The 56,429-nt window shown below is 69.0% G+C and carries 52 protein-coding genes and 1 tRNA gene (2 of these 53 running past the window's edge); 34 read left to right on the top strand and 19 right to left on the bottom strand.

Annotation, left to right across the window (positions count from 1 at the left end):
- From lon to H0I76_RS01045, 6 genes are all read right to left on the bottom strand, one after another.
- Positions 1–1,970: the 5' portion of an endopeptidase La gene (lon, locus tag H0I76_RS01070; RefSeq protein WP_200605849.1), read on the bottom strand. 439 nt of this gene lie to the left of the window's left edge; the window shows 1,970 of its 2,409 coding nt (coding positions 1–1,970); its start codon is at positions 1,968–1,970; the stop codon falls past the left edge of the window.
- A 288-nt stretch (positions 1,971–2,258) separates the two neighbouring features.
- The gene (gene clpX / locus H0I76_RS01065; protein ID WP_200605848.1) at positions 2,259–3,524 is read right to left on the bottom strand and encodes an ATP-dependent Clp protease ATP-binding subunit ClpX; all 1,266 of its coding nucleotides are present in this window, start codon (positions 3,522–3,524) and stop codon (positions 2,259–2,261) included.
- Positions 3,525–3,687: 163 nt separating this feature from the next.
- Positions 3,688–4,314 carry an ATP-dependent Clp protease proteolytic subunit gene (locus H0I76_RS01060; protein ID WP_200605846.1) on the bottom strand — a complete coding sequence of 209 codons (627 nt, stop codon included), beginning with the start codon at positions 4,312–4,314 and terminating at the stop codon, positions 3,688–3,690.
- A gap of 197 nt (positions 4,315–4,511) precedes the next feature.
- Positions 4,512–5,843, bottom strand: a complete 1,332-nt coding sequence (tig, locus tag H0I76_RS01055; protein WP_200605845.1) for a trigger factor — start codon at positions 5,841–5,843, stop codon at positions 4,512–4,514.
- A 71-nt stretch (positions 5,844–5,914) separates the two neighbouring features.
- Positions 5,915–5,999: transfer RNA gene (locus H0I76_RS01050), tRNA-Leu, on the bottom strand.
- A 289-nt stretch (positions 6,000–6,288) separates the two neighbouring features.
- Positions 6,289–7,830: an NAD(P)H-hydrate dehydratase gene (locus H0I76_RS01045; RefSeq protein ID WP_200605844.1), complete on the bottom strand. Its 1,542-nt coding sequence runs from the start codon at positions 7,828–7,830 to the stop codon at positions 6,289–6,291.
- 482 nt (positions 7,831–8,312) lie between these two features.
- Here H0I76_RS01045 and H0I76_RS01040 point away from each other — a divergent pair, with 482 nt between their 5' ends.
- The 4 genes from H0I76_RS01040 (at position 8,313) to H0I76_RS01025 (ending at position 11,169) form a co-directional block, all read left to right on the top strand.
- Positions 8,313–8,651, top strand: a complete 339-nt coding sequence (locus H0I76_RS01040) for a P-II family nitrogen regulator (protein ID WP_200605843.1) — start codon at positions 8,313–8,315, stop codon at positions 8,649–8,651.
- A 94-nt stretch (positions 8,652–8,745) separates the two neighbouring features.
- Positions 8,746–10,155, top strand: coding sequence for a type I glutamate--ammonia ligase (gene glnA, locus H0I76_RS01035; protein ID WP_200605842.1), 1,410 nt, complete (start codon positions 8,746–8,748; stop codon positions 10,153–10,155).
- Between the two features lie 94 nt (positions 10,156–10,249).
- The gene (locus H0I76_RS01030) at positions 10,250–10,762 is read left to right on the top strand and encodes a GNAT family N-acetyltransferase (protein WP_200605841.1); all 513 of its coding nucleotides are present in this window, start codon (positions 10,250–10,252) and stop codon (positions 10,760–10,762) included.
- Positions 10,759–11,169: a metallopeptidase family protein gene (locus H0I76_RS01025; protein ID WP_200605840.1), complete on the top strand. Its 411-nt coding sequence runs from the start codon at positions 10,759–10,761 to the stop codon at positions 11,167–11,169. Before H0I76_RS01030 ends, H0I76_RS01025 begins: the two co-directional genes overlap by 4 nt.
- Before the next feature lie 7 nt (positions 11,170–11,176).
- Here H0I76_RS01025 and H0I76_RS01020 read toward each other — a convergent pair whose 3' ends face one another.
- Positions 11,177–11,596 (bottom strand): cytochrome c family protein, encoded by a 420-nt coding sequence (locus tag H0I76_RS01020; protein ID WP_200605838.1) that lies wholly within the window; start codon positions 11,594–11,596, stop codon positions 11,177–11,179.
- 174 nt (positions 11,597–11,770) lie between these two features.
- On the opposite strand from H0I76_RS01020, the gene H0I76_RS01015 reads away from it, so the two are divergent.
- The 5 genes from H0I76_RS01015 (at position 11,771) to H0I76_RS00995 (ending at position 16,305) form a co-directional block, all read left to right on the top strand.
- Positions 11,771–12,832 carry a patatin-like phospholipase family protein gene (locus H0I76_RS01015; RefSeq protein WP_200605837.1) on the top strand — a complete coding sequence of 354 codons (1,062 nt, stop codon included), beginning with the start codon at positions 11,771–11,773 and terminating at the stop codon, positions 12,830–12,832.
- Between the two features lie 100 nt (positions 12,833–12,932).
- Entirely contained in the window at positions 12,933–13,409 is a 477-nt protein-coding gene (locus H0I76_RS01010) for an arsenate reductase/protein-tyrosine-phosphatase family protein (protein WP_200605836.1), read from the top strand.
- A 94-nt stretch (positions 13,410–13,503) separates the two neighbouring features.
- Entirely contained in the window at positions 13,504–15,066 is a 1,563-nt protein-coding gene (locus tag H0I76_RS01005; protein WP_200605835.1) for a class I adenylate-forming enzyme family protein, read from the top strand.
- Positions 15,067–15,160: 94 nt separating this feature from the next.
- Complete coding sequence (locus tag H0I76_RS01000) at positions 15,161–15,817, top strand: DsbA family oxidoreductase (RefSeq protein ID WP_200605834.1); 657 nt, start codon at positions 15,161–15,163, stop codon at positions 15,815–15,817.
- Positions 15,814–16,305 carry a hypothetical protein gene (locus tag H0I76_RS00995; protein WP_200605833.1) on the top strand — a complete coding sequence of 164 codons (492 nt, stop codon included), beginning with the start codon at positions 15,814–15,816 and terminating at the stop codon, positions 16,303–16,305. The genes H0I76_RS01000 and H0I76_RS00995 overlap by 4 nt, the downstream gene beginning before the upstream one ends.
- A 15-nt stretch (positions 16,306–16,320) precedes the next feature.
- On the opposite strand, the gene H0I76_RS00990 is transcribed toward H0I76_RS00995, so the two are convergent.
- The gene (locus H0I76_RS00990; RefSeq protein WP_200605832.1) at positions 16,321–17,310 is read right to left on the bottom strand and encodes a glutathione S-transferase family protein; all 990 of its coding nucleotides are present in this window, start codon (positions 17,308–17,310) and stop codon (positions 16,321–16,323) included.
- A gap of 251 nt (positions 17,311–17,561) precedes the next feature.
- On the opposite strand from H0I76_RS00990, the gene H0I76_RS00985 reads away from it, so the two are divergent.
- Positions 17,562–18,599 carry a trans-3-hydroxy-L-proline dehydratase gene (locus tag H0I76_RS00985; RefSeq protein ID WP_200605831.1) on the top strand — a complete coding sequence of 346 codons (1,038 nt, stop codon included), beginning with the start codon at positions 17,562–17,564 and terminating at the stop codon, positions 18,597–18,599.
- A gap of 7 nt (positions 18,600–18,606) precedes the next feature.
- Here H0I76_RS00985 and H0I76_RS00980 read toward each other — a convergent pair whose 3' ends face one another.
- Positions 18,607–19,437 (bottom strand): bestrophin-like domain, encoded by an 831-nt coding sequence (locus H0I76_RS00980; protein WP_200605830.1) that lies wholly within the window; start codon positions 19,435–19,437, stop codon positions 18,607–18,609.
- Positions 19,438–19,630: 193 nt separating this feature from the next.
- Here H0I76_RS00980 and H0I76_RS00975 point away from each other — a divergent pair, with 193 nt between their 5' ends.
- On the top strand, positions 19,631–19,834 hold the full coding sequence (locus H0I76_RS00975; protein ID WP_200605829.1) for a hypothetical protein: 204 nt from the start codon (positions 19,631–19,633) through the stop codon (positions 19,832–19,834).
- A gap of 78 nt (positions 19,835–19,912) precedes the next feature.
- On the opposite strand, the gene mfd is transcribed toward H0I76_RS00975, so the two are convergent.
- The gene (gene mfd, locus H0I76_RS00970; RefSeq protein WP_200605827.1) at positions 19,913–23,374 is read right to left on the bottom strand and encodes a transcription-repair coupling factor; all 3,462 of its coding nucleotides are present in this window, start codon (positions 23,372–23,374) and stop codon (positions 19,913–19,915) included.
- Between the two features lie 140 nt (positions 23,375–23,514).
- On the opposite strand from mfd, the gene H0I76_RS00965 reads away from it, so the two are divergent.
- The gene (locus tag H0I76_RS00965) at positions 23,515–23,991 is read left to right on the top strand and encodes a hypothetical protein (protein WP_200605825.1); all 477 of its coding nucleotides are present in this window, start codon (positions 23,515–23,517) and stop codon (positions 23,989–23,991) included.
- A gap of 129 nt (positions 23,992–24,120) precedes the next feature.
- Here the strand turns inward: H0I76_RS00965 and H0I76_RS00960 are convergent, their stop codons facing one another.
- Positions 24,121–25,188: an enoyl-CoA hydratase/isomerase family protein gene (locus tag H0I76_RS00960; RefSeq protein WP_200605823.1), complete on the bottom strand. Its 1,068-nt coding sequence runs from the start codon at positions 25,186–25,188 to the stop codon at positions 24,121–24,123.
- A 65-nt stretch (positions 25,189–25,253) separates the two neighbouring features.
- Between H0I76_RS00960 and hemB the strand changes: the two genes are divergently transcribed.
- The 7 genes from hemB to H0I76_RS00925 all read left to right on the top strand — a co-directional run bounded on the left by hemB (position 25,254) and on the right by H0I76_RS00925 (position 32,273).
- Entirely contained in the window at positions 25,254–26,252 is a 999-nt protein-coding gene (hemB, locus tag H0I76_RS00955; protein ID WP_200605822.1) for a porphobilinogen synthase, read from the top strand.
- Between the two features lie 58 nt (positions 26,253–26,310).
- The gene (locus H0I76_RS00950) at positions 26,311–27,426 is read left to right on the top strand and encodes a PQQ-dependent sugar dehydrogenase (RefSeq protein WP_200605821.1); all 1,116 of its coding nucleotides are present in this window, start codon (positions 26,311–26,313) and stop codon (positions 27,424–27,426) included.
- Between the two features lie 116 nt (positions 27,427–27,542).
- The gene (locus H0I76_RS00945) at positions 27,543–27,824 is read left to right on the top strand and encodes a DUF4242 domain-containing protein (RefSeq protein WP_200605820.1); all 282 of its coding nucleotides are present in this window, start codon (positions 27,543–27,545) and stop codon (positions 27,822–27,824) included.
- A 144-nt stretch (positions 27,825–27,968) separates the two neighbouring features.
- Positions 27,969–29,096, top strand: coding sequence for a pyridoxal phosphate-dependent aminotransferase (locus H0I76_RS00940; RefSeq protein WP_200605819.1), 1,128 nt, complete (start codon positions 27,969–27,971; stop codon positions 29,094–29,096).
- An 86-nt stretch (positions 29,097–29,182) separates the two neighbouring features.
- Positions 29,183–30,280 (top strand): sulfotransferase family protein, encoded by a 1,098-nt coding sequence (locus H0I76_RS00935; RefSeq protein ID WP_200605818.1) that lies wholly within the window; start codon positions 29,183–29,185, stop codon positions 30,278–30,280.
- Complete coding sequence (locus H0I76_RS00930; RefSeq protein WP_200605816.1) at positions 30,277–31,293, top strand: hypothetical protein; 1,017 nt, start codon at positions 30,277–30,279, stop codon at positions 31,291–31,293. The genes H0I76_RS00935 and H0I76_RS00930 overlap by 4 nt, the downstream gene beginning before the upstream one ends.
- A complete protein-coding gene (locus H0I76_RS00925) occupies positions 31,290–32,273 on the top strand; it encodes an NAD-dependent epimerase/dehydratase family protein (protein ID WP_200605814.1) in 984 nt (327 codons plus the stop codon). Before H0I76_RS00930 ends, H0I76_RS00925 begins: the two co-directional genes overlap by 4 nt.
- Before the next feature lie 15 nt (positions 32,274–32,288).
- Here H0I76_RS00925 and H0I76_RS00920 read toward each other — a convergent pair whose 3' ends face one another.
- Positions 32,289–33,446 carry a glycosyltransferase gene (locus tag H0I76_RS00920; protein ID WP_200605812.1) on the bottom strand — a complete coding sequence of 386 codons (1,158 nt, stop codon included), beginning with the start codon at positions 33,444–33,446 and terminating at the stop codon, positions 32,289–32,291.
- A gap of 138 nt (positions 33,447–33,584) precedes the next feature.
- On the opposite strand from H0I76_RS00920, the gene hpnC reads away from it, so the two are divergent.
- The 5 genes from hpnC to H0I76_RS00895 all read left to right on the top strand — a co-directional run bounded on the left by hpnC (position 33,585) and on the right by H0I76_RS00895 (position 39,423).
- Positions 33,585–34,445: a squalene synthase HpnC gene (hpnC, locus tag H0I76_RS00915; RefSeq protein WP_200605810.1), complete on the top strand. Its 861-nt coding sequence runs from the start codon at positions 33,585–33,587 to the stop codon at positions 34,443–34,445.
- Positions 34,442–35,341 (top strand): squalene/phytoene synthase family protein, encoded by a 900-nt coding sequence (locus H0I76_RS00910; RefSeq protein WP_200605808.1) that lies wholly within the window; start codon positions 34,442–34,444, stop codon positions 35,339–35,341. Before hpnC ends, H0I76_RS00910 begins: the two co-directional genes overlap by 4 nt.
- Positions 35,334–36,605, top strand: coding sequence for a hydroxysqualene dehydroxylase HpnE (gene hpnE, locus H0I76_RS00905; RefSeq protein ID WP_200605806.1), 1,272 nt, complete (start codon positions 35,334–35,336; stop codon positions 36,603–36,605). The genes H0I76_RS00910 and hpnE overlap by 8 nt, the downstream gene beginning before the upstream one ends.
- Before the next feature lie 63 nt (positions 36,606–36,668).
- Positions 36,669–38,639, top strand: coding sequence for a squalene--hopene cyclase (gene shc, locus H0I76_RS00900; RefSeq protein WP_200605798.1), 1,971 nt, complete (start codon positions 36,669–36,671; stop codon positions 38,637–38,639).
- 103 nt (positions 38,640–38,742) lie between these two features.
- Complete coding sequence (locus H0I76_RS00895) at positions 38,743–39,423, top strand: phosphorylase family protein (protein WP_200605794.1); 681 nt, start codon at positions 38,743–38,745, stop codon at positions 39,421–39,423.
- A gap of 18 nt (positions 39,424–39,441) precedes the next feature.
- Here the strand turns inward: H0I76_RS00895 and H0I76_RS00890 are convergent, their stop codons facing one another.
- The 5 genes from H0I76_RS00890 to H0I76_RS00870 form a co-directional block, all read right to left on the bottom strand.
- A complete protein-coding gene (locus tag H0I76_RS00890; protein WP_200605793.1) occupies positions 39,442–39,780 on the bottom strand; it encodes a hypothetical protein in 339 nt (112 codons plus the stop codon).
- Between the two features lie 184 nt (positions 39,781–39,964).
- On the bottom strand, positions 39,965–41,098 hold the full coding sequence (gene hpnH / locus H0I76_RS00885; protein WP_200605792.1) for an adenosyl-hopene transferase HpnH: 1,134 nt from the start codon (positions 41,096–41,098) through the stop codon (positions 39,965–39,967).
- A gap of 25 nt (positions 41,099–41,123) precedes the next feature.
- The gene (ispH, locus tag H0I76_RS00880; protein ID WP_200605788.1) at positions 41,124–42,101 is read right to left on the bottom strand and encodes a 4-hydroxy-3-methylbut-2-enyl diphosphate reductase; all 978 of its coding nucleotides are present in this window, start codon (positions 42,099–42,101) and stop codon (positions 41,124–41,126) included.
- Between the two features lie 200 nt (positions 42,102–42,301).
- The gene (locus H0I76_RS00875; protein WP_200605787.1) at positions 42,302–42,904 is read right to left on the bottom strand and encodes an MlaC/ttg2D family ABC transporter substrate-binding protein; all 603 of its coding nucleotides are present in this window, start codon (positions 42,902–42,904) and stop codon (positions 42,302–42,304) included.
- A gap of 65 nt (positions 42,905–42,969) precedes the next feature.
- On the bottom strand, positions 42,970–45,525 hold the full coding sequence (locus H0I76_RS00870; RefSeq protein WP_200605786.1) for an MMPL family transporter: 2,556 nt from the start codon (positions 45,523–45,525) through the stop codon (positions 42,970–42,972).
- Between the two features lie 194 nt (positions 45,526–45,719).
- Here H0I76_RS00870 and H0I76_RS00865 point away from each other — a divergent pair, with 194 nt between their 5' ends.
- From H0I76_RS00865 to H0I76_RS00855, 3 genes are all read left to right on the top strand, one after another.
- Positions 45,720–46,505: an MlaA family lipoprotein gene (locus tag H0I76_RS00865; protein WP_200605785.1), complete on the top strand. Its 786-nt coding sequence runs from the start codon at positions 45,720–45,722 to the stop codon at positions 46,503–46,505.
- Positions 46,506–46,588: 83 nt separating this feature from the next.
- A complete protein-coding gene (locus H0I76_RS00860; protein WP_200605784.1) occupies positions 46,589–47,500 on the top strand; it encodes a polyprenyl synthetase family protein in 912 nt (303 codons plus the stop codon).
- Between the two features lie 64 nt (positions 47,501–47,564).
- Positions 47,565–48,464: a dihydrodipicolinate synthase family protein gene (locus H0I76_RS00855; protein ID WP_200605782.1), complete on the top strand. Its 900-nt coding sequence runs from the start codon at positions 47,565–47,567 to the stop codon at positions 48,462–48,464.
- Positions 48,465–48,482: 18 nt separating this feature from the next.
- Here the strand turns inward: H0I76_RS00855 and H0I76_RS00850 are convergent, their stop codons facing one another.
- Positions 48,483–48,890 (bottom strand): universal stress protein, encoded by a 408-nt coding sequence (locus H0I76_RS00850; protein WP_200605778.1) that lies wholly within the window; start codon positions 48,888–48,890, stop codon positions 48,483–48,485.
- A gap of 204 nt (positions 48,891–49,094) precedes the next feature.
- Here H0I76_RS00850 and H0I76_RS00845 point away from each other — a divergent pair, with 204 nt between their 5' ends.
- The 5 genes from H0I76_RS00845 (at position 49,095) to eno (ending at position 54,120) form a co-directional block, all read left to right on the top strand.
- The gene (locus H0I76_RS00845; protein WP_200605777.1) at positions 49,095–49,793 is read left to right on the top strand and encodes a YdcF family protein; all 699 of its coding nucleotides are present in this window, start codon (positions 49,095–49,097) and stop codon (positions 49,791–49,793) included.
- Entirely contained in the window at positions 49,790–50,677 is an 888-nt protein-coding gene (locus tag H0I76_RS00840; RefSeq protein WP_200605776.1) for a DMT family transporter, read from the top strand. Before H0I76_RS00845 ends, H0I76_RS00840 begins: the two co-directional genes overlap by 4 nt.
- The gene (gene mazG / locus H0I76_RS00835; protein WP_200605775.1) at positions 50,674–51,525 is read left to right on the top strand and encodes a nucleoside triphosphate pyrophosphohydrolase; all 852 of its coding nucleotides are present in this window, start codon (positions 50,674–50,676) and stop codon (positions 51,523–51,525) included. The genes H0I76_RS00840 and mazG overlap by 4 nt, the downstream gene beginning before the upstream one ends.
- Before the next feature lie 117 nt (positions 51,526–51,642).
- Positions 51,643–52,668, top strand: coding sequence for a Fe(3+) ABC transporter substrate-binding protein (locus tag H0I76_RS00830; RefSeq protein WP_200605772.1), 1,026 nt, complete (start codon positions 51,643–51,645; stop codon positions 52,666–52,668).
- A 159-nt stretch (positions 52,669–52,827) separates the two neighbouring features.
- On the top strand, positions 52,828–54,120 hold the full coding sequence (eno, locus tag H0I76_RS00825) for a phosphopyruvate hydratase (protein ID WP_200605770.1): 1,293 nt from the start codon (positions 52,828–52,830) through the stop codon (positions 54,118–54,120).
- Between the two features lie 96 nt (positions 54,121–54,216).
- Here the strand turns inward: eno and H0I76_RS00820 are convergent, their stop codons facing one another.
- Positions 54,217–55,158, bottom strand: coding sequence for a calcium/sodium antiporter (locus H0I76_RS00820; protein WP_200605768.1), 942 nt, complete (start codon positions 55,156–55,158; stop codon positions 54,217–54,219).
- A gap of 2 nt (positions 55,159–55,160) precedes the next feature.
- Here H0I76_RS00820 and H0I76_RS19640 point away from each other — a divergent pair, with 2 nt between their 5' ends.
- Positions 55,161–55,685, top strand: coding sequence for an FtsB family cell division protein (locus tag H0I76_RS19640; protein ID WP_325166079.1), 525 nt, complete (start codon positions 55,161–55,163; stop codon positions 55,683–55,685).
- Positions 55,686–55,907: 222 nt separating this feature from the next.
- On the top strand, positions 55,908–56,429 hold the 5' portion of the coding sequence (pdhA, locus tag H0I76_RS00810) for a pyruvate dehydrogenase (acetyl-transferring) E1 component subunit alpha (protein ID WP_200605763.1). 477 nt of this gene lie beyond the right edge of the window; only the first 522 of its 999 coding nucleotides appear in the window; it begins with the start codon at positions 55,908–55,910; the stop codon falls past the right edge of the window.

Raw genomic sequence — 56,429 nt, 5'->3', positions numbered from 1 at the left:
TGCGGCGGCTTCACGCCGAAGTCGGGCGCCTTGGCGCGGACGTAGCTTGCCGCGGCGTCGATCGACTCCTTCATCACGTCGCCCAGCTTGCCGGTGGTCTTCATCCGGCCCTTGCCCGGCAGGCGCAGCGCCTCGATCTGCAGCAAGTCGCCGCCCACCGAGGTGTAGGCGAGCCCGGTGGTCACGCCGACCTGGTCCTCCTTCTCGGCAAGGCCATGCCGGAAGCGCGGGACACCGAGGAAATCCTCGAGCTTGTCGGGCGTCACTGTCACCGACTTCGCCTCGCCCTTCACAATCACCGTCAGCGCCTTGCGGCACAGCTTGGCAAGCTCGCGCTCGAGGTTGCGGACACCGGCCTCCCGCGTGTAGTGGCGCACGATCTCGATCAGCGCATCATCCGTGAGGTCGAACTCGGCCTTCCGCAGCCCGTGCTCCTTGACCTGCTTGGGAAGCAGGTGGCGGCGCGCGATCTCGATCTTCTCGTCCTCGGTGTAACCGGCGAGCGAGATGATCTCCATGCGGTCCAGCAGCGGCTGGGGCATGTTGTACGTGTTCGCCGTGGTGATGAACATCACGTTCGACAGATCGTACTCAACCTCGAGATAGTGATCGACGAAGGTCGAGTTCTGCTCGGGGTCCAACACCTCGAGCATCGCCGACGCCGGATCGCCACGGAAGTCGTGGCCCATCTTGTCGATCTCGTCGAGCAGGATCAGCGGGTTCGTCGTCTTGGCCTTCTTCATGGCCTGGACGATCTTCCCCGGCATCGAGCCGATATAGGTGCGCCGGTGCCCGCGGATCTCGGCCTCGTCGCGCACACCACCCAGCGAGATGCGGATGAACTCGCGCCCGGTCGCCTTGGCGACCGACTTGCCGAGGCTGGTCTTGCCGACGCCCGGCGGGCCCACGAGGCACAGGATCGGACCTTTCAGCTTCTGGCTGCGCTGCTGCACGGCCAGGTACTCGACGATCCGCTCCTTGACCTTCGCGAGGCCAAAGTGGTCGGCATCGAGCACGCCCTGGGCCTTGTTGAGGTCCTTCTTCGTCCGGGACTTCACGCCCCACGGGATCGACAGCATCCAGTCGAGGTAGTTGCGAACGACCGTCGACTCGGCCGACATCGGGCTCATCTGCTTGAGCTTCTTGAGCTCGGCCTGCGCCTTGTCGCGCGCTTCCTTGGAAAGCTTGGTGTTGGCGATGCGCTCGTCGTACTCCGCGACCTCGTCGCGGCCGTCCTCGCCTTCGCCCAGCTCCCGCTGGATCGCCTTCATCTGCTCGTTCAGGTAATACTCGCGCTGGGTCTTCTCCATCTGGGACTTGACCCGGCTCTTGATCTTCTTCTCGACCTGAAGGACCGAGATCTCGCCCTGGATCAGCGCGATGATGCGCTCGAGACGCTCGGCGATGCCCGGCTCCTCCAGCAGCTTCTGGCGCTCGGCGAGCTTCACGCCAAGATGCCCGGCAATGGTGTCGGCGAGCTTGGCCGCGTCGTCAATTTCGGAAACGTTCGCAAGGGCTTCCTCGGGAACGTTCTTGTTCAGCTTCACGTAACGCTCGAACTGCTGCTTGAGCTGGCGCGACAGCGCCTCGCGCGTCGCCGGGTCCGCAGCCTCGTCGTCGACGACCTCGGCCTCGGCCTCGAAGTAGTTCTCGTTCTCGATGAAGCGATTGATGCGGGCGCGCGCCTTGCCCTCGACCAGCACCTTCACGGTGCCGTCGGGCAGCTTGAGCAGCTGCAGGACATTCGCAAGCGCGCCGATGCTGTAGATGTCGTCGGCTTCCGGATCGTCCTTGCCCGCGTCCTTCTGGCTGGCGAGCAGGATCTGCCTGTCATCCTTCATGACCGCTTCGAGCGCGCGCACCGAACGTTCGCGACCGACGAAGAGCGGCACGATCATGTGCGGGAACACGACGATGTCGCGCAGCGGCAGCACCGGGTAGGTGACGGCGGTGGCTTCGGTATTCGTCATTGTTGTTCTCCTGCCTCGGGATCATCGGCCCGCCTGCGACTCGCGCGCTGGTCGTTGCCGTCTGATGGTCTAAGTTGGCCCCCGGCGGGGGGGAATTCAAGGTGCCCGAGGGTGGCCCTGGGTCAGCCCGCGTGATCGACGCGGCGACGCAACAGCCTGTGCGCGCCGCACAGACGCGATCCGGCCGCCGGCAAAGGTTCGGCGGCGAGAGAAGCCAAGCAGAAAGACAGAGGGCCCGCCGAAGCCTGGGCTTCAGGGGCGGGCCCACGTATCAGAACGCGATGGAGGTCACGAGGCCGACGCGCCCGCCTCCTGCTTCTCGGCGTAGATGTAGAGCGGCTTCGCCGCGCCCGCGATCACGTCGTCGTTCACGACCACCTCGCGGACCCCGTCAAGGCCCGGAAGGTCGAACATCGTCTCGAGCAGCACGTTCTCGAGGATCGACCGCAGGCCACGGGCGCCGGTCTTGCGTTCGATCGCCTTGCGCGCGATCTCGTGCAGCGCCTCGGTGGTGAACGAGAGCTTCACGTCCTCCATCTCGAAAAGGCGCTGGTACTGCTTGACAAGCGCGTTCTTCGGCTTGGTCAGGATCGAGATCAGCGCGTCCTCGTCGAGGTCGCGCAGCGTCGCGATCACCGGCAGGCGGCCGACGAACTCGGGGATCAGGCCGAACTTCAGCAGGTCCTCTGGCTCGAGTTCCACCAGGATATCGCCAACCCTGCGATCGTCCTCGGCCTTCACTTCCGCGCCGAAGCCCATGGCCGAGCCCTTGCCGCGGCGGCGGATGATCTGGTCGAGGCCCGCGAACGCTCCGCCGCAGATGAACAGGATGTTGGTCGTGTCGACCTGCAGGAACTCCTGCTGCGGATGCTTGCGCCCGCCCTGCGGCGGCACCGAGGCGACCGTCCCTTCCATGATCTTCAGCAGCGCCTGCTGCACGCCCTCGCCCGACACGTCGCGGGTGATCGAGGGGTTGTCCGACTTGCGGCTGATCTTGTCGACCTCGTCGATATAGACGATCCCGCGCTGCGCCCGGTCGACATTGTAGTCGGCCGCCTGGAGCAGCTTGAGGATGATGTTCTCGACGTCCTCGCCGACATACCCCGCCTCGGTCAGCGTGGTCGCGTCGGCCATGGTGAACGGCACGTCGAGGATGCGCGCCAGCGTCTGTGCCAGAAGCGTCTTGCCGCAGCCCGTCGGGCCGATCAGCAGGATGTTCGACTTGGCCAGCTCGACATCGGTCGACTTCCCGGCATGGGCGAGCCGCTTGTAGTGGTTGTGCACCGCGACCGAGAGTACCTTCTTCGCGGTCTCCTGCCCGATCACGTAGTCGTCGAGCACGCCACAGATATCGCGGGGCGTCGGCACGCCGTCCGAGGACTTGACGAGGTTGTTCTTGGTTTCCTCGCGGATGATGTCCATGCACAATTCGACGCATTCATCGCAGATGAAAACGGTGGGGCCGGCGATCAGCTTGCGAACCTCGTGCTGGCTCTTCCCGCAGAACGAGCAGTAAAGGGTATTTTTGCTGTCCGAACCGCTGGACTTTGTCATGTCAATCTCCGCGAAGGGCGCGACGGCAGGCCGAAGTGCGCCCCCGATGTGGTAAATCCCGTAAGCGTGACGCCACGATATTGAAGCACTGTAACCCCGTTGACACGCCCTGTCACCCGGGGGGTAACACCGTTGCCGATGGGCTGTGGCGCGTGTGCCGCGCTCAGCTTTCGTCTCCCGTCGCACGGTGATCGACGATCTTGTCGATGAGGCCCCAGTCCTTGGCCTGAGCCGGGGTCATGAAGTTGTCGCGGTCGAGCGCCTTCTCGACCGTGTCGTAATCCTGGCCCGTGTGATGCACGTAGATCTCGTTCAGCCGCCGCTTGAGGCTCAGCACCTCCTGCGCGTGGATCGCGATGTCCGAGGCCTGGCCCTGGAAGCCGCCCGAGGGCTGGTGCACCATGATGCGGCTGTTGGGCAGCGAGAAGCGCATGTCCTTGTCGCCCGCCGCGAGCAGGAGCGAGCCCATCGAGGCGGCCTGGCCGATCACCAGCGTCGAGACCGCGGGCCGGATGTACTGCATCGTGTCGTAGATCGACAGGCCCGAGGTGACCACACCGCCGGGGCTGTTGATGTACATCGCGATCTCTTTCTTCGGGTTCTCGGCCTCGAGGAAGAGAAGCTGCGCCACCATCAGCGTCGCCATCGCGTCGTGCACCGGCCCCGACACGAACATGATCCGCTCCTTCAGGAGGCGCGAATAGATGTCGTAGGACCGCTCGCCGCGCGCGGTCTGCTCGACCACGATGGGGACGAGCGTGTTCATGTAGGTATCGATCGGGTCTCTCATGCCGTCTGCCTCGTGCTGGCGGCGCCACGACCGGGCGCGCGTGTTTGATCTAGTCCTAATCACTCACCCGAAATGCGGCAAGCGTCCGGCAGTGATAAATCCGTCATACGGGCCGGATCTTCACATCGGGTGTCGCCCGAACGGAAACGGGCGCCGGATCACGGCGCCCGCTCTGGCAGCTGGCCGACGTGCCGCGATCACTCGGCGTCGAGGCTGTCGAGTTCCTTCTGGAGATCGTCCTTCGAGACGTCGACATCCTTGATCTGCGCGCGACCGAGGATGACGTCGACGACCTTGTCCTCGAAGATCGGCGCGCGGATCTGCTCCAGCGCGGCGCGGTTCTGACGCACGAAGTCGAAGAACTGGCGCTCCTGCCCCGGATACTGGCGCGCCTGCGCCATGATGGCCTGACCAAGTTCCTGGTCCGTGATCTCGATCTCTTCCTTCTGACCCAGCTCGGCCAGAAGCAGGCCGAGGCGCACGCGCCGCTCGGCCAGCTTGGTGTGCTCGTCGGTCGGATCGATTGCGGGGTGATCGTGGCCGTGCACGTCCGGATTGTCCTCGTGCCACAGCTGGTGCGCGATCGACTGCGCCTCCTGCTCGACCAGGCTGGGCGGAAGCTCGAAGCTCACCATCCCGTCGAGGGCATCGAGCAGGCGGCGCTTGAGCAGCGTGCGGCTCGCGCCCGCAAACTCCTCGGCGATGCGCTCGCGGATCTGTTCCTTGAGCTCGTCGAGCGTCTCGGCGCCATACTTCTTGGCCAACTCGTCGTCGATCTCGGCCGGCTTGGGCGCCCGGATCTCCTTGACGGAGACGTCGAAGACGGCCGCCTTGCCCGCCAGGTGCGGCGCGCCGTATTCCTCGGGGAAGCTGACCTCGACGGCCTTCTCCTCGTCCTGCTTGACGCCGACCAGCTGCTCCTCGAAGCCCGGGATGAACTGGTTCGAGCCGAGCACCAGCGGGTAATCCTCGGCCGAGCCGCCCTCGAAGGGCTCGCCGTCGACCTTGCCGACGAAGTCGATCACGACCTGGTCGCCGTCCTTCGCCTTCGAGCCCTTGCGCCGCGCCTCGAAGTTCTGCGCGCTCTCGGCCAGCTTGCCCAGCGCTTCCTCGACCGCGGCGTCGTCGACGGTCACGACCTTGCGCTCGAGGCTGAGGTTCGAGAAGTCGAGCTCGGGCACCTCGGGAAGGCAATCGTACTTGATGGCGACCTCGAGGTCGTCACCCTCGTCGAAGCTCTCGTTCGTGATCTCGACGTCGGGCTGCGCCGCGGGGCGGTGGCCGGTATCGGCGAGATGCTGGCGCACGGTCTCCTCGACCGTCTCCTGCACCACCTCGCCCAGCACCGACTTGCCGAACATCTTCTTCAGCAGCGGCAGCGGCGCCCTGCCCTTTCGGAAACCCTTCATCTGGAAGTCAGCGCGCACCGTCTCCAGCTTGGCGCGCGTCTTTTCCTCGAGCGCCTGGGCTGCGACCACGACAGAATACTCGCGCCGCAGGCCTTCCGATTTGGTTTCCGTCACTTGCATCGCCTGACCTTCATCCGTTCTTCCGTGCCCCCGCACGGGCTGCCTGTCCTTGTGGCGGCGGGCTTGGGCGCTGGTGCGGGCGGAGGGGCTCGAACCCCCACGCCTTGCGGCACGAGAACCTAAATCTCGCGTGTCTACCAGTTCCACCACGCCCGCACGCGGTGCACGCCCGCGGGTAACACCCCCGGCCGCGCGAATTCGGGTCCCCTATAACAAGGCCATTTCGGGGGCGATAGAGGGAAAGCGCATCTTTGTCACGGTTTCGCGGCATAGCGGGGCGCCGGCCCGGCGCGGCACCGCGCCCATGCCGGGGATCAGGCCGCCTGCGCGGGCCGAGAGGCGCCCGCGCGCGCCGTTCCGACGAGGCTTTCACGCGTGAAACCGATGTTAAGGATTTGATTTCAAAAGACTGTTCGATTCTCTTCGCATTCTCCTCGCGCTTGGGTCACAGCCCGAGGTCGCGGAACACCGCCGGCAACTGCTCGGGCAGGTCCTCGGCGATCAGGCCGGGGCCGAACTTGCGGGCACATTCGACATGCAGCCAGGCGGCGGTCTCGGCCGCGGCCATCGGAGCGAAGCCGCGGGCCAGAAGCCCCGTGATATAGCCTGCCAGCACGTCGCCCGAACCCGCCGTCGCCAGCCACGGCGCCGCGCGCTCGTAGTGGGCCGCGTTGATCGAACAGCGGCCGTCGGGGTCCGCAATAACCGTGTCGGCGCCCTTGAAGAGCACCACGCAGCCCGCCAGCTTCGCCGCCTCGCGCGTCGCATCGACCTTGGAATAGGCGGGGCCACGGGTGGCTGGGGCCTTCAGCCTTTCGAGGAGGTCGGGAAAGAGGCGGCCGAACTCGCCCTCGTGTGGGGTGAGGACGCAGTTGTCGTGAAGCTGCGAGAACAGCGTCTGGGGATCGTCGCGGTATTCGGTCAACGCATCGCCGTCGAGCACGGTGCCAACACGGGCCGCGAGCGTCGTGGCAACGAGTGCCCGCGTCCGCTGGCCGAAGCCGAGACCCGGGCCGATGCAGACGGCCTGGACCTTGCGGGCGGCCATTTCGGTCATCAGCGCCTCGGCATCCGCCACCGGCGCCAGCATGATCGCGTTCAACTGCGCTGCGTTCTCGATAAGCGCGGCGGGCGGAGCGCCGACGGTGACGAGCCCTGCCCCGATACGAAGCGCGCCGCGGGCGGCGAGGCGGGCCGCGCCCCCGCGTCCGACGCCGCCGGAGAGGATGAGGGCGTGGCCGTGCGCGTATTTGTGCGAAAGCTTACTTTTTCGGGTAAGCGGACGCTCGAGTGGTTGCGCAAGCCGAACCGTGCTGGTGCCCGCTTTGGTCAAACCGAGGCCAATGTCGACGCGAACGACCCTGTCGCCTGAGAGGCTTGGGCCTTCGGCCAAGAAATGACCGGGGCGACACCGGTGAAACGTCACAGTTAGGTCCGCCCATGGGAAAGCACTGCGGTCAGCGATCGGCCGTCCACTGCTCATGCACAATCCCGATAGACAATCGACAGCGATGAAATCGGTAGCACCGCGATCGTCGAAGATCCTGTCACAGAATTTCAAGAGCTCAGGTTCTAGCGGCCGCGTCAGACCCGCCCCGAAAAGCGCATCGACCACGACGTCAGACGCGACAGGCATTGCGGTGTCCGGACGAACTCTGACGACCTCCCCCATCTCCCGCCACCGCCGGCAGTTCTCCGCCGCGTCCGGCGGCAGCTTCGCCTCGTCGCCATAGAGAAAGACCTCGACCTCCCAGCCCCGCTCGCGCAGCAGCCGCGCAACCACAAACCCGTCGCCGCCATTGTTGCCGGGGCCGCACAGCACCACCGCCCGGTGAGGCGCCGTAGCCAGTTCCGGGCGCCAGTCGAGGATCGCCTCGACCACGCCGCGCCCGGCGCGCTCCATCAGCTCGAGCCCGGTCACCTCGCCCGAGGCGATGGCGGCCTGCTCGATCGCGCGCATCTGCGCGGCGGTCAGAAGTTCGGTCATGGATCGCGCGCTCCCCATCCCCGGCACCCGGGCCTTGCGCGGCATCGAAGCGGGGAAGCCCGGCGCGGGTCAAGGCCGGAAACTGCGATGGGGTCGCCCCGACCGGCGGATCGGGCATGGCGGCGCGGCGCCAGAGGACCGCCGAGGCCCCCGGTCGACCCCGGGTTTGCTGTGCCACCGGGGATCGAGGGCGCGGCGCGGAGGTCGCGGCGGCGACCGTCGCGACGCGGTGCCGGGCATTTCCGCGGCCCGCGATGATGCGAAAACCGCCAGATTTAATGCCTAAATTTTGCGCATTCTGCACAGCCGATAATCATATCCCGGGATTCACCCCGAAATACCGCTCCCGCGCCCCCTTGCTAGTCCGCGCGAATCCCCGCAAGCCAAACTTGGCACGCGGCCTGCATCCCGTGCCGCGACGGACAAGCGAGGCCCATGCCGGCCAGGTCCGGCGGAGCCGAGCAAGTGGAAGGGAGAACGCGGTGAAAAAGGTCGAAGCGGTGATCAAGCCGTTCAAGCTCGACGAGGTGAAGGAAGCCCTTCAGGAAATCGGAATCCAGGGCCTCAGCGTCCTCGAGGCCAAGGGCTTCGGGCGCCAGAAGGGGCATACGGAACTCTACCGCGGGGCTGAATACGTCGTCGACTTCCTGCCCAAGGTGAAGATCGAGGTCGTCGTCAGCGACGACATGCTGGACCAGACCATCGAAGCCATCGTCGGCGCCGCGCGCACCGGCAAGATCGGCGACGGAAAGATCTTCGTGTCGAATGTCGAGCAGGTGGTGCGCATCCGCACCGGCGAAGAAGGGCCTGACGCCCTCTGAGGATTCGAGACATTTCCCGCGCGCGCGCCCCGCACCGCGCGGATCACGGAACCACGAGACGCAATCGCAGAACCATACGGAGAAGGGACGCGAGATGACCACAGCAGCCGAACTGGTGAAGATGATCAAGGACGAGGAGATCGCCTATGTCGATCTCCGCTTCACCGACCCGCGCGGCAAGATGCAGCACGTGACCGCCCTGAGCGACATCGTCGACGAGGACTGGTTCACCGAGGGCTGGATGTTCGATGGCTCGTCGATCGCGGGCTGGAAGTCGATCGACCAGTCGGACATGAAGCTGATCCCCGACGCCGAGTCCGCCTACATCGACCCCTTCTATGCCGAGAAGACGCTGGCGCTTTTCTGCACCGTGGTCGAGCCCGACACCGGCGAGCTCTATGACCGCGACCCGCGCGCGACCGCGCTGAAGGCCGAGAAGTACCTCAAGGAATCGGGCGTCGGCGACGCCTCGTTCTGGGGCCCCGAGGCCGAATTCTTCCTGTTCGACGACGTCCGCTTCCAGGTCGCCATCAACAAGGTGAGCTACGAGGTCGACGCGCAGGACGGCTCGTGGAACTCGGACACCGACTACGAGATGGGCAACATGGGTCACCGCCCCGGCCTCAAGGGCGGCTATTTCCCGGTGAACCCGACCGATGCGGGCCAGGACATCCGCTCGGAGATGCTCTCGACCATGAAGCGCATCGGCATGAAGGTCGACAAGCACCACCACGAGGTGGCGTCGTGCCAGCACGAGCTGGGCATGATCTTCGGCGGGCTGGTCGAGCAGGCCGATAACCTGCAGAAGTACAAGTACGTCATCCACAACGTCGCCCATGCCTATGGCAAGACCGCGACCTTCATGCCCAAGCCCATCAAGGGCGACAACGGCACCGGCATGCACGTCAACCAGTCGATCTGGAAGGACGGCAAGCCGCTGTTCGCGGGCGACCAGTACGCCGACCTGTCGGAAGAGGCGCTGTGGTATATCGGCGGCATCCTCAGGCACGCCAAGGCGCTGAACGCCTTCACGAACCCCGGCACCAACAGCTACAAGCGCCTGATCCCGGGCTTCGAGGCGCCGGTTCTGCTGGCCTACTCGGCCCGCAACCGCTCGGCCTCGATCCGTATCCCATGGACCGAGAGCCCCAAGGCCAAGCGCGTCGAGACCCGCTTCCCCGACCCGTCGGCGAACCCCTACCTGGCGATGTCGGCGCTGCTGATGGCCGGCCTCGACGGCATCCAGAACAAGATCCATCCCGGCGAGGCCGCGGACAAGGATCTCTACGACCTGCCGCCCGAGGAACTGGCCGGCATCCCGACCGTGTGCGGCAGCCTGCGCGAGGCGCTCGAGAGCCTCGAGGCCGACCACGAGTTCCTGCTCAAGGGCAACGTGTTCACCCGCGACCAGATCGAGGGCTACATGGAGCTCAAGTGGCAGGAGGTCTATGCCTACGAGCACACGCCGCACCCGATCGAGTACCAGATGTACTATTCCTGCTGACAAGCCGGAACGTCGGACAGTAAACGGGGGCGGCGCGCGATGCGCCGCCCTTCGTCGTTTCCGGCGACCGTCACTTGCTGCAGGGAAGCAGGCCATGCCCCAAAGCCCCGAATTCGTCGATCTGCGCGAGGCCGCGGAGCCGGTGCTCGGCGCCGTGCTGGCCCAGAACGCGCGGGTCGAGCACCACACCTCGCCGCTCGACCCCGCGCGGCTGCGCGCGCTCGTCGACGCGTCGCGCCTGGCGCTGGCCACGCCCGACGGCGCGGCCTTCGTCATCGCCTTCGACGAGGCGGGCGCCTACGACAGCCCGAACTTCCTGTGGTTCCGCGAGCGGCTCAACCGCTTTCTCTACATCGACCGGATCGTCGTGGCGTCCGAGCTGCGCGGACGCGGCATGGCGCGCGCGCTCTACGACCGCGCCTTTGAGGCGGCCGCGGCGGCCGGGCTGGGACAGGTCGTCTGCGAGGTGAACCGCGAGCCGCCGAACCCCGGATCGGATGCGTTCCACGCCGCGCTGGGCTTCGCCGAGATCGGGCGCGGGGCCCCCTCGCCCGGAAAGGTCGTGCGCTACCTGTCGCGCCCTGTGACCGGGGAAGGGCCGACATGAACGACCCGCTGACCGACCTCGTCGCGCCGTCGCTGGCCGATATCGACCGCCTCGCGCGCGATGCGCTCGAGGCCATGCCTGACGGGTTCCGCGAGCAATGCGAGGGCGTCGTGCTGCGCGTCGAGGACCTGGCCGACGACGAGACGCTGGCCGCCATGGGGATCGCAGATCCGTTCGAGCTGACGGGGCTCTACAGCGGGGTCGCGCTGACCGAGAAGTCCTTCAGCGACCTGCCGGGCGGGCCGGACGAGGTGGTGCTCTACCGCCGGGCGATCCTCGACGAGTGGGCCGAGCGCGGCGACGTGGCGCTCGGCGCGCTGGTCGCCCATATCCTGGTGCACGAGATCGGCCACCATTTCGGGCTGTCGGACGAGGATATCGCCCGGATCGATCCGTGGTGGGAGTGAGCCCCGCTCAGCGCGACCGAAGCTGCCCGCCGAGATCGGCGGCCTCGAGCGTCAGGGCATAATCGACGATGCGGTCGAGTTCCTCCTCGGTCAGCTCGACCGGGTGGATCGGGGATGGCAGTTCGGGCGTGAACGGCTCGGTCACGCCGGGGATCTGGGTGAATGCGGGGTGCGGGCGCAGCGCGTAGAAGCTGCGCATCTTCGCCTCGAACTCGGGGTGGCCCCGCATCGTCTTGAACGCCGGTGTCGAGCCGATGCCGCCCATGCGGTTGCGCTCGTTGATGACGTGGCACCGGCCGCAGTGGAACAGCGCGAGCTTCTCGCCCGGCGCGAAGTCCTGCGCGCGGGGTTCGGTTGCGGGACATGCCGCCAGCAGCGCGAGCACTCCACCCGCCAGTGACGAACGCGGTGCCGAATGCGGTCGCATGGCTCGGATCCTCCCGATTTTTCGGGGAAGGGTACGGTCGCGGACAGCGCCGGGCAAGCCGCGCTTGGGCCCGGATGCTCGCGAAAAGATGTGGCACTGCAACAATGAACCTGTTGCACCGCAGCGCCCCGCTCCCCATCGTCAGGGGCCGAGAATGCCGAGGAGGACGGGTCGATGGCGGCGATCCACCAGACGAAATCCATCAACCTCGCCCTCCAGGGCGGCGGTGCGCATGGCGCCTTCACCTGGGGCGCGCTCGACCGGCTGCTGGAAGAAGAGAGGCTCGACATCGAGGCTATCTCGGGCACCTCGGCGGGCGCGATGAACGCCGCCATGCTCAAGACCGGCTACCTTGGCGGCGATCCCGGCGGGCTTGGTGGGCGCGAGGGCGCGCGTGCGCAGCTTGCGCATTTCTGGGGCGAGATCCGGCGCGCGGCGCGGCGCAACGCGCATCCGGTCGTCGACTGGCTGGGCGCCTTCTCGCCCGGCATCGCCAACATGGTGCACGAGGCCATGCGCCTGCCGATGGACACCGTGGCCGCGACGATCAACCGCTCGCTCTCGCCCTATCAATGGAACCCGCTGAACCTCAATCCGCTGGGAGACCTGCTGCGCGAGACCACCTGCTTCGACCGGATCTGCCGGAGCTGTTATCCGCACATCTTCGTCTCGGCCACGAATGTGCGAACCGGGCGGATCAAGGTCTTCAAGAACGGCGAGCTCACGGTCGACGTGTTCCTGGCCTCGGCCTGCCTGCCCTTCCTGTTCCAGGCGGTCGAGATCGACGGCGAGCACTACTGGGACGGGGGTTACATGGGCAACCCGGCCCTGTTCCCGCTGTTCTACGAGACCGGGACCGACGATATCCTGATCGTCCACGTCAATCCGATCGAGCGGCCCGAGGTGCCGCAAACGGCGAACGACATCATCAACCGGGTGAACGAGATCTCGTTCAACTCGTCGCTGCTGCGCGAGCTGCGGGCGATCGCCTTCGTCGGGCGGCTGATCGAGGAAGGCAAGCTGTCGCCGAGCGAGATGAAGGCGATCCGGATCCACGCCGTGCGCGATGACGAGACGATGCGCGAACTGGGCTTCGCCTCGAAGCTGAACCCGCGCCCAGGGCTGTTCGACGACCTCAAGGCGGCGGGGCGCGCCGCGGCGGACAGCTTCCTGCGTGCGCACTGGGACAAGATCGGCGTCCGGGGCAGCGTCGATATCCGGGCGATGCTCTACTGAGCTCCGGACTTGTCCCAAAGCGGGCGCAGGCGGGCGGGCGCTTGCGGATCCCGCGCTGATACGGGATGAGTGGGGCAGAACCCAAGCCGATTGCGTCCCGATGATCAGTATCCTCGCCCTTTGCACCGGCAACGCCTCGCGCTCGATCCTGGCCGAGGCGATCTTCAACCGCGACGGCGCGGGCCGGGTCCGGGCCTTCTCGGCCGGATCGAACCCGGTCGGCGTCGTCGCGGGCGCGACGCTCGACTGCCTTGCGGCGCGTGGCATCGACAGCAAGGGCCTGAGATCGAAAAGCTGGTTCGAGTTCTCGGGGTCGGGGGCGCCGCAGCTCGATATCGTGCTCGACCTCTGCCCCTCGGTGGCGGCCGAGCGTCACCCGGCATGGCAAGGCCGCCCCGTCACCGCCACCTGGGCGATGGACGAGCCGCTTGCCGCGCCGACCGAGCAGACCGCCGTTGCCTTCGCGCTCGCGTATCACCGGCTTTCGGCTCGGATCAACGCGGCGCTGGCGCTGCCGCTCGAGCACCTTGGACGCGACGAGCTTGCCGGTCACCTCGACCGCATCGGCCGGGGATGACCAGCCGGGCGCGGCAAGCGGGCCGGACCCCGCGCGGTGCATTGCGTGGCCGGACGCCGCATGACACTGTGCGCCGCGAAACGAGAGAGCGTGAATGATCCCCGACGACAGCCTTTTCGATCAGGGGCCCCCGCCGCCCTGCCCCGCAAGCTTCAACATGGCCGCACATGTCCTTGATGCGGCGCGGCGCACGCCCGAGAAGCTGGCCTTGCGCGTGCTGGCCGATGCGACCAGTGCGGTGGCCGAAGCCTGGCGCTATGCCGACCTGGACCGCGCGATCCGGGCGACCGCGGCGGGGCTGAGATCCGCGGGCCTACAGCCCGGCGACCGGGTCGCGCTGCGGATGGGCAACGTCTCGGATTTCCCGATCCTGTTCTTCGGAACGATCGCCGCCGGCGGGATCGCGGTTCCCACCTCGTCGCAGCTGACCGCGAGCGAGTTCCTCGGGCTGGTCGCCGACATGAAGCCGCACTTTGCCGCGGTCTCGACCGAGCTGGCGGTCGATCTGCCCGACGGGGTCGGGCTGCTCGCACCGGGCGCCTGGGCAGAGCTGCGCGGCTGCGTGCCCGGGCCGATCGCGCAGACCGAAGCGGGCGACCCGGCCTTCCTGATCTACACCTCGGGCACCTCGGGGCGGCCGCGCGGCGTGCTCCATGCCCAGCGCTCGGCCCATGCGCGGCGCATGATGTGGGACGGGTGGTACGGGCTGTCGGAGGCCGACACGGTGCTGCATGCGGGCGCGTTCAACTGGACCTACACGCTGGGCGCGGGCCTGACCGACCCCTGGGCCGCGGGCGCGGGGACGCTGATCTATGCCGGGCCGCGCGATGCCCATGTCTGGCCCAGGCTTGCCCGCGCCCACGGGGCCACGATCTTCGCGGCCGTCCCCGGGGTCTACCGGCAGATGCTGCGCGGCGCCGAGGGCATGGCGGAAGACTTTGCCACCCTGCGCCACGGGCTCACCGCGGGCGAGCGGATGCCCGACGCGGTTGCCGAAGAATGGCGCGCCACGACGGGCAAGCCGCTCTACGAGGCGCTGGGGATGTCCGAGGTCTCGACCTACATCTCGAGCGCGCCTTCCGTGCCGCCTCGCCCCGGCACCTCGGGCCGGCCGCAGCGCGGGCGCCGGGTCGCGATCCTGCCCGAGGACGCCAGCCACGATGCGCCGGAGCCGGTAGGCGAGCCTGGGCTTCTCGCCGTCTCGCGCCGCGACGAGGGGCTGATGCTGGGATACTGGCACGACCCCGCGGCGACGCAGGCCGCGATGCGCGGCGAGTGGTTCCTGACCGGCGACCGCGCCGCGATGGATCGCGACGGCTACATCACCTATCTGGGCCGGGCCGACGAGGTGATGAACGCGCTCGGCTATCGCGTCGCGCCGCAGGAGGTCGAGGAAGCGATCGGCCGGCACCCCGCGGTCGCCGAGGTCGCGGTGGCCGAGTTGCCGGTCCGCGCCGACCTGTCGCTGGTCGCGGCCTTCATCGTGCCAAGGGGCAAGTGGCCGGGCGAGGATGCCCTGGCAGCGCACGCCGCAGCGACGCTGGCGCCCTACAAGGCGCCCAAGGTCTGGATCGAGGTCGACACGCTGCCGCGCAGCCCCAACGGCAAGCTGCAGCGCCGGACGCTGGTCTCGACCTATCGCCGGGACGGCGGCTGACGCCACGAGCGGGGCCCGCATCCCGCTCGCAAGCCGCCGATCACGGATTCGTGCGCCCCTTCCCCGCCGGCGGTCGGCGCATTACCTTGGCGGCATGATTCAGCTCGACATCATCTCGGACCCGATCTGCCCCTGGTGCTACATCGGCAAGACGCGCCTCGACCGCGCGCTGGCCGCGGCCGCCTCGAACCCCTTCCGGATCGTGTGGCGGATGTTCCGCCTCAACCCGGACATGCCGGCCGAGGGGATGGAGCGCCGCGCCTATCTCGAGGCCAAGTTCGGCGGGCCGGAGGGCGCCGAGCGCGTCTACGGCGCGATCGACAGCGCCGGCCGGGACGAGGGGATCGACTGGAACCTCGACCGGATCGGCCGCGCGCCGCAGACGCTGGACGCGCATCGCCTGATCCGCTGGGCCGCGGCCGAGGGCGCCGACCAGCGTGTGGTCGACGCGATCTTCCGCGCCTATTTCCACGATGGCGAGGACATCTCGGCCACCGAGACGCTGGTGCGCATCGGGAGCGAAGCCGGCCTCGACGCCGATGTCGTCCGCCAGCTGCTGTCCGGCGACGCCGACCGCAAGGAGCTGGAGGCCGAGGAGCAGGAGGCCCGCCGCATGGGCGTCAATGGCGTGCCGTGCTTCGTGATCGGCGGGCGCCACGTCGTGCAAGGGGCCCAGGACAGCGATACCTGGGGGCGGATCATCTCGGAACTCGCGGCGCTCGACGCCCGAAGGACGGAGGCGACATCATGAAGATGCTGGTGGACACGCTCGATCAGGCCAGTGGCGAGCCGCTGGTCTGGGGGGCCATCGCCCTGATTGCCGTGCATGGCATCGTGGCCGCGGTTCACTGGAAGAGCTGCCCATATCTGTGCGGCACGGCCCGCATCTCGCGCGAAGATGCCGAGGCGCGGCTGAAGAACCCGTTCCTCGCGGGGCCGCGTTTCTTCCTGATGATGCTGGCCGGGATCGCCGCTCTGGTGACGGGGCTCCTGATGATCGACCATGCGATCGCGCCGGCCTTCGCGCTGATGCTGGTGATCGCGGGCGTCTTCGTCGTGCAGATCGAGCCCGCGCGGCTGCGTGTGACCGAGGCGGTGGCGCGGGTCATCGCCAGCGAGGCGGCGGGCCCCGAGCAGGCGATGATCGCGCACAAGCGGCTGCGTGACAGCCACCTGTGGTTCGTCGGGCTCAACTTCGTCCTTGTGATCGCGATGGTCGCGGGGCTCGCCGCGTTCTGACGAGCCGCGCCGCCCTCAGGCGGCGGCGAGATGGCCGCGCCCATGCGGCCGGTCTAGGTCGAGCACCGGGCCGAGCGGCACGATCCCCGTGGGGTTCACGCTGGCGTGGCTGGCGTAGTAGTGAAACTTGATGTGATCCAGCCGCACCGTGTCGCGGATCCCCGGATACTGGTAGAGCTCGCGCAAATATCCCGACAGCGCAGGATAATCGGCGATCCGGCGGATGTTGCACTTGAAGTGCCCGACATACACGGGATCGAAGCGCACCAGGGTCGTGAACAGCCGCCAGTCGGCCTCGGTCAGTGTTGAGCCCGTCAGGTAGCGCTGCGCCGAGAGACGCGCGTCGATCTCGTCGAGCGCGGCGAAGAGCGCCGTGACCGCCTCGTCATAGGCCGCCTGGGTCGTCGCGAACCCTGCCTTGTAGACGCCGTTGTTGATCGCCCCGTAGACGCGGTCGTTGATGGCATCGATCTCGGCGCGCAACGGCGCGGGGTAGAAGTCGAGCCGGTTGCCCGTGATCGCGTCGAAGGCCGAGTTGAACATCCTGATGATCTCGGACGACTCGTTCGACACGATGGTGTGGCGCTCGGTGTCCCACAGGACCGGGACCGTCACGCGCCCCGAGGCTTTCGGGTTCGCCTCGAGATAGACATCGCGAAGAAAGTCCTTGCCCATCAGCCTGTCGCCCGTGGCGCCGTCGAAATCGGTCGAGAAGGTCCAGCCGTCTTCCTTCATTAGCGGATGCACGACGGAGACGCCGACATGCGGCTCGAGCCCCTTCAGCCGGCGGAAGATCAGCGTGCGGTGCGCCCAGGGACAGGCATGGCTGACGTAGAGGTGATAGCGCCCGCTCTCGGCACGGAAGCCGCCTTCGCCCGACGGGCCCGCCGCGCCATCCGCGGTCACCCAGTTGCGGAACTTCGCGGTGTCGCGCACGAAGCGCCCGCCCGATTTGGCGGTGTCGTACCACCGGTCACGCCATTCGCCCTCGACCAGGAGTCCCATCGGGCCATTCCTCCTCTGCGCGTTCCTCCCGCCCCCATGGCTTGGGGCGATCTGCGTGACACTTAACCCCCGCGATCCGCAACGACACCCGGCCCAGCGTGAAAACATCATGCAGCATCCGGCAACAATCGCCCCCGCGACCGGGCACGCGATGACCTGGGAGCGACCTGGCGGGCGTGCATTCGATCAAGCGCGAGGCGGGCGCATTGCGCTAGCATCCGGGGGAATCGGACAACCGCCCCGGGGGAGCGATGCGCGCCAGCAAGATCATCCATGTCGTCTCGGCCCATGCCGAGGGCGAGGTCGGCGACGTCATCGTGGGCGGCGTCGCGCCCCCGCCCGGCGACACGCTGTGGGAACAGTCGCGCTGGATCGCGCGCGACGGGGCCTTGCGCGCCTTCGTGCTGAACGAGCCGCGCGGCGGCGTCTTCCGGCACGTGAACCTGCTGGTGCCGCCCAAGGATCCGCGCGCCGACGCGGCCTTCATCATCATGGAGCCCGAGGACACCCCGCCGATGTCCGGCTCGAACTCGATCTGCGTCTCGACGGTGGTGCTCGAAACCGGGCTGGTGCCGATGACCGAGCCCGAGACGCTGCTGCATCTCGAGGCGCCGGCGGGGCTGGTTGAGGTGCGCGCCCAGTGCCGCGACGGCAAGGTCGAGCGGATCACCGTCAGGAACGTCCCGAGCTTTGCCCAGCGCCTCGACGCGCGGCTGGAACTCGAGGGGATCGGAACCCTGACCGTCGACACCGCCTATGGCGGCGACAGCTTCGTGATCGCCGATGCCCGCGCGCTGGGCTTCGCGCTCTCGCCCGACGAGGCCCGCGACCTCGCCGAGGCCGGCATCCGCATCACCGCCGCCGCGAACGAGCAGATCGGCTTCAGCCACCCCGAGAATCCCGACTGGGCGCATATCTCGTTCTGCCAGATCGCCGGGCCGGTCGAGACGGTCGAGGGCATCAAGACCGGGCGCAACACCGTGGCGATCCAGCCCGGCAAGCTCGACCGCTCGCCGACCGGCACGGGCTGCTCGGCGCGCATGGCAGTGCTGCATGCGCGCGGCGAGATGCGCGAGGGCGAGACGTTCCGCGGCGTCTCGATCCTGGGCTCGGAGTTCCTGTGCCGGATCGAGGGCACGGCAACTGTCGGCGGGAAGCCGGCAATCCTGCCCTCGGTCTCGGGGCGCGCCTGGATCACGGGGATCCACCAGCACATGCTGGACCCGCAGGACCCGTGGCCCGCGGGTTACCGGCTCTCGGACACCTGGCCGCGGATAAAGCCGCGCTGAAACAAGGTCAGGCCCGGTATCCGGCGATCGTCTCGGCGGTGTCGATCATCGGCTGGCGGTCGACCCGGATGAAGCCCCTGCCCGGCCGGTCGAGGTCATGGACCAGCAGGATCACCGCGGCGATCAGCGCGGCCATCAGCGCCGACGAGGGCCGCATCCGGTGCCCCTCGATACCGTTGGTGTATCCCGTGAAGCCGCAGGACACCGCGGCGATCAGGTAGATGGCGAGAAAGACAACCATGGGGATATGGGCGAAGGTCGCGGCAACGCGGCTGGTCTGGATGTCGAACATCTCGTTCAGGGCGGTGATGTAGATGCCCGAGGGCACCGCGCTGCCGTTGGTTGCGGCGACCTTCATCGCGATCTGCCAGAGCGCCTCCTGCAGCTCGTCCGAGCGCGCGATCACGCCCTCGATCGCAGACCGTTCGGCCAGCGTCCCGGTATACTCGACCCGCGTGTCGATATAGTCCTTGATCAGCGCGAGGCTCTCGGCGGCGTGGGGTGCGGGCAGCAGGCGGGCGCGCAGCGCCACGGTCGAGATTGCGTTGGCCTCCTCGATCATCGCCGTACGGCGCGCTTCGTGGCGCGACAGCGCCATGGCGAAGGTGAAACCGATCATCAGAGCCAGCATGCCGAGAACGGCCGAGTGCAGGGTCGTCACGCTCGCCCCCCCGCCATCCCCAGCCCGGACCCGGCGCGCGGCAAGCCGACCGACCAGGCCGGCGCCGATGAACAGGACGACGCTTCCGGCGAAGATTACTGGCAGCGAAAGTTCGATGAAATTCACCATTGGCACCACGCCCGGCCCGCCGCGGGGCCGCCCCGTTAAATGCATCATGCGGCCCCTCCGGCACGATGACGTGGCTCACGCTAATTCGGCGCCGCGCGCCGCGCTAGCGGCTCCGTAACGCCGATCGAGGTGCAGGCACAGAAAAATGTCGTGTCAAGACGTGACCTTTGGAAATTTTTGGGCATAAATGCGTGACCCGCGGCACGATCCTGTGCCGCAACTTCATACATGGGAGGACGACATGGTCGGTTCCGACAACCGGACTCGCACATCCGCCGCCACTCCCGGGCGCGAGGGGAAGACGTCCGACAGACGCAGGGTGCAGACCGATTCCAAGATCGGCCGCACGCTGCATTCCTGCACGGCCCATCGTTGGGTCGAGGAACGCCGCGCGAACCGCAAGGCCCAGCCTGCGGCTCGCCTGCCCGCCTTCGTCACGTTCTGACGGAGGACGGCAGCCGGCCCGCCAAGGTGCCGGATTGCGCTTGTCGAGCGTCTTCTGAAAACTTGAAAAAGGCGGCGGTCACGCCGCCTTTTTTGCATCCGCGACGATCTTCGCCAGGTCACGGGCGATGCCATAGGCGCCCTTGATGCGGTCGGCCTCCTCGCTCCAGTCGCGGCGAATCACCAGCTTGTTGTCCCTGATCTTGGCGAGCCCGCGCTGCGACTGCAGGAAGGCGACAAGGCCCGCGGGATCGGCGAAGCGGTCGTCGCGGAACTGGATCGTCGCGCCCTTGGGGCCCGCGTCGAGGCGCGCGATCCCGGCGCGGCGGCACAGCGTCTTGACCCGGACCACGCGCAGCAGGATCTCCACCTCGGCGGGCGGCTTGCCGAAACGGTCGTGCAGCTCGGCCGCGAAGCCTTCCATCTCCTGCCGCGTCTCGAGGTTCGACAGGCGCCGGTAGAGCCCGAGCCGGACGTCCAGATCGGGCACGTAGTCGTCGGGGATCAACACGGGCACGCCGAGGTTGATCGTCGGGGCCCACGTCTCGCCGGCCTCGACCGGCGCGCCGGCCTCGCCCGAGCGGATGCGAGCGATCGCCTCCTCTAGCATGTCCTGGTAGAGCTCGAAGCCGACCTCGCGGATGTGGCCCGACTGCTCCTCGCCCAGCAGGTTCCCCGCGCCGCGGATGTCGAGATCGTGGCTGGCGAGGGTGAAGCCCGCGCCCAGCGTGTCGAGGCTGGAGAGCACCTTGAGGCGCCGTTCCGCCTGCGGCGTCAGGGGCTTGCGGGGCTCGGTCGTGAAATAGGCATAAGCGCGCAGCTTGGCGCGCCCGACCCGGCCGCGGATCTGGTAGAGCTGCGCGAGCCCGAACATGTCGGCGCGGTTCACGATCAGCGTGTTGGCGCGGGGAATGTCGAGGCCCGACTCGACGATGGTGGTCGACAGAAGCACGTCAGCCTTGCCGTCGTAGAAGGCGTTCATGCGCTCGTCGAGATCGCCCGCCGCCATCTGGCCGTGAGCGACGATCACCTTCACCTCGGGCACCTCGTCGCGCAGGAAGGCCTCGGCTTCTGGAAGATCCGCGATGCGCGGCACGACGAAGAAGGACTGGCCGCCGCGGTAATGCTCCCGCAGTAGCGCCTCGCGCACGGTGACCGTGTCGAAGGGCGAGATGTAGGTGCGCACGGCCAGCCGGTCGACCGGCGGGGTCGCGATCACCGAAAGCTCGCGCACGCCCGACATCGCAAGCTGCAGCGTGCGCGGGATGGGGGTCGCGGTCATCGTCAGCACGTGGACGTCCGAGCGCAGCTCCTTCAGCCGCTCCTTGTGAGCGACGCCGAAATGTTGCTCCTCGTCGATGACCAGCAGGCCGAGGTTGCAGAACTTCACGCCCTTGGCCAGCAGCGCATGGGTACCGACCACGATGGCGATCTCGCCCGATTCCAGGCCCTTGCGCGTCTCGGCCGCCTCCTTCGCGCCGACGAAGCGCGACAGCTGGCGCACGCGCAGCCCGGTGCCGTGGAAGCGCTCGGCGAATTCGCGCGCGTGCTGGCGGGCGAGCAGCGTGGTCGGCGCGATCAACGCGACCTGCATGCCCGAGGCGGCGGCGACATAGGCCGCGCGCAGCGCCACCTCGGTCTTGCCGAAGCCGACATCGCCGCAGATCAGCCGGTCCATCGGCCTGCCCTTGCCGAGGTCGGCGATCACGTCCTCGATCGCGCGCAGCTGGTCGTCGGTCTCCTGGTAGGGGAAGCCGGCGCAGAACCGCGCATAGCCGCCATGCTCGGGCTCGAGCGGCTCGGCGGTGCGCAGCGCGCGTTCGGCCGCGACGCGGATGAGCTTCTCCGCCATGTCGCGGATCCGCTCCTTCATCTTGGCCTTGCGGGCCTGCCAGGCACCGCCGCCGAGGCGGTCGAGCTCGCCCGTCTCCTGCCCGTAGCGGCTGAGGAGCTCGATGTTCTCGACCGGCAGGTAGAGCTTCGAGCCGCCCGCGTATTCGAGCGCGAGGCATTCGTGCGGCGCGCCCATGGCGGTGATGGTCTCGAGTCCGAGATACCGCCCCACCCCGTGATCGAGGTGCACGACCAGGTCGCCGGGCGTGAGCGACTGAGCCTCGGTCAGGAAGTTCTCGGCCCGGCGCGCGCGGCGCGGGCGGCGCACCAGGCGGTCGCCGAGAACGTCCTGCTCCGAGATCACCGTGGCCGAGGGCGTGACGAAGCCCTGCTCGAGCCCCCAGACCATCACGTTGAGGCCGGGCTTGACCTCGCGCCAGTCCGCCACCAGCCCGGCCTCGCTCAGGCCGTGGTCGGAGAGCAGGCCCCGCAGGCGGTCGCGCGCGCCCTCGGAATAGCTTGCAAGCACCACCGGACCGTCACGCAGCCGCGCGCGAACATGCTCGGACAGGACCTTGAATAGATTGACGCCTTCCTGCTGACGCTCGGGGGCGAAGGACCGGCCGGGCCGGCCGCCCGCGTCGATGACGCCGGGCCCCGTGGGCAGCTTGTGCGGGCTGAACGCGCGCACGGCGCGGCCCGCGAGCGCCGCCTGCCATTCTTCCTCGTCGAGATAGAGAAGGTCCGGCGGGCATGGCCGGTACGGGCTTTCGCCGCGCGGGTTGCTGTCGCCCGCCTCGACGCGGGCATGGTGATGGTCGCGGATCGTGTCGAGCCGGGCGGCGAGCGCCTCGCCGACCTGGTGGTCGAGGGTGACGGGCGCGGCCGGCAGATAGTCGAACAACGTCTCCATCCGCTCGTGGAAGAGCGCCACCCAGTGCTCCATCCCCTGGTGCTTCCGCCCTTCCGAGACCGCGGCGTAAAGCGGGTCGTCGAGCCGCGGGGCGCCGAAAAGCTCGCGGTAGCGGGTGCGGAAGCGCTGGATCGAGGGCTCGTCGAGCACGATCTCGGCGGCGGGGGCAAGCTCGACGCGCTTGACCTTCTCGACCGTGCGCTGCGTCTCGGTATCGAAGCGGCGCGCGCTTTCGAGCACGTCGCCGAAGAAGTCGAGCCGGACCGGGTATTCGGCGCCGGGCGGGAAGATGTCGATGATCCCGCCGCGGACGGCGAAGTCGCCATGCTCCATGACGGTCGAGGCGCGGTTGAAACCCATGCGCGAGAGCCAGGCGACCAGCCCTTCGACCTCGACGCGGCGACCGACGCCGGCAATGAAGCTGGCTTCGGCCACTGTCGCGCGCGGCGGAACCTTCTGGGTGGCGGCATTGAGCGTCGCGATCACCACCGAGGGCGCGTCCCACCCGTGCGCGAGCGCGGCCAGCGTCGCCATGCGCGCCGCCAGGATCTCGGGATTGGGCGAGACCCTGTCATAGGGCAGACAGTCCCAGGCCGGGAACTGCAGCACGGCCATGCCGGGCGCGCTGAGCGCCAGCGCCTCGGCCATCGCGGCCGCGCGCGCGTCGTCGCGGGCGACATGGATGACCGGCCCCTTCGCGCGGGCGACGAGATCCGCCACCAGCCGCGCGTCATATCCCTCGGGCGCGCCGCCAACGGTGACGGCGCCCGGGGCGAGTTCCCCGTGCGTGCTCATGGCCGGGCAGGTAACCCGAAGGACACGGCGCCGCAAGAGGCGTGGCGGAGTGAATCATTTCTCACAGCCGCGCCCGAATTGATTCGGCCATAGGTCGTCGCATGGCAATCGACGAACCCATGCGAGAGGAGACCAAGACCATGACTGCCGGATGCCGGATCGACGCCGGGGCGGCGTCGCCGCTCCCACAACTCCCCCGGCCGCTGTCCGAGGACGCGCCTGCGCCGCCGAGCGCGCCGAAGGTGCGGGCGAAGCCGCAGGTCATCGAGCCGACAGCCGGCCCGAGCGACCGGCGCTCGCGAGGGATCATGATGGCAGCATGCTTCATTCTCGTGATCGCAATGGCAGCGCTGCCCGCATTCGCCGCGGATTGCCGCCCCGAGGCATACGCCGAGGGCGCAACCCTGCACCTTGCCCGCGCGGAAGGGATCGACCGGGTCAAGATCGAGATCGGATACCGCGGCGTGGACGACGGCACGGGCCGCGTGCCGCGCACCTATTACCACGTCGTGTCGAGCCCCGTCGCCGATGGCGGCCGGATCGACTACCAGCCGCCCATGGCGCGCACGATCGTCAGCGCCATGGTGCTGGACGCGAAGGGACCCGCCTGCAACTGACAGGCGGATCGGAGGGAGCCGCCACGGCTCCGGCGCGGGACATCCGGGGGGATCAAAGTCCCGCGCCACAGCTCCCCGCGCTGCGCATCCTGCGCGGCGCGGGAGCACCCGAAACCGCACCGCGATGGATCAAAGAACGAGCTCGTCGCGCCCCAGCGGCGCGAAGCCCGGCGCCACATGGGCGTCGTCGGCCTCGGCCAGCGTTGCCGGTGACCACTTCGGCGCGTTGTCCTTGTCGATGATTACCGCGCGCACGCCCTCGTAGAAGTCCGGCTGCATCATGCAGAAACGCGCAAGGCGGTATTCGAGGCGCATGCAGTCCTCGAAACCGAGCTTCGCCCCCTCGCGGATCTGGCGGAAGGCGATGCGGGTGCAGGTGGGGGATTTCGAGCGGATCAGCGCCGCCTGCCCCGCCGCCCAGTCGCCGCCATCGGCATCGAGCGCGTCGAGGATCTGCTCGACGCTGTCGCCAGCGAAGAATCGGTCGATCATCGGGCGGGCGTCTGCCACGGGCGTCTCGCCCGGCGCAAGCGTTGCAAGCGCCGCGATTGCCTCGTCGAGCGCCGCCGGCGCGCCGGAGCCGGGCTCGATGGCCGCGAGCGCCTCGATCAGTGCAGCATGTCGCGCGCTCTCGACATAGGTGTCGCACACGCCCGCCGCGACGGCGTCGGCCGTCTTGAACCGCGCGCCGGTGAGGCCCGCGAACATCCCCGTCTGGCCCGGCATGCGCGGGAGGAAGAAGGTGCCGCCGACATCCGGGAACAGGCCGATCCCCGTCTCGGGCATCGCGAACAGGGTGCGGTCGCCGGCGATGCGGCGCGAGCCGTGGATCGAGACCCCGACCCCGCCGCCCATGACGATGCCGTCCATCAGTGCGACATAGGGCTTGGGATAGGTCTTGATCTTGGTGTTGACGCGGTACTCGTCGGCATAGAACTGGAAATTCGCGGCGCCGCGGTCGCCGCCGGGGCGCCCCGCCTCGTAAAGCGCACGGATGTCTCCGCCGGCACAGAAGGCCTTGTCGCCGGCGCCGCGGATCGCGACCGCGGCGATCGAGGCGTCGGCGCGCCAGGCGTCAAGCTGCCCTTCGAGCGCAAGGGCCATGGCGTGGGTCAGCGCGTTCAGCGCCCCGGGGCGGTTCAGCGTCACCAGCCCCAGGCTGCCGTACCGTTCGAACAGAATGTCTGCGTCGCTCATGCCCCTTGCCGCCCCCTTTGGCCCCATGCCAGTTTGCGGCCAAACAAATAGGAGAAACGCCGGCCATGCTGCAACCCGCACCCTTCCCCGCCGCGCGCCCGCGCCGGCTGCGCCAGGCGCCCTGGATGCGGGCGATGGTGGCCGAGACCGTGCTAACCCCGGCCGATTTCATCTGGCCGTGTTTCGTGATCGACGGCACCGACCGGGCCGAGCCCGTCGCCTCGATGCCGGGGGTCGAGCGCCTGACCGTCGACCGGCTGGTGGCGAAGGCGGCCGAGGCGCGCGCGCTTGGCATCCCCGCGGTCGCGATCTTTCCCTACACCGACCCCGCCCAGAAGACCCCGGGCGCCGAGGAGGCGTGGAACCCCGAGAACCTGGTCTGCCGCGCCACCCGCGCGGTGAAGGCCGAGGTGCCGGGGATCGGCGTGATGCTGGACGTGGCGCTCGATCCCTACAATTCGGACGGGCATGACGGCCTCGTGCGCGACGGCGAGGTGATCAACGACGAGACCCTGCTTGCGCTGGAGCGCCAGACGCTGGCGCAGGCCGAAGCCGGCGCCGATATCCTCGGGCCCTCGGACATGATGGACGGGCGCGTGGGCGTGATGCGCCGCGCGCTGGAGGAGCACGAGTTCCAGAACGTCACCATCATGACCTACGCGGCCAAGTACGCCTCGGCCTTCTATGGCCCGTTCCGCGACGCGGTGGGCTCGGGCGGTGCGCTCAAGGGCGACAAGAAGACCTACCAGATGGACCCGGCCAACACCGAGGAGGCGCTGCGCGAGGTGGCGATCGACCTGGCCGAGGGCGCCGACATGGTGATGGTCAAGCCGGGGATGCCCTACCTCGACATCTGCCAGCGGGTGGCCAGCGAGTTCAGGGTGCCGACCTTCGCCTACCAGGTGTCCGGCGAATACGCGATGCTGCGCGCGGCGATGCAGAACGGCTGGCTGGACCCGCGGGTCGGCATGATGGAAAGTCTGATGGCCTTCAAGCGGGCTGGCTGCTCGGGCATCCTGACCTATTTTGCGCTCGAGGCGGCGCAGGCGCTGAAATCGGGCTGAAGGCGCAACGATCCGCGCCCTCGCCGCGTCACCTGGTGCTGCGGACAAGGAGACGATGATGCGACTTCTGCGGCTGGCATCCTGCATCGCCCTCGGACTGGGGCTCGCCGCGGGCGGCGCGCGCGCCGAGACCTTCGACACCTCGGCCGGACCGGTCGAGGTCACCCGCATCGTGTCGGGGCTCGACACGCCCTGGGCGGTCGCCTTCCTGCCGGGCGGGAACATGCTCATCACCGAGCGCGACGGCAAGCTACTGCATCTCGACGCCGCAGGGCAGCGCATCGAGGTCGATGGTGTGCCCGCGGTCCGCGCCTCGGGCCAGGGCGGGCTGCTCGACGTCGTGGCGGCGAATGACTTCGCCCGGAGCCGCGAGATCTTCCTGACCTATTCCGAGCCCGCGGAGGGCGGCGCGCATACCGCCGTCGCGGTGGCGCGGCTGTCCGAAGATGCAGCGCGGCTCGAGAACCTGCGCGTCATCTTCCGCATGACCCCGACCGTGTCGGGCGGGCGCCATTTCGGCAGCCGCGTGGTCGAGCGCGCGGACGGCACGCTCTTCGTGACGCTGGGCGAACGCGGCCAGGACACGCGCGCACAGGACGTCACCACGCATCTGGGCAAGGTCGTGCGCATCAACCGCGACGGCTCGATCCCGTCGGACAATCCCGACTTCGGGCCCGGTGCAGCCCCAGGCCTCTGGTCGATCGGGCACCGCAACCCGCAGGGCGCGGCCCTGGACGCCGAGGGGCGGCTCTGGACCGTCGCCCATGGCGCGCGCGGCGGCGATGAGATCAACCGACCCGAGGCCGGCAGGAACTACGGCTGGCCGGTCATCACCTTCGGCCGCGCCTATTCGGGGCTGCCGATCGGCGAGGGCACCCACAAGGAGGGCATGGAGCAGCCCGTGACCTACTGGGACCCCTCGATCGCGCCTTCAGGCATGGCGATCCTGTCGGGCCGGATGTTCCCGGGCTGGGAAGGCGACATCTTCGTCGGCTCGCTCAAGGACGACTACGTCTCGCGCCTCGACCGCGAGGGTGACCGCGTCACGTCCGAGGAAGGCCTCTTCCGGGGTGCCTTTGCCCGGATCCGCGACGTGCGCGAGGGCCCGGACGGGGCGCTCTGGTTCCTGAGCGAGGGGGACGGCGCGCTCTACCGGGTCACGCCGGCGGACTGAGGGCATCGCTTCCGCATCGGCGCCCGGCGGGCACTGGCATCGCCATCCCCGCTCGTGCACTATGAACCGCAGGGCAGCGAGGCGTGCGGGTCTGGCACAACGGTGCGGAGACAGACATGAGCCTGAAGCGATTCATGATCGAGCGCGATATTCCGTCGGTCGGCAGCCTCGACCGCGGCGAACTCAAGGGCGCCGCCGCCACGTCGAACGAGGCGCTCGCCCAGCTTGCCCCGAAGGTGCAGTGGGAACACAGCTACGTTGCCGACAACAAGACGTTCTGCGTCTACCTCGCCGAGAGCGAGGACGCGATCCGCAAGCATGCCGAGATCAGTGGCTTTCCCGCCAGCAAGATCACGCCGATCGGGAAGATCATCGACCCGACAACGGCTTCCGGCTGAGCATTGCGCCGCGCGGCGTCCGCCTGGCGCCGCGACTTCCCGGACGGATCACCCGTGCCTTCGCCGCCGATCTCGCGCGCATGGCTGGGCCCGCGTGCTGTCCGCTCTTGCAGGGTCGCCCCGCTGCCCGATAGATGACGCTGCATGAACAGAGACGCACCGCCCCTTTCGCGCATCGTCGAGGGCCTGCCCCCGACCGTGCCCTTCGTCGGCCCCGAGCAGCAGGAGCGCGACCGCGGCCGGCCCTTCGCCGCGCGCATCGGCGCGAACGAGAGCGTGTTCGGCCCCTCGCCCCGCGCGGTCGAGGCGATCGCGCAGGCGGCCCGCGACGCGTGGATGTATGGCGACCCCACGACGCATGACCTGCGCGGCGCGCTGGCGGACACGCTTGGCGTGCGGCCCGGGAACCTCGTGATCGGTGAGGGGATCGACGGGCTCCTGGGGCTGACGGTGCGCCTCTTCGTCAACCCGGGCGACGTGGTCGTGACCTCGGCCGGAGCCTATCCGACCTTCAACTACCATGTCGCAGGGTTCGGCGGACGGCTCGTCACCGTGCCCTACCGCGCCGATGCCGAGGATCCCGAAGCGCTGGCCGAGGCGGCGCGCGCGCATGGCGCGCGGCTGGTCTACCTCGCGAACCCCGACAACCCGATGGGCACCTGGCACGAGGCCGAGAGCGTCGCTCGGCTGATCGACGCCTTGCCGGACGGCTGCCTGCTGTGCCTCGACGAGGCCTATGTCGAGTTCGCGCCGGCGGGAACGGCGCCGGCCTTCGACCTCGCCGACCCGCGGGTGATCCGGTTCCGGACGTTCTCGAAGGCCCATGGGCTTGCGGGCCTTCGGGTCGGCTACGGGATCGCCGAGGCCGGAATCGCCGCCGCCTTCGACCGCATCCGCAATCATTTCGGGGTCGGGCGCGTGGCGCAGGCCGGGGCGATGGCCGCGCTCGACGATCGCGCGCACCTTGCGCGGGTCGTCGCCGAGGTCGAGGCGAGCCGCGTCGAGATTGCCCGCATCGCGACTGAGAACGGCCTGAGCGCCCTGCCCTCAGCCACCAATTTCGTCGCAGTCGACTGCGGCCGGGACGGCGACTTCGCCCGCGCGGTGCTGCGCGGCCTGCTTGCGAGGGACGTGTTCGTGCGGATGCCGGGGGTCGCGCCGCTCGACCGCACGATCCGCGTCAGCGCCGGGCGCGCGCATGACCTCGCGCTGTTCGCCGCGGCGCTGCCCGAGGCACTGGCCGAGGCCGGTGCGGCAAAGGCCCGAGCCTGAGGCGCGCCTGCCCGCCCTGATCCCACGCATTGAACCCTGGCGCGTGCGCGGATAGCCTCGCGCCCGCCACGACCCCGAGGACAAGCATGGCCCACCCCCTCAGCGGCGCAGATCTCGGCACGCTCAGGCGCGTCTTCCGTGACGGCGGCCGGCCCGATCGCCTTGGTTCGGCGGCGGCGATCTGGGGCGCGGCGCTGACGCGCTGGCCCGCCTCGGCGATCGAGCGCGCGCTGATCGCGCGCCGCCTGCCGCGGGTCGAGGACATGCCCCCGCCGGTCTTCATCCTCGGCCACTGGCGCTCGGGGACGACGCATCTCTACAATCTGATGAGCCTCGGCGACTGGGGCTACGTGCCGCCGGTCGCGGTCGGCCTTCCGCACGACATGTTCGGGCTCGCACGGCTGTTGCGGCCGATGCTGGAGCGGCAGCTGCCCGAGACGCGGTTCATCGACAACATTCCCGTGACCCCGACCAGCCCCCAGGAAGACGAGATCGCGATCGCGAACATGTCGCCGCTCTCGTTCTACCACGGCATCTATTTCCCCCGGGCCTTCGACCGGCTGGTCGACCGCGGCCTGTTCTTCGACGGCTGCGATGCGGCCGAGATCGACGCCTGGGCCGAGCGCTTCACCTACTTCATGCGCAAGCTCGCGCTCGACCAGGGCAAGCCGCTTCTCATCAAGAACCCGGTCTACACCGCGCGCCCGGCGATGCTGCGCCGGCTGTTTCCGGGCGCAAAGTTCATTCACATTCACAGAAACCCGCATGAAGTCTTTCTTTCGATGCGGAATTTCTACGACAAGCTTCTGGCTGTGATGGCGCTTCAGGATATCCCGGCAGATCTGGACATCGACGCCACGATCCTGCGGGTCTATGAGCGGATTATGGCAAGCTTTGCGGCCGAGACCGCGGGCTGGACGGCGCCCGATTTCGTCGAGCTTCCCTACGCGTGGCTCGACGCCGACCCGCTCGGCGCGCTCGAGGAAATCTACGCGGGGCTCGAGCTGCCTGGCTTCGAGGCGCTCGCCGCCCGGGCGCGCAGCTACCTCGCGGGGATCGAGGGCTACCGCAAGAACAGCTTCAAGGGCGATGCCGAGACCGTCGCCAAGGTCGAGCACGCTCTCGGGCACTGGCTCGAGCGCTGGGACTATGGCCGCCCGGCGGGAGCGGAGCACCTGACGTGAACCGCATGGTCCTGGCGCTTGGCCTGCCGCTCCTGGCCATCACGCTGGTCGCGCTCTTCCTGACGAATACGCCGGCGCCGGTCGAGGCGCGCTATGCCGCCCGCGACTGCCGGGTGGTCGAGGTGACGGCGCCGGGCATCGGACCGCTGGCGGGCATCGAGGATCTCGCGCCCCTGCCCGACGGAGCCACTCTGGTCCTGTCGGCCGATGACCGCCGCGCGACGGACGCGCGGCGCAGCGGCCTGTTCCTGGCCGATGCGCGGGACCTGGCGGCAGGCTCGAGGATCACGGTGACGCCGATCGAGGGCGTGCCGGAGCCCACGCGGCCGCATGGCGTATCGGTCGATCTTGCGGGCGAACTTCTGGCCTTCGTCAACCGCCCGGCACCGGGCGAGGCCGAGGTCGTGTGGGGCCGGCTAGATGGCGCTCGGTTCGAGCGACTCGGGCGCCTGGCCGGCGAGACGCTGTGCCGCGCCAATGACCTCGCGTTCCTGGGGACCGATCTGCTCGTCACGCTCGACCGCGGGTCCTGCGGCCTGTCGGCCGCAGACCTCGTGCCCGGCAGCACCACGGGAAGCGTGCTGCACATCCGAACGGCCGCGGGCAGCGCCGATTTGCGCGCGGAGGGGCTCGAATTCCCCAATGGCATCATCACCGACGGGATCGAGGTCAGCATCGCAGAAACGCGCGGGGCACGACTCAGCCTGCTCGGCGGCGGGGCCATGCGTCTGCCCGGCGGGCCCGACAACCTGACACGCACCGCCGACGGGCGCATCGCCGTGGCGCTGCATCCCGACCTGTTCCGCATTGCGCTCTATCGCTGGGGGCTTGCCGGCCACGCGCCCACCCGCCTCGCTCTGGCAAACCCGGCGCAGGGAACGGCCGACGTCCTGTTCGACGACCCGGGCGGCGCGCTCTTTTCCGGCGCGAGCGTTGCCGCAATCGTGAATGGCCTGACGGTAGCGGGGTCCCCGATCGCGCCGGGCCTGCTGGTCTGCGGAGGGCGCGGATGACCGGCGCGGTGTTGGTGACCGGCGCCGGCGGTTTCGTCGGCGGGCACGTGGTGGCGCAGCTTGTCTCGGCCGGGCGGCGGGTGCGCGGCTTCGACCTTGCCTTTCCCGTCCCGCTGCCCGAGGGGGCCGAGCCCGTCGAAGGCTCAATCCTCGACGCCTCGGACCTGACCCGCGCGATGGACGGGGTTACGGGCGTCATCCATGCCGCCGCGATCGCGCATCTGTGGACCCGCGATCCCGGCGACTACGCGCGCGTAAATGTCGACGGCACCGCCCGTGTTCTGCACGCGGCGCAGGCCGCGGGCGCGCGCATGGTCCTTGTTTCGAGCTTCACGACGCTGGTCGGGCGCGATGCGGCCGATGGCGCGGTGCTCGACGAAGGCAGCGAGCTTGCGCCCGAGGCGCTGCTGGGCCCCTATCCCACATCGAAGCGTCAGGCCGAGCTTGCCGTCGAGGCCGCCGCCGCCGACGGGCAGAACGCGTTGACGGTGCTGCCCTCGGCCCCCGTCGGGCCGGGCGATACGCGGCTGACACCGCCAACGGCGATGATCCGCGACCTTGCGGCCGGGCGCACGCCGGCGCTGATCGACTGCCTGCTGAACCTGGTCGACGTGCGCGCACTGGCTTCGGGGATCGTTCTGGCGCTCGACGCGGGGCGCGCGGGCCGGCGGTATCTGCTGTCGGGCGAGGATGTCGCGATGCGCGAACTCGCGGGCATGATCGCTCGGATCACCGGAGTGCCCGCGCCGCGTGCGACCGTGCCGATGGGTGTCGCGCTGGCGGCCGGACGGGTCGAGGCGCTGGTCTCGCGCATGACCGGCAAGCCGCCGAAAGCGCCGCTCACGGGCGTGCGGCTGGCCGCGCGGCACGTGCAGTTCGATGCCAGCCGGGCGCGCGAGGAACTGGGCTTTGCGCCGCCGCCGGTGTCGACTGCGCTGCGGGATGCCATCGACTGGCTTCGACGCGAGGGCCATCTCTGAGCCCCCGCGCGCGGGTCAGTGCGAGTAGGTGCGCCCCTTCCAGGCACCGCCCTGGCCCATCGCGTGGGCGCGCGCGGAATCGAGTGTCATCAGCATGTAGACGCAGGCCACCGCCGGCAGCGCGAAGGCGCGGACCTCGTCCCCGCCATAGAGCCTGAGCGTCGGCAGATACGCGATCGCCGAGAGCGCCCAGGCAAGCACCCCGAGGGCAGCCGCCGGCGCGCTGCCATGCATCGGCACCAGCAGCACCAGCAGCGGCCCCGCGAGATAGGTGAGCGCCATGCCGACGGTCGCCCCCGCCAGCAGGGCCCAGGACTTGTGCAGCTGCACGAAGGCGGTGCGCGTCACCATCTTCCAGATCGCACCCAGCGCTCGGTTGTCGCGCAGCGACACGACCTCGGTGTCCGCGAGCCCCAGCCAGATCGCCTTGCGGCGCGCGCCCCGCTTGACCAGCGACGCCAGGGTGCAGTCGTCGATGAGCGCGTCCATCAGCGCGCCGATCCCGCCGATATCCGCCAGCGCCGCGCGGCGGATCAGGATGCAGCCGCCCGCGGCGCCCGCGACCGCCGAGTTGCGATCGTTCACCAGCGGAAAGGGATAAAGCTTCTGGAAGAAGAACACGAAGGCCGGCACCAGCAGCCCGCCCCAGAATCCGCGCGCATCGAGCCGGGCCATCAGCGACACCTGCGCAAGCTCGTGCGCCTCGGCCAGCGCGACGAGACGCGAGAGCGTCTGCGGCGCATGCTCGATATCCGCGTCGGTCAGCAGGAAGTACTCGACTTCGGGCTCGGCGGCGAGGACCGCGCGGACGCCCTGCTCGAGCGCCCAGAGCTTGCCGGACCAGCGCGGCGGCAGCGGCTCGCCGCTGACCACCCTGATCGGCCGCTCCGCCCCCTCGGACGCGCGTTCGGCGATGAAGCGCGTGCCGTCGGACGAGCCGTCGTCGACCAGGGTGACCGAGAAGCGCCCCGGATACGCGGTCGCCGCATGGGCCGCGAGAACCGCGCCGATCGAGGCGGCCTCGTCGCGCGCCGGGATCACCGCGGCCACCACCGGCCAGCGCCCGGGCGCGGGCGCGTCCGGCAGGCGCTGATCGGCGCACCAGAAGGCGCCGCGTCCCAGCAGGAGACCGAGCCAGATCGCGACCGAGAGAAGGCCAAGCATGAGCACCATGGCGCACAGCGTTACGCCGAGCCCGGCGCACCCGCAAGCCTTCGCAACCGCGGGAGAGTGCCGATTGCCAGCCACGCCCCCGGCCCTTATGTTCGCGCGGCCGGGAGCGTGGCTCCCCGGAAAGGGCAGACGAGGGCCATGGATCAGCGAACGGACAGCCGGGCGGTCGAGGCGCCTTCGGGCAAATGGGCCGGGGACGAGAACTTTCCCGTCGGCTCGCGCTTGATCGAGGCCCGGCTGCGGCCCCATGTGATGCGCTACTACGCCTTTGCCCGCGGCACCGACGACATCGCCGACAACTGCGAGCTGGCACCCGAGGAAAAAATCGCGCGGCTCGACGCGTGCGAGGCGGGCCTCGCACCGGGCGCCGAGGGCCCCGAAATCGCCACGCGGCTGCGCGACAGCCTGACGGAGGCGGGCGTCGGCGATCACGTCGCGCGCGACCTTCTGGTCGCCTTCCGCCAGGACGCGCTCAAGGCACGCTATGCCGACTGGGCGGAACTGCTGGAATACTGCCGCTACTCGGCCCACCCGGTCGGGCGGTTTCTTCTGGAACTGCACGGCGAGGATGCGCGCACCGGAACGCCCGGCGATGCGCTCTGCGCCGCGCTGCAGGTTCTCAACCACCTCCAGGATCTCGGCCCCGACCGGCGCAACCTCGACCGGGTCTATCTGCCGCAGGACTGGATGGCCGAAGCCGGGATCGACGAGAGCGCGCTCGACGCGCCCGCCGCCTCGGCCGGCCTGAGGGCCGTGATCGATCGGTGCCTCGACGGCTGCGACGCCCTCCTCGACCGGGCCGAGCCGCTGGCCGGAATGATCCGCTCGCGCCGGCTGGCGGCTGAGGTGGCGGTGATCCAGCGCCTCGCCCGGCGCCTCGCCGCGCGGCTTCGGCGCGAGGATCCGCTGGCACAACGCGTCAAGCATTCGCGCGCCGACCTGGCACACGGGCTGATCGCGGGCCTGTGGCGCGCCGCGACCCACCGGGCGCCGCAATGACGCCTGCCGGCCTCGACGCACTGAGACCCCTGCCCTCGGACGCCCCTGACCCGGCGGCCGAGGTCGCGCGGATCACGCGTGCGGCGGGCTCGTCCTTCGGTCCGGGCATGGCGATCCTGCCGCGGCCGCGGCGCGAGGGGATGTGGGCGCTCTATGCCTTCAGCCGCGTGATCGACGACATCGCCGACGAGGACTGGCCGATCGCCACCAAGCACGAGCTGCTCGACGCCTGGCGGGGCGAGATCGCGGCGCTCTATGCCGGGCGTCCGGTCTCGGTGATCGGGCGGGCGCTGGCCGGGCCGGTCGAGCGCTATGAGCTGCCGGAGGCCGAGTTCCTGCTGCTGATCGAGGGCATGCAGATGGATGCCGACGGTCCGGTCATAGCCCCGCCGATGGCCGAGCTGCGGCGATACACCCGGCGGGTCGCGGGCGCGGTGGGGATGCTCTCGATGCGGATCTTCGGCGCCTGGCGCGGCGATGTCTCGGCGCGCTTCGCGCAGGCGCTGGGCGACGCGCTGCAGCTGACCAACATCCTGCGCGATGTCGAGGAAGATGCGGCGCTGGGCCGCCTCTACCTGCCGCAGGAGATGCTGGCCCGCCATGGCATCCCTCCTCGCCCCGAGGAAGCCGCGTCGCACCCCGCCCTGCCGGCGTTGGGCGCGGAACTGGGCGCGCTGGCCCGGGCCGAGTTCGATGCGGCACGCGCGCTGGTCCCGGCGCATGACCGGCTCGCGCTTGCCCCGGCGCTGATGATGATGGGCGTCTACGAGGCCTATCTCAACCGCATGGCGGCGCGCGGCTTCGCGCGCGAGGCGCTCAAATTGTCGAAACCTTCCAAGCTGTTGGCGGGCGTGACCTGCATCCTTGCACCGGCATGGTCGCGGCGCGATGTCTGAGGCGGTCGTGCATGTGGTGGGCGCCGGGCTCGCCGGGCTCTCGACCGCGCTGCGCCTGAGAGCGGCGGGCCGGCGCGTCGCGCTGTGGGAGGCCGCGGGCCACGCCGGGGGACGCTGCCGCTCGTTCTTCGACATGCGGCTGGGCCGGCAGATCGACAACGGCAATCACCTCGTCCTGACCGGCAACCAGAGCGTGCGGGACTACCTGCGGCTGGCCGGCGCGCCCGACGCGCTGGCACCGGCACCCGAGGCGAGCTTTCCCTTCGCCGACCTTGACAGCGGCGCGCACTACACCGTGCGCATCAACCGCGGCCGCCTGCCCTGGTGGATCGCCCTGCCCTCGCGCCGCGTGCCGGGAACGCGGGTGGCGGACTACCTGGGCGGCCTCGCGCTGCTCCGCGCCGGATCGGGCGCAACGGTGGCCGAGGCGATCCGCGACCGCGGCCCGCTGTGGCGCGGGTTCTGGGAGCCGCTGACGCTGGCGGCGATCAACACGACGCCCGAACGGGCCTCGGCGCAGCTGCTTGCCCGGGTGGTCGTCGAGACCTTCGGCAAGGGTGGCGAGGCCTCGCGGCCGATGTTCGCGCCCCACGGGCTTGGCCCGGCGCTGGTCGAGCCGGCACTCGCTCGGCTGGCCGCACAGGGCGTCGCGCCAACCTTTGGCAGGACGCTGCGCGCGATCTCGCGTGACGGGCGGCGCGCCACGACGCTGGTCTTCGCCGATGGCGAGGTCGCATTGGCGCCCTCGGACCGGGTGGTGCTGGCGCTTCCGCCGTCGCGGCTCAGGCCGATCCTTCCGGATCTGGACCTGCCCGGCGATTCCTGCGCGATCCTCAACGCTCATTTCGTCGTCGACGACCCCGCGCTTGCCGGAATGGCGCCGCTGACCGGCGTCCTTGGTGCGGTTACACAATGGATCTTCGTGCGCGGCGACGTGATCAGCCTAACGGTGAGTGCAGCGGACGCGCTGGGCCTGATCGAGGCCGACCGCGACGAGCTGACCGCGCGCCTGTGGCGCGAGACCCGGGCCGCGCTCGGACTGCGGACGCAAGATCACAACGCCGCACGGATCATCGTCGAGAAGCGGGCAACCTTTGACCAATCGCCTCAAGCTGTGGCAAAGCGTGCCAAGGCGCAGACCGACATGGAAAATCTCTTCCTTGCCGGGGACGCGACCGATACCGGGTTGCCCGCCACGATCGAGGGGGCGATCCGATCGGGTGAAATCGCCGCCCGGCTAGCGGCGCAAGGCGTGTTGGCGTGACGGACGAGCCTGGCTGGTATTTGCGGCGGGCAGACAGAAAAAGACAGAAAAGTCGGAACGGGCATGAACAACACGGTCTTTTCAGCCGACAGTCTTCGGGGTGCGGAAGTGCTGGATGCGCCGACGCGCGAGACGCGAAAGGCGATCATCGCCGAGCGCGCCGACCGGCTGTGGGACATGCAGAAGCCGGACGGGCATATCGTCTTCGAGCTCGAGGCCGACTGCACGATCCCGGCCGAATACGTGCTGCTGCGCCACTTCCTGGGCGAGATCGACCGCGAACGCGAGGCGCGGATCGCGCGCTACCTGCGCAAGGTCCAGAACCCGGACGGGTCGTGGCCGCTGTTCCATGACGGCGCGGGCAACATCTCGGCCACGGTCAAGGGTTACTGGGCGCTCAAGCTGACGGGCGAGGACATCGACGCGCCGCACATGGCGCGCGCGCGGTCCTGGCTGCTGGGCCAGGGGGGCGCGGCGAAAGCGAACGTGTTCACCCGGATCATGATGGCGCTGTTCCGGCAGATCCCGTGGCGCGGAATGCCCTGCATCCCGGTCGAGGCGATCCTGATGCCGGAATGGTTCCCGTTCCACATGTCGAAGATCGCCTACTGGTCGCGCACGGTGCTGACGCCGCTTCTGATCCTCTATGCCAAGCGCGCGAAGGCCGCGAACCCGACCGGCCTCGACATCCGCGAGCTGTTCGTGGTCCCGCCCGAGGAACAGCGCAAGTGGCAGATCAACCCGACCGGCAGCCGGATCGGCGAGATGTTCCTGCTTCTGGACAAGGCGTTGCAGCGCGCCGAGCCGCATGTACCAAGGGGGATCCGCGAGCGCGCGATCCGCAAGGCCGAGGAATTCACGATCAGCCACCTCAACGGCGACAGCGGGCTGGGCGCGATCTACCCCGCCATGGCGAACGCCGTGATGGCGCTGCGTGTGCTCGGTTACCCTGACGACCATCCGCATATGAAGATCGCCCGGGAAGCGATTGAAAAGCTTGTGATAGAGCGCGAGGACCAGATCTACCTTCAACCCTGCGTGTCGCCGGTCTGGGACACGTCGCTGGCGGCACACGCCTTCCTCGAGAGCGGAGAGCGCGACGATCCGCGCCTGATCGCGGCGCTCGACTGGCTGGCCAGCAAGCAGATTCTCGACCATGTCGGCGACTGGGCCGTGCGCCGGCCCGGCCTGCGTCCCGGCGGCTGGGCGTTCCAGTACGACAATCCGGACTATCCGGATGTCGACGACACCGCCGTCGTCGTGGCGGCGATGCACCGTGCCGACCCCAAGCGCTACGCGATGAACATCGACCGCGCCTGCGAGTGGCTTGTCGGCATGCAGTCGCGCTCGGGCGGATGGGGCGCCTTCGAGCCCGAGAACGAGCATTTCTACCTCAACTCGATCCCCTTCGCCGATCACGGGGCGCTGCTGGACCCGCCCACGGTCGACGTGACCGCGCGCTGTGTCGGCTGCCTCGCGCAGGTCGACCGCGTGAAATACGCCGAGGCGGTCCGCAAGGGCGTCGGCTTCATCCGCCGCGAACAGGAGGCCGATGGCTCGTGGTTCGGCCGCTGGGGCGCCAACTACATCTACGGCACCTGGTCGGCCCTGGTCGCGCTCAAGGGCGCCGGCGAGGACATGAACCAACCCTACGTCCGGCGCGCCGTGGCCTGGCTGAAGGCGCGCCAGCGCCCTGACGGCGGCTGGGGTGAGGGGCTCGAAAGCTACGAGGACTGGGGCGCGGGCTTCGCGCGCAGCTCGACCGCATCGCAGACGGCCTGGGCGCTGCTGGGCCTGATGTCCGCGGGCGAGGTCGAGAGCGGCGCGGTCACGCGCGGCATCGACTGGCTTGCGGCCGCACCGCGCGACGAGGACGGCCCCCGCTGGGAAGAAGCGCACTGGACTGGAACAGGGTTTCCGAAAGTTTTCTATTTGAAGTATCATGGTTACGCGGCCTTCTTCCCGCTTTGGGCGATGGGCCGGTACGAGAATTTGATGACCTCGAACGATCGCGAGGTTCACTGGGGACTTTGACCCCGCGCGCATGCGCACCTTGAGCGCGCGCCGGGGGTGTGCCGCGGCGCCGGTGTGAGGCGCCCTCCCGCCCTGCGCGGGAGCGTGGGTGGGGGAGCGCGTCGTGCTGAAGCACGGAGTAGGAACGCCGCCTCTGGTCGGTGTGATCGCCGGCATGGAGAGCGAGTTGAGCGCGCTGGGCGCCCTGCGCGGCGACCCGCGGATCGCCACCGCGGTGTCCGGCGCCCGGCCGGATCAGGCCGAGCGCGAGGCGCGACGGCTCGCGGCCTTGGGCTGCCGCCTTCTGATCAGCTGGGGCGTCGCGGGCGGCCTGCACCCGGGACTGACGCCCGGAACCCTGATCGTCGGCACCGATGTGGTGGAAGAGAACGGCATGCGCCATGTGCTTGTCGTGCCACCGATTCCCGGCTTGCGCCGGGTGCGGCTCATGGGGCTCGACCGCCCCGCGATGACGGCGCGCGACAAGGCCGCGCTGCATGCCGCCAGCGGCGCCGACGCGGTCGATATGGAAAGCCACCGCATCGCCCGGGCGGGCGAGGCGGCCAACCTGCCGGTGATGGCCATCCGCGCCGTCGGTGACCCGGCGGCACGGGCCCTGCCCCGGCTTGCGGCGGACGCGCTGGGCGTCGACGGACGCCCGCGGATCGCGCGGGTCGTCCTGGGGCTGCTGACCGAGCCATGGGCCCTGCCCGCGCTGATCCGGCTCAAGTCCGATACCGACGCGGCGCTGGCCGCGCTTGCCGCGATCGCCACGCGCTTGCCGGGCCTCGCCGCCAAGCCGTGACGCCGCCGCAGATGCGGCTCAGTTGGCGGCGGCCTGGGGCAGTGTGACGCCGGTGTCGACGGGATTGACCGCGCCCAGCTCGCGGCGCTGGTCGTCCGTCCAGGCCGCGATCAGCACGAGACGCGGGTCGCCCGGCTCCTGCTCCATCTCGACCGGATCCACGAAAACCAGAAGCCCGTTCTGGTCGACGTAGAAGGTGTGCTCGCCGAAGGCCTGAATAAGCTGGGATATCGCGGGATGCGCGGGATCCACCGGCGATGCGCCAATAGTCTCGCGGGCGACCGCGATCTGCTCGTCCGTCAGTAACATGTCGATCTCGTCGAGTTCTGGTTCGGGCCCGCCCGGCCGTCGGGTCATTGGGCAGCCCATCTGCAAAGGGAACTTTGACGACATCCACACCCTTGCAGCCGCTGGCCCGCCATGCAACCCCGCGCGCGGCTGCAATGGCCGGACGCGGGGCCGCATGGCGGAGTTCCGGAAAAGAAAAGCCCCGGCAGCGAGAGCGGCCGGGGCGGATACTCGCCTGCGAGCCGCGATCAGGTCACTCGGCGGCGATCGACTTGTCGCTGCGCAGCCGGTGCATTTCCTCGGCCACGATCCGCTCGTGATGCTCCTCGGCCGCGCGCGCCTTGGAGAGGTCGATCTCGGGGGCAAAGTCGCCCTCGGTCCGCAAGCCCCGGAAGGCCAGCTTGAGCATCGCAAGCGGGTTCGAGAAGGCGACGTTCGCCGCCGTCGGCTCGTAGCCGCAATGCGCCATGCAGTCCGAGCATTTCTCGTAATTGCCGGTGCCGTACTTGTCCCAATCGGTGTCTTCAATCAGCTCGGCGTAGGTCTTGGCATAGCCCTCGCCAAGCAGGTAGCAGGGCTTCTGCCAGCCGAAGACGTTGCGCGTCGGCATGCCCCAGGGCGTGCACTGCATTTCCTGATTGCCGAGCAGGAAATCGAGGAAGATCGGCGAGTGGCTGAGGTTCCACTTCGATCCGCGCGTCTTGCCGATTCGGAAGACGTCGCGGAAGAACTCCTTGGTGCGGCGGCGGTTCAGGAAGTGCTCCTGATCAGGCGCGCGCTCGTAGGCGAAGCCCGGGCTGATCGAGATGCCGACACCCATCTCGGTGCAGTAGTCGAGATAGTCGGCCAGCTCCTCGGCCGGATAGCCCTCGAAGATCGTGGCGTTCACGTTGACGCGGAAACCCTTGTCCTGGGCCGCCTTGATCGCCTTCACCGCCTTCTCGAACACACCCTTCTGATCGACCGCCTTGTCGTGGTGCTCCTTTAGGCCGTCGAGGTGGACCGAGAAGAAGAGGTACGGGCTGGGCTCGAAGAGGTGCAGCTTCTTTTCCAGGAGCAGCGCGTTCGTGCACAGCGAGACGTAGAACTTGCGCTCGACCAGTCCCTTGACGATCTCGCCGATCTCGCGGTGGATCAGCGGCTCGCCGCCGGGGATCGCGACCATCGGCGCGCCGCATTCCTCGGCCGCCTTCCAGCATTCCTCGGGGCTGAGGCGGCGGTTGAGGATCAGCTCGGGATAGTCGATCTTGCCGCAGCCCGAGCAAGCCAGGTTGCAGCGAAACAGCGGCTCGAGCATCAGCACAAGCGGGTAGCGCCGGTTGCCTCTCAGCTTCTGGCCGAGAATATAGCCTGCGACGCGCGCCTGCTGGCGGAGGGGGATTGCCACGTCAGTCTCCTGCTTTGCCTGTGCTTCAGCCGGCCACGGTCATCCTGGGGCGTGCGGCGTCGAGTTCACGCGGCAGGCGGAAGACCACGTCCTCGCGCACACCGCTTGCCGCTTCAACCACAACATGGCGGAACTCCGCAAGCCGTCCAAGGGTCTCTTGCACGAGAACCTCGGGTGCCGACGCGCCGGCCGAGATGCCGACGGCGCCGACTCCATCGAGCCAGGCGGGATCGAGTGCCTCGGGCGTGGGCACGAGATATGCCGCCACGCCCTGGGCGCGCGCGATCTCGACCAGCCGGTTCGAGTTCGACGAGTTGGGCGCGCCGACCACGAGCACGAGATCGACGCGACCTGAAATGTCGATGACCGCCTGCTGGCGGTTCTGGGTCGCGTAGCAGATGTCGCGCGTGTCCTGTCCCTGCGCCCCGGGCCAGCGGCGCAGGATCGCGGCGACGATCCCCCGGGTGTCGACCACCGACAGTGTCGTCTGCGTCACGTAGGCGACCTGCTCGTCCGGCTCAAAGGGGAGCGCATCGACGCCGGTCACGTCGGCGACGACATGGACCTCGGCCGGGATCTGGCCGAGCGTGCCGACCACCTCGGGGTGGCCTGCGTGGCCGATGAGGATCACCTGGTAGCCGGCCTCGGCGTAGCGGCGTCCCTCGGCATGCACCTTGGCGACCAGCGGACATGTCGCGTCGATGATATCGAGCCCGCGCCGCTCGGCCTCGTCCTCGACCCGGCGCGCGACGCCGTGGGCGCTGAAGATGGTGATCGCGCCCGTGGGCACGTCGTCGAGATCCTCCACGAAGATCGCCCCCTTCTGGCGCAAGTCGTCGCAGACACGGCGGTTGTGCACGATTTCATGGCGCACGTAGACCGGCGCGCCGTAGAGTTCGAGGGCGCGTTCGACGGTCTCGATCGCCCGTTCGACGCCTGCGCAAAACCCGCGCGGATTGGCAAGCACGACCCGTAGCGGCGACCGCCCCTCGACACCCTCCATGCCTCGACTCCGTTCTCCGACGGTTACCGGCCGGCTCTCGGCCGCTGTCTCTCGTTGTGGCAGAATGATCGGAACGGCGTGTGATGAATGCAACCCCCCTTCGCGCCGTTTTGCCGCAGGGGCGCCGGTTTCTGATGAAGTTGTGACAGTCCGGTCGCGTCGGAAACGCCGCGGGCGGCTCCGACGCGCACACCCCGCGGTCAGATCGAGTTCTCGCGCATATAGGTCAGCAACGCGTCGGGCCCGCTCTTGTCCAGGATCGCCGAGAACTCGTCGCGCTTGAGGATCAGGAAGGACGCGCCACCGACCATGACGTCGATGACCAGATGGCCCCGGTCGTCGAAATCGCGCACGCGCCAGTCCACGGGAAGCGTGCCGCCGTTCGCGCGCGGGATCGAGGCGCGCACCAGCATGTCGCGCCGGGCGGGACGGACCTCGAGAATCTCGGGCTTTGCCTCCAGACCCTTGCCGAACTGCTTGCGGTAGAGGTCCGCGAGGAAGCCGGGAAGGAGTTCGCGGAACTCGGCGGTCTGGGCCTCGTCCAGCATTGCCGCACGCTCGCCCAGCAAGAACTTCTCCCAGACATCGAAGGCGAAGGCGGCATCGATCGTCTCGCGCAGGGCAGCAAGGCGCTCGGCCTCGGGGAGAGCCGCATCGGCAAGCGCGCCATGGGCGCCGTCGACGAGTTGCTCGGCCACCGCGCGGGCGGCTTCGGGGTCGGCCTCGGCACGCGCCGGCGCCGTGCCCGCCCATGCGAGGCAGAGAACGGCCATGGCGGCGAGCATGGAGCGAAGATCGGACATTGGCAGACTCCCGCAGCGTGACACAGACCCTGAACGTAAGGCGTGCCGCGCTCCGGCGCGAGGGGTCAGCGGCGCCCGAGGCGCACGATCCACGGCGTGAGCGCGAAGATCATGGCGACCGACACCGCCATCGCGATCGTGAGCATCAGCCCCATGCTGGCGGTGCCGCGGTGATCGGACAGCGCAAGCGTGCCGAAGGCCGCGATCGTGGTGAGGGCGCTGGCCAGCACCGCCCGCGGCGTCGACGTGCCCGAGACGATGCCCGAGCTCTCGGTCCGCAATGCGAGGTGGATGCCCGCATCGACGCCCACGCCGATCATCAGGGGCAGGACGATCACGTTGGCGTAGTTGAAAGGCAGGCCGAACAGCACACTGGCGGCCAGGGTGATCGAGCCGGCCAGGATCAGCGGCACCACGATGGCGGCGACGAGGCGGACACGGCGCAGCATCAGCACCGCCAGCAGCAGCGTCCCGCTCAACGCGAGCGTCGCGGCCTCGAGCATGGCGTTGCCGACGGCACGTGCGGCCCCCTCGATCTGTGCAGGGGGGCCGCCCGCCTCGGGGGCGACGGCGGCGACCGCGGCAACGAACGCGGCGCGTGCCACGGGATCGGTCATGTTCCCCTCGGGCGCGATGTCGACCCGCAGGCGCCCGTCCGGCGCGCGGAATCGGTCGATCAGTGCCGTCGGCAGGTCGTCGACGCCGAACTCGTCGACCTCGAGCTGGGCCGCGAGCCGGTCGAGCAGCAGGGGGAAGAACCGGAAAAGCGCCTCGCCGAGCGCCGCATCGCGCTCAGGGGTTGCGCGCGCATCCCAGGCATCGAGGGCGACCGCGAGAGCGCGCCCCTCGCGCGTGCCGAGCCCCGCCAGCCGCGTCGAGAGCGCGCCGGGGCTGGGCACGGTCAGCGCGAGCGGATCGCCCTCGACCGCGAACTGGAGCGATGGCCACGCAAGGTCGATCAGTTCGAGCTTGGCCGCCTGCTGCTTGGGCACGAGGTCGTCGAGCCAGACGACGGTGCGCACCTCGGGCAATGGCTCGAGCGCGGCTGCAGCCTCGCGCGCGGCCTCGGGGGTGTCGGCGATCAAACCGAGCCTCAGCGGCGCAAGCGCCGGGTCGTCGACGAGCCAGTGATAGACCACGACCGAGGGCGCCGCGGGATCGCGCAGGGCCATGGGATCGGCGTCGAACCGGGCCTGCGGCGCGAGCAGCCCCGCCGCCAGCCCGGCCCCAAGGGCGAGGAACGCGAGCGCACGCATGGCCCAGAGCGGCAGCACCGGCAGGGGCAGCCGGCCGCGGCCGCGCGCGAGGCTGGGCCGGATGGCGACGGCGGCCGGCACCACGGTGAGAGCGGCGAAGAGCGCGATGATAACCCCTGCCCCGCCGATCACGCCAAGCTGCGCCATGCCGACGAAGTCGGTGCCGGTGAAGGCAAAGAATGCCATCGCCGTCGTCAACGCGGAAAGCGCGAGCGCGCCGCCGATCTCGCGGCTCGAATGATCGAGCGCGCCGGCCGCTGACAGGCCATGCGAGGCGTCCTCGTCGAGATGGGTCATCAGGTGGATCGCGAAGTCGATGCCAAGCCCGACCATGAGCACGACAAAGGCAATCGAGATGAGGTTGAGCGCACCGACGGCCACGGCCGCGAAACCGGCGGTCAGGATCAGCGTGACCGCCACGGTCCCGAGCGCGAGCGCAACCCGCGCAGCGCGACCCACCGCGAGGAAAAGGACACCCGCCACGAGCAGCACCGACAGTGCGAGCGAGGCGCCAAGCCGGGCGGTGACGCTTTCGAGTTCCTCGGCGCGCAGCACGGGATCGCCGGTGATGCCGATGTCGACCAGCGCCTTCAGGCCGGGATCGAGCGCGTCCACGGTCTCGCGGACGGCCTCGATCGCCGGCTTGGCCGGGCTCAGCCGGGTGTAGTCGAGCTTCGGCTCGACGGTCACCATGCGGATGACGGGCTCCGCGCTCGGCTCGTCCGTAAACGCCGATTGCCAGTCGAGGGGGCGCAGGCTGCCCGCGCGCTCGGCGTTCAGAACCGCCGTGGCCTCGGCGAGAAAGGGAGCGAGCGACGAGGGGTCGATCGCGGCCCGCGAGGCCAGCGTCACGGCCTCGTCGAGGGCCGCGAAGAAGCCCGCCACGCTCTGGTCCGCCCTGAGCGCCGCGATCAGGTTCGACGCCTGCGACAGGCGGGTGAGCCGCGAGTCGAGCGCATCGAGATCGTCGTAGAGAAGCCCGTGCGAGACCAGGAAGGGGTCGGCCGCCGGTGCGAAGACATCGCCGATCTCGTTGGCGCGCTGCCCGAGCGCTTGCGACAGCGCAAGGGTGGCGGCATCGGCGGCATCCGCGTGGGGCGAGCGGATGACGGCCACGACGGTGTTCTTGGTTGCCGGAAACGCCTCGGCCAGGGCATGTGCCCGCGCCTGGAACGGCAGATCGGACGAAAGCATGCGGCTCGAATCGGTATCGACCTTGATTCCCGAAGCCGCAAACGCCGAAATCAGGAGCAGAAGCCCGACAATCGCAAGCACCAGGCGCGGCGCGCGCCCGACGAGGCGAAACCATGCCGCAACCGCCCTGCCCGCAGCCGCCTCGATGTTCCGGCCGTGTCCGTTCTGCACCGGACGCTCCCTTTGTCGCCAGATTGCGCGCCCCGAAGGTTACAGCGGCGCTTGAGATGGTTTCGGACGCAAGCTAGCTTACCGCCGGCTCTCCGCTTCGTGTAGGGGGAGGGCCCTTGCGGATCCACACAGAAACCGGCTACGTGTAAATCAGGTTCAAGAACGGGCCGCAAGGCTTTGAAAAGGAATGCCCGATGAAAGTCGCACGCTTGGTGTCCAGGGTCGTTTCGGGCATCGCTCTCATGGCTCTCGCGGCCTGCGCCTCGGTCGACCCCGAGGCAAGCTTTGCCGAGCAGGACCCCTACGAGAGCACCAACCGCGTCATGCACGACGTCAACCTGGCAATTGACCGCGGTTTTCTGCGCCCGGTCGCCAAGGGCTACGACTTCGTGACCCCGGCGACGGTCCAGCACATGCTGGGGAACGGATTCTCGCATCTCGACCTTCCGGTCGACATGGTGAACCACTTCCTGCAGGGCGAGGGGATGGCCGGGCTGAGGACGCTTGGCCGTTTCACGCTCAACACAGTGCTTGGCATGGGCGGCCTGCTCGATCCCGCGACGGAGTTTGGCTTGCCGCGCGAACAGACCGATTTCGGCATCACGCTGGGCCGGTGGGGCTCTGGCCAGGGCGCATACCTCGTGCTGCCCCTTATCGGCCCGTCGACGCCGCGCGACTTCGGGGGATACCTGGTCGATCTCGCCTTCAGCCCGCAGACCTACATGGGGGTCACGGGCTCCGACCTGGTCAACACCTTCTCGCTCCCGCTCAACGCGCTCGAGCGTGTGGACACCCGCAACCGCAACGCGGACCTGATCGACGAGCTGCTGTACGAGAGCCCGGACAGCTACGTCACCCTTCGCTCGGTCTACCTCCAGCGCCGCAACGCGCAGATTTCGCGGGGGGATGCCACCGAGGCCTTGCCGGACATCTTCGAGGAGGAGGAGCCCGAGGAAGCTCCGGCCGCGCCGGTGAACTGAGCGCCGCGGCGGCGCCAAGCTGCCTTCTGATCCGGGCCGGGCGCTCGCGGCGCCCCGCCTCTTTCCTGCCGACGAGGACCATGATGCAGACGACTGAAGCCTCCTTCGCCGAGACGCTCAGCGAAGCCGCGGCGGATGCCGAGCGGATGCTGGACGCCTGCCTGCCCAAACCGCAAGGCGCACCCGGCGAGGCCGAGTTGATCGAGGCGATGCGCTACGCTGTGATGGGCGGGGGCAAGCGGCTTCGCGCCTTCCTGGCGATGGAGACGGCACGGCTGTTCGACGCGCCACCCGCGCGCGGCGCACGCGTAGGGGCTGCAATGGAATGCCTGCACGCCTACAGCCTCGTCCATGACGACATGCCCTGCATGGATGACGACGACCTGCGCCGGGGCAAGCCCACCGTCCACAAGGCATGGAACGAGGCGACGGCGGTGCTGGCGGGCGATGCGCTGCAGACGGTCGCCTTCGAGATCCTTGCCGATCCCGCGACCCACCCCGATGGCGACGTGCGGGCGCGGCTTTGCCTGCGGCTGGCGCAGGCCAGCGGCCATGCGGGCATGGTCGGCGGACAGGCCATCGATCTCGCGGCGGAATCGGCCGCTGAGCCGATGGCGCCCGAGACCGTGCGCAAGCTGCAGCAGATGAAGACGGGCGCGCTGATCGAAGTCTCGGCCGAGGCCGGCGCGATCGTCGGCGGCGCGTCGCACGACGAGATCGGGCGCATCCGGGCCTATGCGCGCGCGCTTGGCGAGGCGTTCCAGATCGCGGACGACCTGCTGGACGTCACCGGCACGGTCGAGGAGGTCGGCAAGGCGGTCGGCAAGGACGCTGGCGCAGGCAAGGCGACCTTCGTCGACATTCTTGGCATCGACGGCGCGCGGGCGCGTGCCGACGAGCTTGTCAGCACCGCTGCGGCCGAGCTGTCGCCGTTCGGTGCCCGCGCAGGGATGCTGATCGCGGCCGCGCGCTTCGTGGTCGACCGCCGGTCGTGACCGGCGCGGCCCGCCTGGCCCGACGCGGTCCGCACGATGCGTCGCTAGTGGCGGAGATGCACCGATGACATCCGACGAGGATGGCCTTCACGGCGTGATCCCCTACCTGGTCTCGCCCGTCGATGCTTCGGGCGAGATCGATCGGCCGGTTCTGGCCGCCCTTGTCGAACACCTGATCGCAGCCGGCGTGCACGGGCTGACCCCGCTTGGCTCGACCGGCGAATTCGCGTATCTGGACGAGCGGCGGCGCGCCGACGTCGTAGAGACGGTGGTTGCGGCCGCGCGCGGGCGGGTGCCCGTGATCGCGGGCGTCGCCGCCACCACGACGGCGGCCGCGGCAGCCCAGGCGGCGCGCTACCGCGAGATGGGCGTCGCAGGGGTCATGGCGACGCTCGAGGCCTATTTTCCGATCCCCGAGGACGGGATCGTCGACTACTTCTCGGCGGTGGCCGAGGCGGCAGGCCTTCCGGTCGTGCTCTACACCAATCCGAACTTCCAGCGCGTCGACCTCACGCTCGCGGTGATCGACCGTCTCTCGCACGTCCCGAACATCCGCTACCTGAAGGACGCCTCGACCAATACCGGCCGGCTGCTGACGATCATGGAGCGCACCGAGGGGCGGCTCGGGATCTTTGCCGCCTCGTCGCATATCACCGCGGCCGTGATGCTGATCGGGGGGCGCGGCTGGATGGCGGGACCGTCATGCATCGTGCCGCGCCAGTCGGTCGAGCTCTACGATCTGTGCCGCGCCGGCCGGTGGGACGAGGCCATGTCGCTCCAGCGCAGGCTCTGGGCGGTCAACGAAGTCTTCGCCCGCTACAACCTTGCGGGCGCGGTCAAGGCGGGCTTGCAGCTTCAGGGCTTCGCGGTGGGCGACCCGCTGCCGCCGCAACCCGCGCTCGACGCCGCGGGGATCGCAGCGGTGCGCCGCGCGCTTGAAGGCTGCGGCGCACTGCCGGGCTGACCGGACGGAGAAGGGACGTCAGCGCATCACATGCACGCAGCACTGCGCGTGGCGGACGACGCGCGCGGCGGTGGAGCCGAGGAAATAGTCCTCGAGCCCCGGCTTGTGCGAAGCGATCACGATGCAGTCGGTCTTGTTGTCCTCGGCATAGTCGAGAATCGTGCGCCCGGAATGACCCCAGACCACCTTTGGCGTCACGTCGCCGGCACCGCCCGCGAGCTCGCGCAGGGCGTTGACGGCCGCGTCCTCGTTGCGGCGAAGGGTGCCCTCGGGCAGGTGGCTCGCCGCGAAGCCCGGGATTTCCTCCATCACGTGTAGCAACGTGATCTGCCCGCCCTGATCGAGAAGCTGCCGCGCGACGGCGAGCGCGGTGTTCCCCTTCTCGGCATGGTCGAGCGCGACGGGGACGAGAACATTCTTGTACATGGTGGCCCCTCCTTCCTTGGGTCTCATCGTCTTCGCCCGCCGGGGCGGATCGTGCATTGACCGAAATCATGCTGGCCGACTCTTCGGCGAGCCGACCGGCGCCACGTCTGGCGTGACGTCGCCACAGCCGCTAAAGAGATGCCGCCCATGCTCCACTTTCCGGAGCGCAGACGAATCCCCGCAGGCCGGAGCGACGCAACGCCCATGATACTCCAGCGAGGCGGACACCGAGAACGAGGCCGCGCAGCATTCTCGCGCCCTTTGCGCGTGGCGCTGGCGGCCGCGGCAATCGGCGCCCTGAGCTTCTTCGCGACATTCGCGGCGGCGGCGGCGCATCGTGCGCTCGCGGCGGCATCGCCCGAGCCGGCCGAGTTGATCGTGGTGCTGGGCGGCGAGTTCGGCAACAACCCGTGCCGGGTCGACACCGATTACCGGATGATCCGAGGGCTGGAGATTTCCGCACGGATGCCGGATGCCACGGTCGTGGTGTCGGAAACCGTGGCCCCCTTCCCTGATCTCGTCAGGGCCAACACCGCCGTCCTCGCGCATCTGAACGGTCTGCCGCAGCCAGACAAGCTGCTGGTCGAGCCACGGGCGGTGTCGACCTTCGAGAACGTCCGCTTCACGGTCGACCTCCTAGGCGAGCGTCCCGAGGGACGCGTCATCCTTGTGACCGACCCCGTCCACATGCTGCGCGCCCGCGCCTTGTGGCGCTACTTCGTCGGCGACTGGCCCGATTACGCGCTTGCGCGTGCGCGCGGCAAGCCGATCAGCCGTGCGCGCCTGACCTATCATCTGCGCGAGGCGGCGGCCTGGTGGCTCAACCTGGGCAAGGTGGCGGCGTGGGAGGCCCTGGCGCTGGCTGGCGTCGACAACGCCACGCGCGGGGGGATGATCCGATGAGCCCGCGTGACGCCGCGTCGGTGCTGAGCGGGCCGTCACGGCCCTTGGCTGCGGCCGGCTGGATGGTCGGCGCCATCATCTCGTTCGGCGCCATGGCGATCGCCGGGCGCGAGCTCTCGGCCGAGCTCGATACCTTCGAGATCATGGCCTACCGCTCGGCCATCGGCCTTCCGATCATCACCGCGATGCTTCTGGCCACGTATGGCCCGGCCGGGATGCGCACGCGCCAGCCGGGCGCGCACCTGACCCGCAACGTGATCCATTTCGCGGCGCAGAACTTCTGGTTCTTCGGGATCGCGACGATCCCGCTTGCACAGCTGGTGGCGATCGAGTTCACGAACCCGATCTGGGTGGCCCTGTTCGCGCCCCTGCTGCTGGGCGAGCGCATGACACGCGCGGGCATGATTGCGGCGGCCCTGGGCTTTGCGGGCGTCCTGATCGTCACGCGACCCGGCCTGGCGCCGCTGGGGCCGGGGCATGCCGCGGCGCTGGCCGCCGCGATCGGCTTTGCGCTGACGAACATCTGGACCAAGCGGCTCTCGCGCATGGACGGCACGCTCAACATCCTTTTCTGGATGACGTTGAGCCAGATGCTGATGGGCATCGCCTGCGCCCTGCCCGGTGGGATCACCGTACCCTCGACCGCCCTGGCGCCCTGGGTGCTGTTCGTCGGGATCTGCGGTCTGACCGCCCATTTCAGCCTGACGCGCGCGCTTTTCGCGGCGCCCGCGACCGTGGTCGCGCCGATGGAGTTCATGCGGCTGCCTGCCATCGCCATCGCGGCAGCCCTGATCTACGGCGAGCCTCTGGAGATCGCCGTGTTCGTCGGGGCGGCGCTGATCCTGGCGGGCAATCTTGTCAATCTGCGGGGAGCGCGGCGATGACCCGAAGGCCGGTGGAACCCAGAACCGCCTCGGACGCGGTGGTCTTCGATCGCAAGGCGGGGATCGAGCGCCTGCTCGAGATCATGGCCCGGCTGCGCGCGCCCGACGGATGCCCCTGGGACCGCGAGCAGACCTTCGCCACCATCGCGCCCTACACCGTCGAGGAGGCCTGCGAGGTCGCGGATGCGATCGCCTCGGGCGACATGGGCCATCTGCGCGAGGAGCTCGGCGATCTGTTGCTACAGGTCGTCTACCACGCGCACATGGCCGAGGAAGCGGACGAGTTCGACTTCGACGCCGTCGTGGCAGCGGTCAGCGACAAGATGCTGCGCCGCCACCCGCATGTCTTTGGCGACGCGCCCGGCGCGCCCCGCGCCGATCCCGCGAGCGTGGACTGGGAGGGGATGAAAGCGGCCGAGCGCGCCGCGCGCGGCGAGACACGCGAGAGCGTGCTGGACGGCGTGCCCTCGACGCTGGCGGCCCTGACCCGGGCGGTGAAGCTGACCAAGCGGGCGGCAACCGTCGGCTTTGACTGGACCGACCCGCGTGACGTGCTGAGCAAGATCGCCGAGGAGACACGCGAGCTGGTCGACGAGCTCCCGCAGGGTGACCATGACAGGATCGAGGAGGAATACGGCGACCTGCTGTTCGTGATGGCCAATCTCGCCCGCCACCTGAAGGTCGACCCCGAGGCCGCGCTGCGCCGCGCCAATGCGAAATTCGAGCGCCGTTTCCGGGGCATCGAGGATGCGCTCAAGGCCGAGGGGCGCAGGCCCGACGACGCGACCCTGGCCGAGATGGACGCGATCTGGAACGCCGTGAAGGCGCGCGAGAAGGCTCGCGGATGACGCAGCGCGGCGGGTTGTCGCACGCCGCCAAGTAGTTTCTTATCGTTTCACTCAGTTATTGATCCGAGTGTTTTTGTCGTCTATCAGGTTTCCAGCCAATCCACGAGGGAGACCACGATGCGCAAACCCCTGATCGCGGCAGCCACGGCAATCGCGACCGCCCTTTCGGCAAGCGCGGCCACGGCCGCCGAGGTGAATGTCTACACCACGCGTCAGCCTGAGCTGATCCAGCCGATCTTCGATGCCTTCACCGCCCAGACGGGCATCGATGTCAACGTGCTCTACGCCGAGAAGGGCCTGATCGAGCGCATGAAGGCCGAGGGCGACCGCAGCCCCGCCGACCTCTACATGACCGCCGACATCTCGAACGTGAAGGCGGCGACCGATGCCGGTCTCACGCAGCCGCACGGCAACGCCACCGTCGGCGAGGTCGTGCCTGCGACCCTGCGCGACGAGGCCGGCCACTGGTTTGCGCTGACCACCCGCGCGCGGGTTGCCTACACCTCGAAGGAGCGTGTCGCCGAGGGCGAAGTCACCACCTTCGAGGATCTCGCCGATCCGAAATGGCGCGGCCGGATCTGTGCGCGGCCGGGCAGCCATTCCTACAACCTCGCCCTGATCGCGGCGGTGATCGCCCATCACGGCGAGGCCGACGCCAAGGTCTGGGTCGAGGGTCTGCGCGACAACCTGGCGCGCAAGCCCCAGGGCAATGACCGCGCGCAGGTGAAGGCCGTCTGGGCCGGCGAGTGCGACATCGCCATCGGCAACACCTACTACATGGGCAAGATGCTCGAGGATCCGGAGCAGAAGGAATGGGCCGATTCCGTGCGCGTGGTGTTCCCGACCTTCGAGGGCGGCGGCGCGCATGTGAACATCTCGGGCGCGGCGCTCACCCGTTCGGCACCGAACAAGGCCGAGGCCGAGCAGCTGATCGACTTCCTGCTCTCGCCCGAGGCGCAGGAGCTTTATGCGAGCCTCAACCATGAATACCCGGTGCGCGCCGGCGTCGAGCCCTCGGACCTGGTGAACAGCTGGGGCACGTTCGAGCCCGACACGATCGGGCTGACCGAGATCGGCAGCCTGCGCGGCGAGGCGCTGAAGATCGTCGAGGAGACGCAGTTCGACCTCGGCCCGAATTCCTGAATGCCCTTCCCGGGCTGACTTGCGGGCGCCCCCTCGCGGGCGCCCGCTTCTTTTTTGTCGCCCACGCACCCTGCCGTGACGCCCCTGCCCTAGGCGCAGCGCCCGGCGGAGTGTAAGAGTGCCCCCGACCACGCGGAATTGCCGTCAGGGGAGGCACCCATGAGCGTCATCATCGACATCACTGCACGCGAGATCCTGGACAGCCGGGGCAACCCGACTGTCGAAGTCGACGTGCTGCTGGAGGACGGCGCCGAGGGCCGCGCCGCGGTACCATCGGGTGCTTCGACGGGCGCGCACGAGGCGGTCGAACTGCGCGACGGCGACCCCGCACGCTACAAGGGAAAGGGCGTGCTCAAGGCGGTCGAGGCCGTGAACAGCGAGATCTTCGAGGCGCTGGCCGGAACCGACGCGCTCGCCCAGAAGGCGCTCGACCAGCTGATGATCGAGCTCGACGGCACACCGAACAAGGCGCGTCTGGGCGCAAACGCGATCCTGGGCGTCAGCCTGGCGGTGGCGAAGGCGGCCGCTGCCTCGTCGGGCCTGCCGCTCTATCGCTATGTCGGCGGCGTCTCGGCCCGCACCCTGCCCGTGCCGATGATGAACATCCTCAATGGCGGCCAGCATGCCGACAACCCGATCGACATCCAGGAGTTCATGGTGATGCCGGTCGCCGCCGGCTCGATCGCCGAGGCCGTGCGCTGGGGCGCCGAGATCTTCCACACGCTCCGCGCCGGGCTGAAGGAAGCCGGCCACAACACCAATGTCGGTGACGAGGGCGGGTTCGCGCCGAACATCGGCTCGTCGCGCGAGGCGCTCGACTTCATCATGGCCTCGATCGAGAAGGCCGGCTTCAAGCCGGGCGACGAGGTTGCGCTTGCGCTGGACGCCGCCTCGACCGAATTCTACGACGCCGAGGCCAAGCTCTATCGCATGGCGGGCGAGGGTCTGGAGCTCACCTCGGGCGAGATGGCCGCCTATCTCAACAAGCTGGTCACCGACTACCCGATCATCTCGATCGAGGACGGCATGGCCGAGGACGACTGGGACGGATGGTACGCCCTGACGGATATCATCGGGAAGCGCTGCCAGCTGGTGGGCGACGATCTCTTCGTCACCAATGTCGAGCGGCTGACGCGCGGCATCGAGTTGGGATGCGCCAACTCGATCCTGGTCAAGGTGAACCAGATCGGCTCGCTCTCCGAGACCCTCGAAGCCGTTCGGATGGCACATCGTGCGCACTACACGGCCGTGATGTCGCACCGCTCAGGCGAGACCGAGGACGCGACCATTGCCGACCTCGCGGTCGCGACCAATTGCGGGCAGATCAAGACGGGGTCGCTCGCGCGCTCGGACCGCCTTGCCAAATACAACCAGCTCATCCGGATCGAGGAAGAACTGGGCGAAGCGGCGCATTATGCCGGCACCTCGGTGGTGCCGCGCGGCGAACGCTGAGCGGCCAGCCAGCCCCCCGGCCGGCGGCAAGGCGTTACCGCCGCGGCGAGATGAATGCACGCACCGGACCAGGGCTGGCCGGTGCGTGTCGCGTTTTCAGAGCATGACCGCGAGATAGAGCCCGTATCCCGCCAGCAGGGCGATACCAATGGCGCGACTCATCCGGCCCAGCACCAGGATCACGACGACGAGCGCCGCTGTCGCCGCAAGCATCGCAGGCAGGTCGCGCAGCAGCGCCTCGGACGACGGCGCGATCTCGCCGACCATCAACGTCGCGCCGATCACGCCGAGGATGTTGAAGATGTTCGATCCGATGATGTTGCCCAGGGCGAGCTCGGACTGGCCGCGCCGGGCCGCCATGATCGAGGTCGCGAGTTCCGGAAGCGAGGTCCCGACGGCAACGATCGAGGCGCCGATCACCGCCTCGGACACATCAAACAGCCGCGCGATCTCGACCGCGCCCTCGACGAACAACCGCGCGCCGAGCAGCGCGGCCACCAGCCCGACCAGCGCAATCGCGAGCGAGCGCCACAGCACCGGGGCGATCTCGTCCCCATGTGCGCCCGTATCCTGCGGCCCTCCCGCGCTTGACGCGCCCACGGACAAAGCGACCAGCGCATAAACCGCGAGCGAAAGCAGGAACAGCGCGCCCAGCATCGGCGTGAGCGGCCCGGCGACCATGGCAAGCGCGAGGGTGACGGCGACGGTGACGGCAATCCAGAGGTCAAAGCGGAACGCGTCCTTGTGCACCGTCATCGGCGCGATGATCGCCGCAAGGCCGCCGATCAGCAGCACGTTGCAGGTGTTCGACCCCAGGGCGTTGCCCAGCGCGATGTCGGGTGCGCCAAGGCGCGCGGCCTCGACCGACGTCAGGAGTTCGGGGGTCGAGGTGCCGAATCCGATCAGCAAGACGCCGATCACGACGGGGGCCAGCCCGAGCCGCCTCGCGGTGCCCGCGCTGCCGCGAACCAACGCCTCGCCGCCACCCGCGAGGAGTGCTCCGCCCATGAGAAGCGGAAGGAAGATTTCGATGAGCATGAATGCCGCCCCTTGAGCGAGCGCCGCGCGTCAGTCGCGCGCGTCAGCATGTGGGATCGGCTCACACGCCCAGCAAGACCCCTGCGAGGCTTCTGCAACACATGGCGACAAAATTCTGGGGCAGCACGAATAACCCGATTCACGCAGGCGCTGGTTTACGGCATCTTGGGCGCGATGACCGCACAAGCGGCGCCGTGGCACCAGCCGCGTTGAGGGATTGGGGTGCGATGAGTAGGCTGGAATGGGGCCAAGTGCTGGTCCCGCTATTCTTTATACTCCTTGTGGTTGCCGCTTTGGCCTTTCTTCATTCGGGCCTGCAGGGCGACCGTAGCCTTACTGCACTCCACGATGCCGGTCGGAACGTTGCTGCGCTCGAGCAGGAACTGGCCATGCTCGACGCCAGGAACGCCGAGCTTGCCAACCGCGTTCACCGTCTCGACGAGGCCTATCTCGATCTTGACCTGCTGGAAGAGCGGGCGCGTGCCGTGCTGGGCTATGTCCGCACGGACGAGATCGTGATCCGCTGATCGAGGGCCGCTCGCTCCGGCACGCCCGCGTGCCCGAGGGCCTTCCGCATGCAATGAAATCAGCGCCAGGGCGCGCATTTAGCAACGAACTGATTTCAATCTCGCGTGCGCTGCCCCTAGACTGTCGCTAAAGTCCGGTGCGTGAGCGCCGTCGCCGCCAGTGTCGCGGAGACGGCGTCTCTGCGCCGGTGAGAAAAGCTGCGTCACACGGAGGAGACCCCAATGGCAAGTCCCAGAACACGGCGGAAGACCAACAGCCCCTCGCCCGAGGAGATGTTGGGCATGTACCGCGACATGCTGCTGATCCGCCGTTTCGAGGAGAAGGCGGGTCAACTCTACGGCATGGGGCTGATCGGCGGGTTCTGCCACCTCTACATCGGCCAGGAGGCCGTCGTCGTGGGGCTGCAGGGCGCGGGCAAGAAGGGCGACCAGGTGGTCACCTCGTATCGCGATCACGGCCACATGCTGGCCGCCGGCATGGACGCCAAGGGCGTGATGGCCGAGCTGACCGGCCGCGAGGGCGGCTATTCCAAGGGCAAGGGCGGCTCGATGCACATGTTCTCGAAGGAAGCCGAGTTCTACGGCGGCCACGGGATCGTGGGCGCGCAGGTGCCGATCGGCGCGGGACTGGCCTTCGCCAACCGCTACAAGGGCACGGACCAGGTGTCTCTGACCTATTTCGGCGACGGCGCGGCGAATCAGGGCCAGATCTACGAGACCTTCAACATGGCCGCGCTCTGGAAG

This window comes from Thermohalobaculum xanthum, from assembly GCF_016623495.1.
Taxonomy (GTDB): domain Bacteria; phylum Pseudomonadota; class Alphaproteobacteria; order Rhodobacterales; family Rhodobacteraceae; genus Thermohalobaculum; species Thermohalobaculum xanthum.
Note: the sequence above shows the minus strand (reverse complement) of the source record. Positions and strands in the feature narration are given on the sequence as shown.

Coding starts and splice junctions, on each gene's coding strand:
- H0I76_RS01025 (WP_200605840.1), top strand. CDS start 10,759: ATGAACGACCCGCTGACCGACCTCGTCGCGCCGTCGCTGGCCGATATC.
- H0I76_RS00950 (WP_200605821.1), top strand. CDS start 26,311: ATGCGACTTCTGCGGCTGGCATCCTGCATCGCCCTCGGACTGGGGCTC.
- H0I76_RS00890 (WP_200605793.1), bottom strand. CDS start 39,780: ATGACCCGACGGCCGGGCGGGCCCGAACCAGAACTCGACGAGATCGAC.
- eno (WP_200605770.1), top strand. CDS start 52,828: ATGAGCGTCATCATCGACATCACTGCACGCGAGATCCTGGACAGCCGG.
- mazG (WP_200605775.1), top strand. CDS start 50,674: ATGACCCGAAGGCCGGTGGAACCCAGAACCGCCTCGGACGCGGTGGTC.
- H0I76_RS01030 (WP_200605841.1), top strand. CDS start 10,250: ATGCCCCAAAGCCCCGAATTCGTCGATCTGCGCGAGGCCGCGGAGCCG.
- H0I76_RS00920 (WP_200605812.1), bottom strand. CDS start 33,446: ATGGTGCTCATGCTTGGCCTTCTCTCGGTCGCGATCTGGCTCGGTCTC.
- H0I76_RS00850 (WP_200605778.1), bottom strand. CDS start 48,890: ATGTACAAGAATGTTCTCGTCCCCGTCGCGCTCGACCATGCCGAGAAG.
- H0I76_RS01015 (WP_200605837.1), top strand. CDS start 11,771: ATGGCGGCGATCCACCAGACGAAATCCATCAACCTCGCCCTCCAGGGC.
- H0I76_RS00990 (WP_200605832.1), bottom strand. CDS start 17,310: ATGGGACTCCTGGTCGAGGGCGAATGGCGTGACCGGTGGTACGACACC.
- H0I76_RS19640 (WP_325166079.1), top strand. CDS start 55,161: ATGCCGCCCCTTGAGCGAGCGCCGCGCGTCAGTCGCGCGCGTCAGCAT.
- H0I76_RS00865 (WP_200605785.1), top strand. CDS start 45,720: ATGAAAGTCGCACGCTTGGTGTCCAGGGTCGTTTCGGGCATCGCTCTC.
- tig (WP_200605845.1), bottom strand. CDS start 5,843: ATGCAAGTGACGGAAACCAAATCGGAAGGCCTGCGGCGCGAGTATTCT.
- H0I76_RS01000 (WP_200605834.1), top strand. CDS start 15,161: ATGATTCAGCTCGACATCATCTCGGACCCGATCTGCCCCTGGTGCTAC.
- H0I76_RS00975 (WP_200605829.1), top strand. CDS start 19,631: ATGGTCGGTTCCGACAACCGGACTCGCACATCCGCCGCCACTCCCGGG.
- H0I76_RS00960 (WP_200605823.1), bottom strand. CDS start 25,188: ATGAGCGACGCAGACATTCTGTTCGAACGGTACGGCAGCCTGGGGCTG.
- H0I76_RS00840 (WP_200605776.1), top strand. CDS start 49,790: ATGAGCCCGCGTGACGCCGCGTCGGTGCTGAGCGGGCCGTCACGGCCC.
- H0I76_RS00980 (WP_200605830.1), bottom strand. CDS start 19,437: ATGATGCATTTAACGGGGCGGCCCCGCGGCGGGCCGGGCGTGGTGCCA.
- H0I76_RS00830 (WP_200605772.1), top strand. CDS start 51,643: ATGCGCAAACCCCTGATCGCGGCAGCCACGGCAATCGCGACCGCCCTT.
- H0I76_RS01045 (WP_200605844.1), bottom strand. CDS start 7,830: ATGACCGAACTTCTGACCGCCGCGCAGATGCGCGCGATCGAGCAGGCC.
- H0I76_RS01010 (WP_200605836.1), top strand. CDS start 12,933: ATGATCAGTATCCTCGCCCTTTGCACCGGCAACGCCTCGCGCTCGATC.
- shc (WP_200605798.1), top strand. CDS start 36,669: ATGAACAACACGGTCTTTTCAGCCGACAGTCTTCGGGGTGCGGAAGTG.
- glnA (WP_200605842.1), top strand. CDS start 8,746: ATGACCACAGCAGCCGAACTGGTGAAGATGATCAAGGACGAGGAGATC.
- H0I76_RS00875 (WP_200605787.1), bottom strand. CDS start 42,904: ATGTCCGATCTTCGCTCCATGCTCGCCGCCATGGCCGTTCTCTGCCTC.
- H0I76_RS00925 (WP_200605814.1), top strand. CDS start 31,290: ATGACCGGCGCGGTGTTGGTGACCGGCGCCGGCGGTTTCGTCGGCGGG.
- hpnC (WP_200605810.1), top strand. CDS start 33,585: ATGGATCAGCGAACGGACAGCCGGGCGGTCGAGGCGCCTTCGGGCAAA.
- H0I76_RS01005 (WP_200605835.1), top strand. CDS start 13,504: ATGATCCCCGACGACAGCCTTTTCGATCAGGGGCCCCCGCCGCCCTGC.
- H0I76_RS00935 (WP_200605818.1), top strand. CDS start 29,183: ATGGCCCACCCCCTCAGCGGCGCAGATCTCGGCACGCTCAGGCGCGTC.
- clpX (WP_200605848.1), bottom strand. CDS start 3,524: ATGACAAAGTCCAGCGGTTCGGACAGCAAAAATACCCTTTACTGCTCG.
- H0I76_RS00940 (WP_200605819.1), top strand. CDS start 27,969: ATGAACAGAGACGCACCGCCCCTTTCGCGCATCGTCGAGGGCCTGCCC.
- H0I76_RS00945 (WP_200605820.1), top strand. CDS start 27,543: ATGAGCCTGAAGCGATTCATGATCGAGCGCGATATTCCGTCGGTCGGC.
- H0I76_RS00910 (WP_200605808.1), top strand. CDS start 34,442: ATGACGCCTGCCGGCCTCGACGCACTGAGACCCCTGCCCTCGGACGCC.
- hemB (WP_200605822.1), top strand. CDS start 25,254: ATGCTGCAACCCGCACCCTTCCCCGCCGCGCGCCCGCGCCGGCTGCGC.
- H0I76_RS00820 (WP_200605768.1), bottom strand. CDS start 55,158: ATGCTCATCGAAATCTTCCTTCCGCTTCTCATGGGCGGAGCACTCCTC.
- H0I76_RS01020 (WP_200605838.1), bottom strand. CDS start 11,596: ATGCGACCGCATTCGGCACCGCGTTCGTCACTGGCGGGTGGAGTGCTC.
- H0I76_RS00855 (WP_200605782.1), top strand. CDS start 47,565: ATGACATCCGACGAGGATGGCCTTCACGGCGTGATCCCCTACCTGGTC.
- H0I76_RS00845 (WP_200605777.1), top strand. CDS start 49,095: ATGATACTCCAGCGAGGCGGACACCGAGAACGAGGCCGCGCAGCATTC.
- H0I76_RS00985 (WP_200605831.1), top strand. CDS start 17,562: ATGCGCGCCAGCAAGATCATCCATGTCGTCTCGGCCCATGCCGAGGGC.
- H0I76_RS00860 (WP_200605784.1), top strand. CDS start 46,589: ATGCAGACGACTGAAGCCTCCTTCGCCGAGACGCTCAGCGAAGCCGCG.
- H0I76_RS00965 (WP_200605825.1), top strand. CDS start 23,515: ATGACTGCCGGATGCCGGATCGACGCCGGGGCGGCGTCGCCGCTCCCA.
- ispH (WP_200605788.1), bottom strand. CDS start 42,101: ATGGAGGGTGTCGAGGGGCGGTCGCCGCTACGGGTCGTGCTTGCCAAT.
- H0I76_RS01060 (WP_200605846.1), bottom strand. CDS start 4,314: ATGAGAGACCCGATCGATACCTACATGAACACGCTCGTCCCCATCGTG.
- hpnE (WP_200605806.1), top strand. CDS start 35,334: ATGTCTGAGGCGGTCGTGCATGTGGTGGGCGCCGGGCTCGCCGGGCTC.
- mfd (WP_200605827.1), bottom strand. CDS start 23,374: ATGAGCACGCACGGGGAACTCGCCCCGGGCGCCGTCACCGTTGGCGGC.
- H0I76_RS00995 (WP_200605833.1), top strand. CDS start 15,814: ATGAAGATGCTGGTGGACACGCTCGATCAGGCCAGTGGCGAGCCGCTG.